The organism is Erysipelatoclostridium sp. MSK.7.34 (assembly GCF_019041935.1).
Lineage (GTDB): Bacteria > Bacillota_I > Bacilli_A > Erysipelotrichales > Coprobacillaceae > Thomasclavelia > Thomasclavelia ramosa.
Genome location: NZ_JAHPYJ010000003.1, coordinates 1 through 57,671, shown reverse-complemented (window position 1 = coordinate 57,671; position 57,671 = coordinate 1). Strand labels below are relative to the sequence as shown.

The window sequence follows — 57,671 nt, the reverse complement described above, 5'->3', positions numbered from 1 at the left end:
TTGATTGAAACAACCGAAGAAAATAAAAAATTATTGTTTGATGCGATGGATGCATTTGAAAAGTTGGGGTTTTAAGATGAAAGTATTAGTATATGGATATGGATTAATGGGGAAAAGGATTGCCCATAAAGTAAGAAGTCAAAATGATATGGAATTAATGGGAATTGTAAGTTATGAATTTGATGAAAAAGTTCCTGAAAAAACATATAGTTCATTAAAAGAGTGCGATGAAAAAGCCGATGTCATCATCGACTTTTCTCATCCGAACAATTTAAATGATATTTTAACGTATGCATTAGCGAATCAAACAAAATTAGTAATTGCTACGACAGGTTATAGTCAAGAACAGCTTGATCAAATTAAAGAAGCATCTAAAGAAATTGCTATCTTTCAATCATATAACACATCATTTGGGGTGCAGATGGTTACAAAAATGTTACGACAATTCGCAAAAGAATTTTATGACGCAGGATATGATATTGAGATCCTTGAAAAACATCATAATCAGAAAATTGATGCACCTTCAGGAACTGCTGAATTATTATATGAAGTTATGGCTGAGGAAATTGATGGCGTAGAAGCGTGTTATGATCGCAGCAGTCGTCATGAAAAACGAAAGAAAGAAGAAATTGGGATCCAGTCATTGCGTGGGGGAACAATTTTTGGGGAACACACGATTATGTTTGCGGGAGTAGATGAAATTATTGAAATCAAGCATACGGCTTTATCAAAAGAAGTATTTGTTCAAGGTGCGATTAGTGCTGCTTATGCACTAAATGATAAAGATAATGGTTTATTTACTTTAAAATCATTATATTAATAGGGGGAAAATATGGTCTTACAAACGGAATTTGCACAAATTAAAAATAATAACTTATACATAGATGATGTTAAAGCAACAGAGTTAGCAAAAAAATATGGAACACCTTTATATGTTATGTCTGAAGGACATATTAGACATCAATTTAATAAATTAAAAACGAAAATGATTGAAAAGTATGAAAATACACTACCATTATTTGCATCAAAATCATTTTCTTGTATTGCAATTTATAAAATTGCTAAAGAATATGGTGTTGGAATCGATTGTGTATCAGCGGGTGAGATTTCAGTTGCTTTAAAAAGTGGATTTGATCCTAAAAAGATTTATTTCCATGGAAATAATAAATTACCATCAGAAATAGAATACGCGTTAGAAAACGGGGTAGAAAATTTTGTAATAGATAATTTTTATGAAATAGATTTAGTCCAAGAAATTGCTTCGAGATTAGGTGTCAAAATAAATGGGATTGTCAGAATCACACCGGGGGTTTATGCAGGAGGTCATGACTATATTCGAGTTGGTGCCAAAGATACAAAATTTGGTTTTAGCAGCCATGATAATACATATCTAAAAGCAATCAAAAAGGTAATTGATGCTCCAAATATTAATTTTGATGGAATACATTGTCATGTTGGCAGCCAAATTGAAGATATTCAAGCGTATGTTTTAGCAATGAATAAATTTGTTGAAATTGCTTATGAAATTTATGATATTTTTGGAATTGTAATTAATAAATTAAATGCAGGTGGTGGTTTTGGAATTGCTTATACAGCTGCTGATAACCCATTAGAATTTGAAGCAGTAGTTGATACGATCATGGAAATCATTACTAAAGGATTTGATGCTCGGGGATTAAAACGTCCGATGGTCCTAGTTGAGCCTGGTCGTTATTGTGTAGGAAATGCTGGAATCACATTATATACCGTCGGGTCATCTAAATATATTAAAGATATTCGTGATTATATTACAGTTGATGGTGGGATGACTGATAATATTCGTTCTAGCTTATATGCTGCTAAATATGATGCTATTATTGCAAATAAAGCAGAAATGCCGACGGATCACCTAATTACTGTTGCTGGAAAGAACTGTGAATCTGGGGATATTTTAATTAAGGATATTATGTTACAAGACCCAGAGCCCGGAGATATTCTGGCAATGTTTTCAACAGGAGCGTATCATTATTCAATGTCATCAAATTATAATCAATTGCCAAAACCGGCAGTGGTATTTACGTATGAAGGTAAGGATCGTGAAGTGATTCGTCGCCAGACATTTGATGATTTAGTTTATTACGACATTGATTCAAAATATTAATTAAAGCGGCATATGCCGCTTTAAACATAGATGGAGGAATTTATGGAATTAACCTATAAGAATATTAAAGAGATTTCGCAAGAGAGATTAGTTGATTTATTTAAATCGGTAGAGTGGGAGTCAGCGAACTATCCTGCTCAATTAGTACAGGCAATAAAAAACTATGGAAGTGTTTTTAGCGCTTGGGATAATGATAAGTGTGTTGGTCTGGTTGCTTCGATGGACGATAGTATCATGGTTGCTTATGTTCATTATGTTTTAGTCAATCCACAATATCAAAAATATGGAATTGGTAAAAAACTGATGCAAATGATGCTGGAACATTATAAGGACTATCATAAAGTTTGTTTGATTGGTGTAAATACTGCTGTTGGTTTTTATGAACATCTTGGTTTTGAAGTTAATGAAAAAGCAAAACCAATGTTTTATCTGAATAAGAATTATTAATAAAAAATGACTTTTTAAGGAGTCATTTTTATTTAGTCTTATTTTTGGGCAATTACACAAATAGTTTTACTTGTTTTATCATATTTTTGTCCAATGACATCTTTATAAAAATCAAGCTTAGTAAAGCCGGCATTTTTTAAGTCTTTCTCTAATTCTTTCAGGGAGAAAGTATGTTCCCAGATATTATAAGTAGTTATTCTATCTTCATTAATGACAGTATACTGATTTAAAAATGTATGGACATTATCATAACGATAAAAAGCATTTAAAACTAAGTGCCAGTCATTATGCCAAAAACCATTTTCATTTATTTGCCAATTTTTATGTTCTACCGCTCCATCATATTGTAAAGGAGTAAAGACATCAAATAATAAAGCGCCTTTGGGGGATAATGTGTTATAGATCTTTTGCAAGAGCTTTTTCCTAGTAGCAGGAGGAAGGACACCAAAATCACAATAAATTAAAGTAACTAAATCATAGTGCTGTCTAAAGTTCGATTTGGTATAGTCACTACGAAGGTAAATAATATCAAATCCTTTTTGTTTGGCGGAAGCTTGAGCATAACTGATTGACCGTTTTGATAGATCGATACCAGTAACCTGATAACCATACTGATAGAATAATTCAGCATAAATACCGGGGCCACAACCAAGATCAAGTAAGTTGTTATAATGATGATTAGGTAGTACAGTATTGATCCAGGCAACTGATTTTTTTACAAAGTCAAGTTTACGGGTAGCTGATTCTTGGTTCTCGTTAAGATGAGCTTTTAACATGCCTTTTGAAATATGAGGGTCGTCCCAAATACTTGCTGTACTTTGTTCAAATAATTTAGGTCGCGTATTTAATTGTTTTAATATGTCTTTCATCGTGTTTTGTCCTTTCGTATGATCCGGTAACTAGATAAAATAAAAAACTGTGGTTATTTCCACAGTTAAGAGTTTTGACTATTAATGTGGAAATTAAAATAATCATTTGGGCATAACAATAAAACCTGTTTTTGACAGGTAAAAAATTATGCATTTTTGATTATCTAAGTTTTCCACGTTTCACTTATGTTACTGATTATGTAACATCAAGTGCGCCGGACAAAATCATCTCCTTAATAGTTACCGTAATTAAATTATATAGTATTTGTAAAGTAAAAACAATTAATAAAAGCCATAACTGCTATGGCTTTTATTAATTTATAATTTGTCTGTTTTAAGACATAGATAATTAATTTCAGCAGGAGTTAATCTTATTTTTAACGCCTCAGCACATGAATCAAATTCACTTTTATTACGACTACCAACAATAGCTGCAACATCAAATGGCTGGTCAAGTACATATGCAAGGGCAATATTGATTGAAGGAACCACTTTGAGTTTTCCTAATTCTTTAGCTCGTTTTAATCGTTCAAAGTTTTCTGGAGTAAAGAAAGCATCTTTAATGTCCTGAGGTGCGTTATCATCGTAAATATCAGCGAAGAAACCGTGTCCTTGAGCGGCCCAGCTAAATAGAGTAACATCTTTATTTTGATGCCATTTAGCAAAATCGTCATCTGCATAGACACAGCCAGGCCAACGTGTTTTCGCGACATGGGCTAAAGAATAAGATGGATTATTTACTGATAATCCTTGGTAGCCCATTTGTTGGCAATATTCTACTGCCGCTTGAACACGATCTAGTTCCCAATTGGATACACCATAAGTAGTAATTAAACCTTCTTGACGATGCTGTTCTAAACGATCCATTATTTCATTGACAGGGACACTAGGATCATCGCGATGAAGTAAGTAAATATCAAAATGATCGCACCCTGTATGAAGTAAACTATAATGAAGATCGTCAGTAATAATATCTGGCTTTACTCGCCAATACTCTGGATGATGGCAGCCTTCAGGGGTAATAATTGGGTGACATGCTTTATCCATAATTACTAATTGATCACGATTATTACGAGAATCAAACCATTTTTTTAAAACTCGTTCAGATTCACAAGCATGTTCTCCATCTTTGTTTGCCCCATAAAATCTACCTGTGTCGATTACTGTTTCTCCAGCAGCAACATATTGATCCAGCATTGTAAAAATTTCTTCTTCAAAGGCTGGATTAAACCAGGCTGTACCCATAATTAATTTTGAAATCGGTTTGTCTAAACCTTTAATGTTAATATATTCCATTTTTTCATCTCCTAAGCAGTTTTTTTGATTAAATAAGTATTTAAGATAAGACCGATGATTGCAACACCAATAGCAACTAAATAGACATTGTTATAGGCAAGGTGCCGGCTTCACTGTTAACAAAATTAGCAGCTATCTGAGGTCCAAATAGAGAGTCGATTGAATTAGGAATAATTCATACACTATCATCACAATATATTCCAGATACAATCAGAGGTTATCTCCAGCAATATCCCCAAACAGAGTTTAAAATTCAAACTGATAAAACAGAAAATATTATTAAAGGGCTAAAAGAACATAAATATGATATAGGTTTTTGTGGAAAAATAATTGCTCCAGAATTAGTTTTTATTCCTGTTTTATATCAGGAATTTGTTGCTGTTGTTCCACCAGATCACGAACTTGCAAATAAGCAGGAGATAAGTTTAGAAGAATTAGTAAACTATGATTTAGTAGGCTATCTTGATGATTTAGTAATTGCTCAAACAGTTAAAGAAATTTTTGCAGAACATAAATTGGAGCCCCGCTATATTTCTAAACAGGAAAATGAATTATTGATTGGTGGGATGATCAATCAAGGGTTTGGTGTAGGAATCGCTGCTAATACATCATTTTTAAAAGAATTTGATTTAAAGGTCATTCCTTTAAAATTAAAAAAAGATTACCGTGTAATCTATCTAGTTTATAATAAAGTAGATTATATTTCAGCAGCTGCAGAAAACTTTATCAACTATATTGCAATTAATAAAATAAATTTATAAAAAATTGCTGAAATGCAGTAACTCTTTAATCACTGTTTAATAATTTTGTTGTCTGTAAAGCTCTTGCTAAGATAACATAAATAATAATGCCACCAGCAGTCTGCATAGTTAGACCAGGTAAAGCTCCAAGTGCAGCGGGCCAAGTAAATAAAAAAGTTTCAGTTGCTGTATAAGCTATAATTTGGAAAACGCCACCACCAATTGCACTTATTATTTTACTTGGATACTGTTCCCAAATAATTCCCATGATCCAGGCCATAATGAATTTAATAATTAAAGTTGGTCCGATCCAGATAGCTGCACCACATAGTAAATCGGCTAAAGCACCTCCTAATGCACCAGCAAAGGCACCATCTCTTTTACCTAGAATCAATACACTTAAAAAGATCATACTGTCGCCCATATGAAAGTATCCTCCAGTAGCTGGATTGGGAATTCTAATACTGAATGTTCCAACAAAAATTAGGGCTATCATTAGTGCTGTTTTTGCGAGTTGATTTGTTTTTTCATTAATCATTTCTAATCCCCCTTTAGAATTGATAATATAATAGCAAAATATTGACCATATCTTAATAACCAATAATAAGATATTTTAAAAGGACAGTTTAAATTAATATAGAGAAAAAGTAATCTATGTAGTGACCAACTTTAGGAGGTCACTTTTTATATGAAGTAGAGTAAAGAACTTAAATTAGAATGTATTTAAAAACATAAAAAATGGTGAATGCATAAAAGGACCACCAGGAATTAAACATGAAGTTTTTATAATTAAGTTCTTCGCTGGTCTAGGATATTTGATTCACTTGGAGAAATAGGATTAGAACATGGAAGAGCAACCATATCTGTTGAACAAAGAATCGAATTGATTAATAGAGTTTAAAACAAGAGAACAACTCAAAGCTGCAATGAGTGAATATATCGAATATTATAATAACGAGAGAATCAATACAAAAAGAAAAGGATTGAGTCCACTTGCATATAGACAACAATCCTTTCAAGATTTAGCTTTAATTTAATGTGTCCAACTTTTTGGGAATACTACACTAAATCACTTTTTTCTTTGGTTTATTTAATTCCTCATGGATACCTTGCATTTTATAATCCAGATTAGAAATTGTTTTAGCACATTCAATTAGCTCATCACGAACTCCATCAGGAACTTCATTATCAGCTTTATATCGCAAGTGATGTTCTAAACTTGCCCAAAAGTCCATCGCAATCGTTCTAATTTGAATTTCTACAGTAGTTGGCTGAACTTTCTCTGCTAAGAAGATAGGAACTTCAACAACTAGATGTAAACTACGATAACCATTCTCCTTGGGATGTTTAATGTAATCTTTTTTGGCAATAAGTTTAATATCACTTTGTTTTATTAATAAATCAGCAATTTTATAGACATCGCTAACATAATTACAAATAACGCGAACACCAGCAATATCAGTCAAATTAGTTACAATAGAATCTAAAGATACTTCTAGGCCCCGTTTTTCTAGTTTTCCCAATATACTGTTTACAGATTTTAAACGATATTCCATATGATGAATAGGGTTATGATCATGTTTTATTTTAAACTCATCATCAAGAATTTCTAATTTTGTTCTTACTTCTTTAATTCCCGCATCATAAAGTTGTTGCAGCGCCATAAATTCTTGTAAAGTGTCAGTTATATCTGTATTAGGAACTAGTGCGGTAAAAGGATCACTGACAATTTCCTTTTGCATAATTCGATTAGTCATAAAATACCCCTTTATTAAATATTTTTTGTATAACTTAATCATAGTTGGTAATAATGAACTTGAGGTGAACTAGATGAAAAAAACAATTGTAGTATTATTAATTATGATGAATATTGTATCAGTAAATGCTTCAAGTAATGACCCAAAATATAAAATAATTGCCAATAGTAATAGTGATAAAGATATTAAGACAATGTATGAAACAAAAGATGACTTAATTAAAGACTATAAAGATTGGATTAAAAGTGTTGATGATGTTGATCAAGCACTAGCTGATCATCAAAAAGATTATCAAGCTAAGTATTATAATGGAGAATATACAATTGTCCTAGGCGCTGGCAAAGGAAAGGAACTTACGGGTACTTTGAAGGCAAGTTATTGTGTAAGTAGTAAAGAAATTAAAAAGAAATCATTTTTTGCAGAATTATTTTCTTAAGATTATCAGTGAAGCGAATCCTTCTAGTTGGTTATATCCAACTTTTGGAACTCACTTTACTGATAGTCTTTTATTATGTCCTAAATATAACTGAAATATGCTATACTATTTAATAGAGTAGTAATGAAAGGAGTCAGAGATGAAAACAGTAAAAGATGCTGAAATCTTTTGTCAATATATAGCCCATGAGTATCTTGGGAAGCGTAATTATAAGTTATTAAAAGATATAATTGATAAAAGGATTACAATCATTGGGACGGGAGCTCACGAGGTTAGTCGCAACATTCAAGAACTTATGACGGCTTTGAATAAAGAAGCAGAACTTTGGGATGGAACTTTTATAATTGAAGATGAATGGTATCAGGGAACTGAATTAGCTGATAACTTATTTGTAGTAATTGGCCAAATTGAGGGCCGACAAAATAGTAACGACCAGTTAGTCTATAGTTTTTCATCACGAGTAACCTTTATTATTGAATATCATGATATGCAGTGGAAGATTATCCATGTTCATCAATCAGTACCGGATTATAGTCAAGGTGATGATGAGTTTTTCCCACAACGGATTGTCGAAGAAAGTAATGCTCAGTTAAAAAAGGAAATTGCTGAAAAGACGAAGGAATTAGAGATGTCCAATCAACAAGTAATCTATAATTTAAGACATGATTATCTTACTGGAATATTAAATCGTCCATCACTTGAAAAAGAAGTTACTGAAGCGATGAGTAATCATCAGTATGGAGTGATCTTAGTATTAGACATAGATTATTTTAAAGAAGTTAATGATAATAATGGTCATCCGTATGGTGACGAGGTTTTGATAAAATTAGCTAATACAATGCAAGAAAGTTTTAAATCAGGAATTTGTGGTCGCATTGGCGGTGATGAATTTATCATTTATCTGGCTTTAGACGATGCTAATTATGATGCAATTGAAAAGACTATTAAAGAATTTAAACAAAATTGGCAGAAGAATATTACAACAATTGATAGAAGCAGCACAATTACTTTAAGTATCGGGGGAGCATATTATCCTAAACATGGTAAAAATTATCAAGAGTTGTGGTCTAATGCCGATAAAGCACTATATTTAAGTAAAAATAATGGTCGAAACAGAATATCTATATATCAACTCTAAACAGTTCTCGAAAGGGAACTGTTTTATGTTTAAAATAAATCGTTTCGTTAATAATTTAAGAGGTCAAACATATAATAAAATTAGAGGTGGAACATGTTAACAAAATTTGATGAACAAGCCCAAAAAGCAATTGTGGTAGGCGAAAGTATTGCTTTTGATTTAGGTCATAATAATGTCGGTAGTGAACATTTACTGCTATCGCTGTTAAAGATAAGTGATTCCAAATTACGGGAATTAGTTAAGAAATATGATGTTGATGATAAAAATATATATGAGGATATAAAAAGGTTGTTTGGGACAAATGATGATCAACCTTTTTATATGGAGTATAGTGATGCTGTAAAAAGTATCTTAGAAGCAGCAATGGAAATCACTAATCAACAAAATAAAAGTAAAGTAACGCTTAATATCCTAACAATTGCTTTATTGCAGAGTGAAGAAAGTGTAGCTCACGAATTATTAAAGAAATATAAAGTTGATTTTGAAGAAATTATCTATCAATTAAATGAAAGTAGTGAATTAGAAACTAAATTAGATCAGATTCAATCACTAGTTAATCTTAATAAGAAAGTAAAACAGGGTGAACATTTAATTGTTGGTAGACAAAAAGAATTAGAAAAATTATGTATGATTTTAAGTAAGAAAGAAAAAAATAATGCGTTGATTATTGGTGAAGCTGGTGTAGGTAAGTCAGCTTTAGTAGAAAAATTAGCGTATTTAATTAATCAAAAACAAGTAAATGAAGGATTAAAAAAGAAAATTATTTATGAATTGAGCTTATCTAGTATTGTTGCAGGAACAAAATATCGTGGTGAATTTGAAGAAAAGCTACGAAAGATTATTGATAAGGTAAAAGAAATGGATAATGTCATCATTTTTATTGATGAGATCCATAATATTATTGGGGCTGGTGGCGCCGAAGGGGCTATTGATGCTGCTAATATTTTAAAACCGTATTTAGCGAGAAAAGATCTAACGATTATTGGTGCAACAACGACAGAAGAATATTTCCAGCATTTTGAAAAGGATCAAGCAATGAATCGACGTTTTAGTGTTATTACACTAAAAGAAAATACTAAAGAAGAAACATTAGAAATTTTACAGAAAACTAAATTATTTTATGAGCAATTTCATCAGATTGAAGTCGATAATGAAGTTTTAACATATTTAGTTGATAATGTTGATCGTTATATCAAAAATCGAACTTTCCCTGATAAAGCCATCGATATTTTTGATTTAGCTTGTGTTAAAGCCCGATTTAAGCAGCAACATATTATTACTAAACAAATTGTTAAAGATGTTATAGAAGAATATACATCAGTTAAGATAAGTGAGGATTATGATTATGATGAAATTAAAGCAAAATTGAATCATCATATTATTGGACAAAGTAAAGCGATTGAACAAATAATCAATCAATTAAAATTAACAAAACAGTCAAAACAACCAAGTGCAGTAATGTTATTTGTTGGAAATAGTGGTGTTGGAAAAAGTGAAAGTGCAAAACAGCTTTCAAAACTTTTGGGGCGTAAATTGATTCGCTTAGATATGAGTGAATATCGTGATAGCAGCAGTGTTCAAAAGATAATTGGAGCAGCCCCGGGATATGTTGGTTATGATAAACCAAGTTTATTACTGGGACAATTACAAACCTATCCTAAAAGTATTATTCTTTTAGATGAAATTGATAAAGCAAGTCAAGATGTTATAAATCTTTTTCTTCAAGTATTTGATGAAGGTTATTTAGAAGATAGTCATAAACGAAAAGTATATTTTAATAATACAATTATTATTATGACGTCAAATAAAGGGACTGCTAAAAATACATTAGGATTTAAAAAGAATAATCATAGTAGTAAAGTTAAGAATTTTTTTAGTGATGAATTATTAAGCCGTATCGATGAAATAATTAATTTTAAGAATTTAACAAAAATGGATTTAAAGAAAATTATTCGTAAAAATTGTCCTCATGAGGTTAAAGAAGAAGATATTGAGTTGATTTTAAAGGAATATGATATGAAACTTCAAGGAAGAGGAATTGTTAAAGCAGCTAATAAATATTTTCAAAATAAAGCGAAGGCCCAAAGTTAATTGAGTCTTCGCTTTTTCCATAAAATAATTAATAGTGTGATGATTGCAATAATCAGTGCGTATTGTTTAACATATTTACTAATTAAGATCCAGTTATTTCCTAAAATAATTCCAAGAACTACTAAAATACTATTCCAAATGATTGTACCAATCAAAGTATAAAATGAGAAACTAAAGAAGTTCATTTTAGTAATTCCGGCAGGCAGAGAAATCAATGATCTAACAATCGGAATCAAGCGACCAATAAGAACAGAGATTTTTCCATATTGTTCAAACCAGTTAAGGGAACGGGATAGATCATGACGTTTAAAATAAAATCGGACTAGAAGCTTTTCGAGTCGTTCTAGATTGATTAAGTAGCCAAACCAATATAGAATCACTGCGCCTAAATAAGAACCAAGCGAAGCAACTGTAATTACGCCTAGAGGTGTTAGGTTTGTGATCGTTGTCATGAAACCGCCAAAAGTTAAAATTATTTCACATGGGATAGGCGGAAATAAATTTTCAATCGCAATTAAAAGAAAGATTGCCTTGTAGCCGTAGGTGTTAATATAAGCGAGAAGGTTTGTGAGCATAAGTGACCTCCTGTTTTGATAATGGGATTACTTTATTAGCCAGATAGATCAATAAGTTATCAAATGGTAATAGAATAATAGTTGAAATGATATTAAAGAAAGTATGCATATAAGCAATTTGCATCATATAATTTGGAGTCAAGGATTCGATGAATGAAACTAGTGGGATAAATTTTGCTAAGATTACAAAAATAATAGTTCCGAGTACATTAATTAAGATATGAATAGCACTTAAACGTTTTGAACTGCGATCGCCATTAAGTGATGCTAAAACTGCGGTTATACAAGTGCCAATATTTTGACCATAAATAACATTGGTAGCCATTGCAAAACTAATTAATCCCTTTTGATAAATAGTTTGCAAGACGCCAACTGATGCAGTTGAGCTTTGAATCAACGCCGTAAAAACTGTTCCAACTAAAATAGCGGTTAAAGGATTGTCTAAATGACCAAACATATTAATAAAATATGGGGATGTTTGTAATGGTGCCAGAGCTACGGCCATACTGTCCATTGCTAAAAAAATCAATCCTAGGGCCATTAAGACACGTCCTAAATAAGCAATTTTATTTTTTAAGAACATTAGTAATAATCCAAGGACACATAAATAGATTGCTGACTGACCTAAATCTAAAGCAATCATGAGTCCAGTTACAGTAGTTCCGATATTAGCACCTAAAATAATCCAAGTTGCTTGATTTAATGAAATTAGATGACTATTAAGGAGACCGATGAGAATAATAGTTGTAGCAGAGGAACTATGAATTATTGCTGTGATGGCTGTTCCGGTGATAACACCTAAATATTTATTTGAAGATAGTTTATATAAAATATTTTCAAGCTTATCGTTTGCTAAGGTATCAAGGCTAGTTGACATTAGATGCATACTATAAAGAAAAACACCGAGACTAGCAATAAAACCAATTATATTTTTAGTAATAAAATCACTCCCTTATTATTATTAATTATATTAATAAATCGATAAATAATGTTTGTTTTCAAGATAATCATTAAATGTTACAATGAGTGAAAGGATGTGATATTGATGAATTATAGTGCGATTATTTTATGTGCTGGAAAAGGAAGCCGGAGTGGACTGGATTATAATAAAATGTTATATCGTTTTGGTGATCAAACTGTGTATCAAATGACGATGAAAACTTTTTTAAATGATCCGCGCTGTAAGCAGCTTGTTGTAGTTACAAAAGCGGATGAGATAACTGATTTAAAACAGTTAGTGACAGATAAGAGAATTGTTTATGTTTATGGAGGTAAAGAGCGTCAAGATAGTGTTTATAATGGCCTGCAGGTAGTTGACCAGGATCATGTATTAATCCATGATGGAGCTAGACCATATATAACGACAGAAAAAATAGATGATTTATTATTATGTTTAAAAGAATATGATGCCTGTTTATTGATGGTACCAGTTAAAGATACGATCAAACTTTGTTGTGATGATACTGTTGAGGTGACTTTGCCGAGGGCAAGATTGATGCAAGCTCAAACTCCGCAAGCCTTTAAAACGAGTTTAATTAAAGTTTGTTATCAACAGGCTCAAGATAGTGGGTTTATTGCTACTGATGATGCCTCATTGGTTGAAGAGTTTAGTACAGCTCCAGTCAAAGTTGTAATAGGCAGTTATGAGAATATTAAAATAACTACTCCTGAGGATCTTTAAATGAAGGAAAGAAATAATAATTTTATTACTCATAAAATCATTATAATCATTGTTTTATTAGGATTGATCATGGGGGCGTTAGTTTATCAGTTGCGCTTAGCAGGGGAAGGCGAAACTACGATAACAGCTAAAGAGTTAAAGGGACAGATAGTTGATATAACACATGAAACAATCAGTTTGCGTGATGATAATAATATTGTTTATACGGTGGATTGTCAAAAGGCCAAAATAAAAGGTGATGAGTTACAGTATGGGAACTTAGTAACTATCAAATATACGGGTAAACTCGAGCAAACAACCGCGATACAAGCAATTGATGTTTTAGGCTTAAATGTTCAAGCGGTTCAAGTTAGAAATGGTGGAACTGGTAATACGGATGCTACGATAGCTTCGCATAAGATTGCAGTAATGGTTGAAAAGATGACGTTAGAGCAGAAAATAGCACAATTATTTTTAGCTCGGTGTCCTGAAAGTCAAGCAGTTGAGTTGTTGTCACAATATCAATTAGGTGGCTATATGTTATATAATCGTGATTTTCATAATCGGACCCGTGAGGAAGTAATTGAAAATATTCAGTCATATCAAAAAGCAGTTACTATCCCGATGTTGATTGCAGTAGATGAAGAGGGCGGAACTGTAGTACGGGTTAGTAATAATTTACGCAGTAACAAATTTCGTTCTCCCCAAGATGTTTTTAAAGCAGGCGGGATGGACGCTATTATTAGTGATGCTACAGAAAAGTCGGAGTTTTTAAAAGAATTTGGAATTAATGTAAATATAGGTCCGGTAGCTGATGTTGCAATGAGTAAAGATGATTTTATCTATCAACGTTCATTTGGAACTGATCCTAATGAAACAGCTGAATTTGTGAAAAATGTCGTAAAGGCAATGAATGATATTAAGATGGGAAGTGTTTTAAAACATTTTCCCGGATATGGGAACGTTGCTGATAATCATACTGCTATATGCCACGATTCACGTGATTATGATTCGCTTGTCAATAATGATTTCTTACCATTTAAAGCTGGAATATCTGCAGGTGCAAATAGTATTTTGATTAGTCACATAGTAGTTGATAGTATTGATGATCAAAATCTAGCATCATTGTCACCTAGAGTGAGTAAGATTTTACGAGATGACTTAAATTATCATGGCGTTATTATTGCTGATGATATTTCAATGGCTAGTGCAAAAGCCTTTGGAAGTGAAGGTGAAGTTGCGCTTAAAGCGATTAAGGCAGGGAATGATTTAATTATGACTTCTAATCCTCAAGAACATATCTCGGCACTTATTGCAGCAGCTAAGAATGATGAAATATGTCTCAATTCGTTGGATCGTTCTGTAATGCGAATCTTAACTTGGAAAAGTCAGTTAGGGATACTGTAAAATATGATGATTTAATCAAATAAATCATTGCTTTGTTTTGATTGGTGTGCTATTATAATTGAGCATGTAAAAATATTATATTTACTGCCTGCTTATCCAAAGAGATAAGCCAATAGACCATAGGAGGTATAGAAATGAACAAGTATGAAATTATGTTTATTGTAAAACCTGACGTTGAAGATGACGCTAGAAACGCTTTAATCGAAAGCTTTAAAGGAATTTTAACTGCTAACGGTGGAACTGTTGATAACGTTGACGAATGGGGATTACGCGATTTAGCTTATGAAATCAAAGATTACAAAAAAGGGTACTATGTAGTTGTTGATGCTACTTGTACAGCTGCTGATGTTGCTGAATTTGAACGATTATCAAACATCAATGCATCTATGTTACGTCATTTAACTCTTCGCAAATAGAAGGAGGCGTACTAGATGATTAATAGAGTAGTCCTAGTAGGACGAATGACTAGAGATCCTGAACTTAGAAGAACATCACAAGGTGATGCGGTTACTTCTTTTACTTTAGCGGTAAATCGTAATTTTACAAGCAGAGATGGTCAACAACAAGCAGATTTTATTAATTGTGTTGTGTGGCGTAAACCTGCTGAAAATGTTGAGAGATATTGTTCTAAGGGAAGTTTAGTTGGTGTTGAAGGAAGAATTCAAACACGTAGCTATGACAACACTCAAGGTCAAAAGGTATATGTTGTAGAAGTTATTTGTGATAGTGTGCAATTCTTAGAAACAAGAGCTGCTCGTGAAAGGCAACCACAGCCACAACAACAAATGCAACAACCGTACCAACAACCACAAAATAATGATAATTTCTATGATATGAAAACAGTTGAATTAGAAAAAGAATTTGATAATTCAATTAATACATATGATATCATGGAAGATGATATTCAGTTTTAAAGAAAGGAGTTTTCAAAATGGCATTTAGAAAACAAAGAATGGGTAGAAAAAAAGTTTGCTACTTCACTAAAAACAAAATTACTTACATCGATTACAAAGATGTTGAATTATTAAAAAGATTCGTTTCAGCTAACGGGAAAATTATCCCAAGACGTGTAACTGGTACTAGCGCTAAATATCAAAGAATGTTAGCTACAGCTATCAAACGTGCTCGTCAAATGGCTTTATTACCATACGTTGGTGAATAATAAGTGTTAAAAAACCTTGATAAAATCAAGGTTTTTTTATTTCTTGAGGAGTTTCTGGTACTAATTCGGTACTATTGTTTAATTCATCAAGCTTATTAACGAGATGAATTTGTTTATCAGGGTATAAATGACTGTAAGTTTTTAATGTTGTTTCAACGGTATCACCTATACGTTCTGCTATCATGAGTGCACTATAACCTAATTCAATAAGCATGGAAACATGACTATGTCTAAAGGAATGGAGAGTAAACTCAGGATTAAGATTGGCTCTGCTTTGTGCGTATTTCAATCGCCCTCTTGCTTTTGTGTAATGATTCATAAAAATATAGTCATCATCCTTTGGCTTATAGAGATTATCAATATATTGCTTAATAATATCTACAAGGAATTGAGGAATACTAACATCCCTATAGCTATTGTGCGTTTTCGGAGATGTAATGACATCCTTTTTATTAATACGTTGATATGATTTTGTAATGTGAATAACTCCTTTATCTAAATCTATATCTTTTTTTTGTAATGCAAACAATTCACCTTTTCTCATACCTGTGTAAAAAAGAGTAGAGAATATAGTGTAATCATTATAGTCCTGTACGTTCTCTAATAAAGTTTTCATCTCGTCGATAGTATAAATTTGCATTTTTTTGCTTTTATGGCTACCAATGCTTCCGGCTTTAGTACAAGGATTCGTTTTTAGGTCATAATATTTTGTAGCGTGATTAAAAATGGCATTTAGTATTCCATTTATCTTTTTTAAATATGCTTCAGAATAGTTTTGGCTTATAAGCTCATTTTGCCATCGTCTTATTATTATGGCAGTAATCTCATTCATTTGATATTGTTTAAAAAAAGGAAGAATCCTTTTCTCGATAATATTGTTTTTAACATGTAATGTCTTTGGTTTCAGTCGAGGCGACATATCATCTTGGTAAAGTTTTACAAAGTTTTCAAATGACATATTAAGATCTGTACTTTGTTGTTCTAGAAAATGTCGTTCAAACTCTTTAGCTTCACGTTGTAATTTGAATCCTCTTTTTTTCTTTTGTTTTTTCTCACCTTTATAATCAGTATAATAAAACTTACAAAACCAAGTTTTGGTTTTCTTATCATAATATGTTGGCATTGTATTTCGCTCCTTTTCATGTTAAAATTGGAGCATGAAAAATGATTGCTGTGGTAGGTAATTCTTTTTCATGCTGTGCACTCTAGTTGGCGCTGGAGTGCTTTTTTATTTACTGTAATATTTTTTTAATGCGACACGATACATCGTATCAATTGATTGATCATCTTCTAAATCAAGGTCTAATTCTTTGTTTGTAAAGAGAACTTTGTAAATAATATCTTTCTTATAATTTGGATTATTTGCTTTATATTGATTAATTGTTTCTTCATTCATGAACTGAGATTCATATACAACTTTTTGGTATTGGTATTGTGCATCTTGTAAACTTCTATTGATGAGAAGATGGGCATCAAGACGTAATTGTTCAAATTGAAATTTATCAACTGAAACAAATGAAAGCTTACGAAAATCCTTTAATAATGCATAGAATTCATCGAAAAGTGTATAAATTTTTATTTCATAATTTCCAAATTTTTCATGTTCCTTATCAAAGTTTTCTTTCATATCAAAGAACTTACCAGAATCATATAATAAAATATCTTTTAATTCATCGTGTTGTACAGGATAGTAGTTATGATCAAAAAGAAAATCTTCGTTATCTAAGTCAAAAAATACGCTTGGGGAAATAGAGAGTTCATCAGATATTTGTTTGATGACATCTATTTTAGGTTCACGACCATTTTCATAATTTTGATAAGTTGTATAAGGGATATTGAGCCGTCTGGCTAACTCGGCTTTAGATAGACCTTTTTTCTTACGTTCTCTTGCTAGTATATCTGAAAAAGTAGCCATATATATGTATTTAACCTCCTTTCTTGAGTTAATTATATCAAATTTGTGCAACTTGTAAATAAATATAACTCATTTTGAATAAAAACATATGAAAATTATTTAAAATGAGTCATTTATATTGACAACAACCTAATATATGCTATTATTTAATTGAAAATAACTCAAATTGAGTATAAAAGGAGGTGAAAATATGAAGGTTGACTCAACAAGAATTAAAATCTTATTGATAGAACGTCAATTATCAGTAAAGGAGTTTTGTAAAATCAACAACTTGTCTTATAGTACGGTCTCTGCAATATTAAGAGGTCAAAGGATTGGACAACTCAAAACTATCGGACAAATTGCTGATGCGTTAGATGTAAGTATTGATAGTATATTAAAAGAAGGAGAATAGAAATTATGGAAATTGAAAAAAGTTATTATGATGTATACGATGTAATTAAATTATTAGGAGTTAGTAAAAGTAAAGCTTATGCAGTGATGAGAGAGATGAATGATTATCTAGAAGAACAAGGATATTTAGTCATTTCTGGTAAAGTCCCTGCAAGATATTTTAATGAAAAGTGGTATGGTGGAACACATGCCTAGTTTAAAAGAAAGTGCACTAGCCTATGCTAAAGAAGGGCTACGAGTCTTTCCGCTGGCGCCAAACAGTAAAGGAAAGCAAGTTCTTCATTCATGGATAAAAGAAGCAACCACGAATCCAGATACTATTGAATATTGGTGGGATACAAATCCACAATATAATATTGGCATTGTAACGGGCGAAAAACTATTTGTTATAGATGTTGATATAAAAAATCAACATAATGGAATTGAATCTTTAAAACAATATGGAAAAGAATTACCTACCACAAAAATGGTGAAATCTCCCTCAGGGGGATTTCATCTTTACTATTATGATGACCAACAAGAAGTTAAAACACGTACAGAATTGTATGATGGTATTGATATACGAGGAAAAGGTGGCTACATTGTAGCACCGCCAAGTATGATAGATGGTAATAAATATCAGTTTGTTAATAAAGAACCGGTTGCTAAAATAAATGATGCAGTACGAAACTTTTTAAATAGATATAAAGAAAATAGAGAGAATTCATTTGCAAGTCAAGATATCGTTAATGAAGGATGTAGGAACGATTATCTATTTCGTATGGCGTGTTTCTTACAACAAAAAGGATTTAGTGATGTGGCTATCAATGAATGTATTAAGAAAGAGAATGAAGTAAAATGCCAACCACCATTAGAAATTAAAGAAATTGAACGTATTATTCAAAGTACATTAAAATATAAAAAAGGTATAGTTCAATTACGAAACGAATTTGAGTATGAAAGATCGTTTACTTTAACACAACTTTATGATTCTAAAGATGATGATGAAGATGATATTGTTGAAAATATGATATCGGTAGGCCTAACTCTTTTAGGTGCACCACAGAAAACAGGAAAGACATTTTTTGGTTTACAGTTATGCGATGCTATTGTAGAAGGTAAAAATTTCTTAGGAAGGAAAGTACAAAAAGGAACAGCGGTCTATCTTGCTTTTGAAGATAAAAAGACAAAAATCAAAAAAAGATTGCAAAGAATGCAAGTAGACCCCAATGATAAGTTTGTTATTGATATTCTTAAGCCGAATCATTTGTATGATTTAGAATTAAGAATTGAACAAGAGCTTCAAAGAAATGCAGATTTAAAACTTGTAGTGGTTGATACATTCCATAAGATAAGAAAATCAAAAGATCGAGACTATGATAGTGAGTATGCTGAAGCGACAGCTTATCATGAATTAGCTTGTAAATATCATATTGCGATTATCTTAATAACACATGTAAAAAAAGAGGTAGATGTCAATCATCCTTTTGATTCAATCTATGGAAGTAGAGGTTTAACAGCCGGGTCTGATTCAATCCTTGTTATGTATAAGAAAAACCATTTATCTAAGACACGACATTTAGCAATACAAGGGAAAGATATACCAGATGATGAAATGACACTATTACAAAATGATAGTATGATTTTAGAAATCACTGAAAATGAGGATGATGGTGATGTTGATGAGAATGTTATGAAAGTTATTAATTTTATCATTCGAAAAAAAGAATTTATGGGTTCTCATGAAGATTTGTCATCCATTCTTTCACTTTCGCTGACTGGAAGACAGCTTCAAGCTTTATTAGCAAAAAACAGTAATATCCTAGAGTCAACATTTATCTCTTACGAGAAGCAACCACGACAAAATAAAGCAAGACCAATTTGTTTAAGATATCATGGAAATGAAGAAATTTAGTGACAGTGTGACAGTTGTCTGACAATACCTTTTGACCGTCACACCGTCACTCCTTAAATAAGTTAAATTTAAGATTTTATGTATTAGCAAGCAACGTATTTTGTCCCCAAAATACAACATCATAAGCTGCTACGACCAGCAAGATTGGAGGTTCATATGAAAAGAAATCATGAAATTAAGATACGATTTAATGATGATGAATTCAAAATCTTAAACAATAAATTAGAAAAAACAAGCTTAAGTAGAGAAGCATTTTCTAGAGCTTGCATTTTAGGTAAAGAGATAAAAGTACCGCCTGATCTAGAATATTATAAGTTAAAAAATGAGTTCAATCATATCGGTAATAATCTAAATCAGATAGCAAGAGCATTGAACAATAGACAAGACATATCACTAAAAAACATCATGGAAACCATCAAAGAATTACGACAAATGATCAAGAATCTTGATGAAAAAGTTAGGGGCTGATCAAAGCAGTAACATCAATTTGGGCTATCCGAGATCGTTTGGATAACGCCATCAATTATGTCGAAGATGAAAAAAAGACAATGCAAACGGTCTTGGATTACATCAGCCAAGATAATAAAGTCAAACAAAAAAAGTATGTAACTTGTCTTAATTGTGATGCATTTGATCCATTAAAATCGATGCAGGTGACCAAGAAGTTGTTCCATGATCATAAAAGGATCGTAGCGTTTCACGGTTATCAGTCATTTAAAATCGGCGAGGTCGATGCAAATGTTGCACATGAAATTGGAGTAAAGTTAGCACAAAAAGTGTTTGGGAATCGCTTCGAAGTTGTCATTACCACACATCTAGATAAAGAACATATCCATAATCATATCTTGTTAAATTCAACTTCATTCATTGATGGAAAACGATTCTGTAATACCAAAAAAGATTACTGGAACATGAGAAATACATCCGATGAACTATGCAAAGAATATGGTTTATCTGTCATCGAAGATCCATCCTACGATTCAAAAAAGTTGAATTATCATATCATGAAAACCTATATGAATGACATTAAAAAAGATATCGATACTTTGGTAAAAGAAAGCAATTGTATTAGGGATTTAAAGGATAATATGAAAAAGAAAGGGTATGAGTTCGATAGAATTGATGAAGAAGATGTTGTTTTTCATCCGTATTGTAATGAACCAATCTATCTAAAATCATTAGGAGAAAGGTATCATCTTGATGAAATTGAAGAAAGATTGACTGACAAATGGATTCTTCCTCAAAACGTTGAACATACACAAAGCTATTATCAATGTAAGGAATATTATCAACTTTATAAAAGAAAACAGTTACCTAAGCTAGCAGGAATACATGTTGCTTATCTTATTTCAATTAATATCTTACCTACAAGAAAGCGACATATATCCAAAGAAGCAAGACAAGCACTCAAGAAAATGGATCAATATTCTAGAGAAATTGAACTTCTTGCCAAGAACAAGATAGAAGATATCAATCAATTAAATAACTACCAACAACAAAAACAAGATGAACTCAATGACCTATTAAAACAAAGACAAGGGTGTTATTATCAACGACAACGAGCAAAAACGATGGATGAAAAAGAAGAATGGTCAGCAAGAGCCAAGTTATTTACACCAGAAATCAAGAAGCTAAGGCTTCAAATCAAAGCGTGTGAGAACATCAGGAATCGTAGCTTTGATAAAGATATTGAAAGAATAGCACAGAAGAAAATTAAACAAAGAGATGCAAGATAGGATGGAAATGACAATGAAAAAGATCAAATATAACAAAGTAGGAGATTATGAGTTTCCATCATTAAAACAAGAAAGACCAATACCAAATTTATCAAGATTAGGAACAGAATATCTAAGAATTTTAAAAGAAAAACATCCAGGGCATTACCTTGCTTTACCAGTAAGAGACGAACTGAATGAAGAATTGATTCGTTTTGATAAAGAGTTAAATCAACAATATGAAACCTTTGTTGAACAATACAAAATATCAAGAAATATAACAGAAGAATTAAAGAAACAAGATCAAATGAAGTGGGTGAAGGAAATGAATGATATCAAATATTTTGCTAAGAATATGTTAATAGATAAATATAAGTATTTGATTTTGATCTGATGATTTATAGTATAAATATAGGAAAAAGACCTTTTTTTCAAAAAAATCAAGTGTAACATACTTACACTTGATTTTTTTTGAAAAATATGTGATAATGATTTTGTCAAATGAAAAAGCTCTATATCCCAAGGCTGAGTAAGGACATAGAGCTTAGCATCTTGCGATACTATAACACACATTCATTTTATTAAAAGATGCTGCATTTGTCAATATAAAATGAAAGGAGGACCTTGGTTTATGGTCTATATTGATGCAGTACATTATGAAAAAAATATATATGGTTTTGAAGTGATTTCACACTTGAAATGGACAAATACTTTGTCGCAACCTGCCACAAACATTTGTACTAAAAGTGAGTTGATTGATTTTATTAAAAAAAATCCTAACAGTACAAAAACTAAATATTATAATTCATGGAAAGGCTGGGTTGTTGGCGAAGATGTGAGAGTAGTAGATAATAGCTATTTGAGAACTGATTCCAATAATATTAAGGCTGATAATTTGGGCTCTCTCCCTAGATTTTAAAAAAGTAGACCAATGAAGCTCAGCATCGATTGGTCTTTTTTTTGCGAAGGTGGTTTGATGAAAAAGAAATTAAAAGATGTGGCTAAAATAAAATTTTGTTTATCACAAAAAGTGATTTCAGACGAAAAACATAAAATAATAACGCCAATTAATTTATTGGAGAATAATGTCATAGATAATTTTGTTTTTGATGATAGGGTTCGAGTTAATAAAGATACAAAAGTACATAAAGGAGATATTCTTATAAAAAGAGTAAGTCCTTCATTTGTAAATTATATTGATGAGATTGATGAGGATACGTATGCTTCTGGAAATTTGATAATAATTTCGGCAGTATCTGTTGAATCTAAATATCTTGCTTATATTCTTAACAAAGAAATTTCAAAGATTACTCAATCTCTATCTGGAGCAAAAATCCCGTCTATTGGAAGAAATGATTTAGAAGAGATAGAGGTTCCAATCCTTTCTATAAAAAGGCAAAAAGCAATTGGCGATTTGTGGCATAAAAGTATTGAAGTTTATAAATTAAAAACAAGGTTAAATGAGTTAGAGTTTATTAAAGTAAAAGGGATTTTAAGTGAATTGGTGAATGGAGGAGAGCAAAATGTCAACTAAAAAAACAACTTTTGAAGATATCAAAAATGCTTTGTGGGCAGGTGCAAATACATTTAGAGATAATATTGATGCTTCTAATTATAAAGATTATGTCTTGTCTATGTTGTTTGTAAAATATTTAAGTGATACTTTTGAAGAAAGTGTAGAAAATCTAAAGAAAGAATATGAAGGGCTTCGACTAGAAAGACAAATTTCTAATCTTCCTTTTGTCCTTAAAGAGGAGTATACATTTAATTATTTGTTAAAAAATAAATTTTCTGTAGACATAGGATCTAAAATTAGTGAAGCTTTAACTGGAATTGAGAGCACAAATGCGATTTTGTCTGGAATTTTTAGAGGCATTGATCTTAATAGCGAAGCTAATTTGGGCAAGAAAGAGCAAAAGAATCCACTTTTAAGGACGTTACTTGAAGATTTTGCTGATTTAGATTTAAGACCTAGCCATATTGAAACGAAAGATAATGAAGTTCCAGCCGATGTTGTGGGAGATGCTTATGAATATATGATTGGCGAATTTGCAACTATGGCTGGGAAAAAAGCAGGAAGTTTCTTTACACCACAGCAAGTATCAGAGGTTATGGCACAAATTGTATCTCCACAGGAAAAAGACCGTATATATGATCCAACTTGTGGATCTGGCTCTTTGCTTATTAGAGCTGCGAAAAAAGGAGGACTAGACAAAGTTTCAATATATGGTCAAGAGGTAAATAATTCTGCTATTTCTATGGCAAGAATGAATATGTTTATTCATGATATAAAAGATGCACATATAGCTTGGGGTGATACTCTTGCAAATCCTCAACACCTAGATAGCGACGGAAATCTTATGAAATTTGATTGTATTGTTGCTAATATGCCTTTTAGCAAGAACAAATGGGCAGAGGGTTTTAATCCTGGTGGTGAGGTTTCGATTGACGAAGATGAATCTAATACTAAATCAACTAAAAAGGGTAAGAAAAAAGAGTTTAAGATGGAACCATCTCTTGACAGGCATCATCGATTTGATTTAGGTGTACCGCCGGCAAGTAAGGGTGACTGGGCATTTTTGCTCCATATGATAGCGAGTATGAGCGGAAACGGAAGAATTGCAGCCGTTGCTCCTCACGGAGTTTTGTTCAGAGGTGCGTCTGAAGGACGAATTCGTCAAGCGGTAATTGAGAAAAATCTCATTGATGCTGTTATCGGATTGCCGGAAAATTTGTTTTACGGTACTTCAATTCCGGCCTGCATTGTTGTATTTAAAAAAGGGCGTACCACAACCAATGTTCTTTTTGTTGATGCTTCTAAAGATTTTAAAAAAGAAAAAGCAAAAAATAAATTGCGTGATGGTTCAAATGGAGAACCGAATGACATCAAGAAAATAGTTGATACTTACAAAGCGTTTATAAACAGAGAAGAAACAGCAGAGCAAGAAAAATACAGTCATGTTGCAACTCTCAACGAAATTCAAGAAAATGAGTACAATCTCAACATTCCTCGCTATGTTGATACTTTTGAGGAAGAGGAACTTATAGATTTGGAGAGTGTAAACAAGGAAATTACAGACATTAAAACTCAGATTTCTTCACTTGAAAAAGAGATGGAACAATGTATGAAGGAGCTTGGTTTATGAGTGATATTGTAAAGTACAGCGAAACATATTAAGCATATAAACAAGTACGGAGAAGAGTTTTGGTATGCCAGAGAATTACAGCTGGTACTTGAATATGTACAATGGCGAAGATTTTAGACCATATGGGCAGTACGGAGCTTGCAGCTAATCTGTTCCGTGCCACGCAGACGGAAGAAAAATTGCGCCGTGAAAGCATTCAAGGGAAGGAGAATGCCAACAAAACGCACTATGAGGTCGGTGTAAAAGTGCGTAAAACTATCAAGGAACTCGGTGATACTATGCCGGAAGATTTGCCAACTACTGATAAAAGTATCAATCAGATAGAACGGGAAATGGAAAAGAAAAAACTGAAGTAGGTAAATTGTATGATTAAATTTAATGAAATAGATTTATCGGGGGTTAATGCTGCCCTAGCAAATAGTGCTCGTCAGGCAGCAGAGGTATCTGTTGTTATGACTGACAGAGCGGATTATAACAGAAGAAAAGACGAAGCACTTTTTGAAACTGCTGAGACAAGCCGAGCACAAAAAGAATTACTTGAGCAGCAGCTAAAAGAAGTGAGAAAGCAGAATTGTCTTTTGAAAGAGAATAATACAGCATTAAAGGAAAACTATTTTACTCTCAAAGAGTTATATGAAATGACAAAAGCTGAAGCGAAAAGTAATGCAAAAGAAGCAAATCAAAATAAAATTTTCGGCTGGGTGTCATTTGTGGTAGGTACCGTCATTGGGATTGTGGGTATCGTAATTGGAATTATCGTTTAGGAGGTCGGCATATGACCGAAGAAATAAAACAAAGAATAGAAACTATAAAAGCAGGAAAAGTGCCTGACGGCTACAAAAGAACTGTTGTAGGCATTGTTCCAAATGAATGGGAAAATAAAAGACTGTCTGAATTGCTAAAGTTTCAGAATGGAGTTAATGCTGATAAAGAAAAGTATAACAGCGGAATTAAAATGATTAGTGTTATGGATATTTTGTCTAACAGACCTATATTTTACGACGATATTAGAGGACAAGTGGACATAGATGAAAAGGCTTTGAACAACTATAGCGTTACCTATGGAGATATTCTTTTTCAGAGAAGTTCTGAAACGATAGAGGATGCAGGAAAATCGAATGTATATCTGGATGAAAAGAACACAGCTACATACAGTGGATTTGTAATCAGAGGGAAAAAGATAGCTGATTATGATCCCTTTTATTTAAATGAGATTCTCAAAACATCCGGTATTCGACAGCAGATTATAAAGTATTCTGCAGGATCTCAGCACATTAATGTAAGCCAAGATTCACTTTCAAGGGTGAATGTATGTCTTGCAAACGAATATGAGCAAAACCGCATCGCAGAAATCCTGTCTAAATGGGACAAAGCAATTGAGTTGCAGGAAAAACTGATTGAAAAGTTAGAATTACAGAAAAAGGCTTTGATGCAAAGGCTTCTTACACCGAAGGCAGGGTGGAAGAAAGTTAAATTGGGGAAATTAGCTTTTATGCAAAGTGGGGGCACACCAAAAAGTACAGTTGAAGAATATTATAATGGGAATATTATTTGGGTTTCGATAAACGATATAAGTTCTTGTGGGAAGTATTTATCTGATAGTGAAAGAAAAATAACTGAAAAAGGATTAAAAAATTCATCTGCACGATTATTTCCAAAGGGAACGATTCTTTATGCTATGTACGCCTCTATTGGAAAATGTTGTATTGCTACATCAGAGTGCAGTACAAGTCAAGCCATTTTAGGGATAATGACAAATGAAAAACTTGTTTCTGAATATTTGTATTACTTTTTGATCCATCATCAAGAACGGATACTGGCACAGGGACAAAAAGGAACACAATCAAACTTAAATAAAGAAATGGTACAGAATATAAAAGTAGACTTGCCAGATACGATAGATAAGCAAATTAGTATAGTTAAAATTTTGAATTGTTTTGATCGCTATATGGATAGTCATATAGAAAAATTAGCTACTTTAAAACAGCAACAAAAATCAATACAACAGTTGCTGTTAACTGGAATTGTAAGAGTATAAGGAGGAAATAGAATGGCTAAAAACAAACCTTATGGTGATAATGCTCGTGTGGGAGCAGTAAAAAACAGAACGCAGGTATATAACCCTAAAACCGGATTATGGACAAAAAGAGACAGTGAAACAGGGAGGTTTATGGAAGTAAAAACATCTTCCGATAAACCTTTTAAGGGTATAACAAAAGAAAAATAAGTTCAGTAAAAGCCTGCTTTTTAAGTCTGGCTGTTGCTGCTTATGTGGGAGGAATAGAGATATGCCAAAGCATACAATATTTAATGAGCGTCCGGAATGTCAGGACAGGCTTATACATCTTTTAATTAATATGGGATATGAATATGTCTCACGCAGTGAAGCAGAAAGCAAAAGGAGAAACTTGTCTTCCGTACTGTTTGAAGATGAGTTGATTCACTTTTTAAGAAAACAAACTTATCTATACTGTGGGCACGAATTGCTTTTCTCGGGAGAATCAATTACAAAAGCGGTAAAGGAATTGGATGCTTCCCTTTTGCAAGGTCTTTCTATGGCAAGCAAAGAAATATATAATCTCATTACTTTGGGAATCAGTTTGGAGGAAAGAATTGCAATAGATAGTGATATTCCAGTAAAGCAGTCGTTTGACTTGCATTATATTGATTTTGAGCATCCTGCAAATAATATTTGGCAGGTAACAGAAGAATTCAGCGTTCAGCGTCCAAACGGAAGTTATGCACGACCAGATGTTGTTTTAATGGTCAACGGTATTCCTTTTGTTGTAATTGAATGCAAAAAGTCCAGCATCGATGTTATGGAAGGCATTCATCAAAATGTCCGCAATATGATGCCTGACTATATTCCTCAGCTATTTAAATTTTCTCAACTTGTAATTGCAATGAATCCGCAGAAAGTTCTTTACGGTACAGGTGGGACAACCTCTGACTATTTTGTAGAGTGGAGAGAAGATGAAGTCAAATGGCAGGATGAAATTTGCAGAAAATGTTCGCCGGATGGTTCTATTTTGGAGCAGGATAAATTTGCAGTTTCTTTGCTCAGTAAAGTAAGACTACTTGATCTGGTTCAGAATTTTATACTTTTTGATAATAACATCAAAAAGATTGCAAGACATCAGCAATACTTTGCAATTAATAAATCTATGGACAGAATTAATGGTAAAGATGGAAGTTCTTCAAAAGGCGGCGTTATTTGGCATACACAGGGAAGTGGAAAATCTCTGACAATGGTTATGCTAGTTAAAAAAATTCAGGCAGTAAAAGGATATGAAAATCCCAGGTTTATCATTGTTACAGACCGTATAAACCTTGATAAACAAATCCGTGATAATTTTGCTAATTCTCAAATGGCACCTGTTCGTGCTGCGACCGGAAAAGGACTTAATTCTTTGTTGAAGAATAAAGATAACATCGTTATCACAACACTAATAAACAAGTTTGAAACAGTGTACAAAAACAGATATTTAGAGCCTGACAGCGATAAATTCTATGTATTGGTAGATGAGGCGCATCGTTCGCAGTATAAATCGATGTTTAATTATATGAAAGAAGTTTTGCCAAATGCAACGCTGATTGCGTTTACCGGCACACCGCTTATTGCAAAAGCAAAAAAGAATACTTACAAAACTTTTGGAGAGCCGATTCATAACTATACAATGAAGCGAGCGATAGAAGATGGTATTACGGTTCCGCTCGTTTATGAAGGGCGTAAAGTCAAACAGGAAGAACCTGCATTGACGATCAACAACTATTTTGAAAGTTTGACTGAAGGTCTTCCGCAAGAACTTAAGGATAAACTTTCAGACAAGTTTAGTAGATTTAAAGCTATATCAGAAGCCAGAAGCCGTATCAATTTAATAGGATTTGATATTGCAGATCATTTTAAAAATTATTGTGTTCCAAAAGGCTTAAAGGCGATGGTTGTGTGTTCTTCACGAGCAGCAGCGGTTGAAATGTATGAAGTGCTAAAAGGTATGTCTGGAATTAACCCTCGTGTAGTAATCACATTTGGAGATAAGAGAGAGGGTGATGATGACGAAACCACAGATGAAACTATAAAAAAAATAAGGGCATATTATCAGAAAATGGTAAAGCCTTTATTTGGCGACAATGACGAGAAATATGATGATCATGTTTGTGAAGATTTTAAAAACCCGGAAGGCGAAATCAATATGCTCATTGTCAAAGATAAGCTGTTGACCGGATTTGATGCCCCTGTTGCCGGTGTTTTGTACTTAGATAAATCTATTCAACAACATTCCCTATTACAGGCTATTGCAAGAGTGAATCGAGTTTATAAAGGGAAAGATTTCGGCTTGATTGTAGATTATTGGGGAGTTTTTAAAAAGTTAAATAAAGCAATAGATATGTATGAAGACGCTGAGTCCGGAATGAATGGATTTGATAAAGCCGATATTGAAGGCGCTATCTTTGGTCCGATTGATGAAAAAAATAAACTGGCAGCAGCGTATGAAAATCTAATTACTATGTTTGAATCGATTAAAGATTCCCAATCTTCTGATGTTTGGCAAAAAAGTCTTGCTGATGAAAAAACAAGAAAAGAGTTTTATAACAAACTAAAAGAATTTGCTAATTTACTCAATTTGGCATTATCTAATCGGGATATATTTGTAGAGGTAGGTTTTGAATTAATTGAAAAATACCGCAAGGAATATTTATTCTATAGAAAATTAAAAGATAGTGTTATGCTACGATATGATGATGAAGTTGATTTGTCTAAGTATGAACAAGGGATAAAAAACCTAATTGATACTTTTGTGAATGCAACAGATATTGTATCTGTAGTTAAGCCAGTTTCTATCGGTGATGAAAAAGCGATGAAAAGGCTTCTTGAGAATATGGATTCAAATGAATCTCGAGCTGATGCGATAAAAACTAGAATGGAATCTAAACTCAAACAGATAAGATATGATGATCCCTTGCTGTTCGAGGAATTTTCTTCTAAAATTAAAAAAACTATTGATTTATACAATGAAACACGCGACGCAGATGCGTATTTAGAAAGTATGAAGATAATGGCTGATGATTTTAGAAACGGAATAACCTCACAAGATTATCCTTCTCAAATTGCAAACGACAGTGATTCAAAAGCATTTTATGGTGCTATTATTACTCAACTCAAAAAAAATGAAACAATAAAAGTTATAACTGATAAAGAGGAATTGATTGCAAAATATTCGTGCCGAATTAAAAAAGTTATCAGCGATAATGCAAAGCGAGACTGGAAACACAACGAGGTTGTACATAAAGCGATGCACAGAAATTTAGATGATTGTTTATTTGATATGTTTGAAGATATGGGCATTGTCATTGATAAATCAAATATTGATTTGCTCGACTTAATTATTGATGAAATAATGAAAGTTGCGGTGGCGAGATACTGATGAATAAGTATATTCTAAAATTAACATCCCCTTTTGATAAAACCATTGTCTGTATCCATCATAAGAATATCAAAAACATTCATCTTAAAGTTTTTAGGGATTTGAAAGTTGTTTTGTCTGTGCCAAATGGAGTAACAGACGAGTGGATTACTGAGTTTCTTATTAGTAAATCAAGTTGGATAGAAAAGCAACTACAAAAATACAAACAATCGAGCGGATATAATAACTTAATTGATATCAAAAGTGGAACATCTACTCAATTGTTAGGAAAAGATTGTAGAATCATTAAGAAAATCTCTGAAAAAAATTATGTGCTTGAGGATGAGAAAAATATTATTGTTTATGCAAATAAAATGAGCAATAAACATCAACAAGTATTAGAATATTGGTGGCGTGAAAAAGCATATAAGACTTATCAGAATGAGATGAACGAACTCTATAATAAGATTTTTAAAAAGTATGGAATAGAAGAACCGTCTTTATATGTCAGAAAGATGAAGACTTTATGGGGAAGCTGTACACCGTCAAAAAATAAAATTACAATAAATGAGTATTTGTTAAAAGCTAATATTCGTTGTATACAATATGTTATCTTGCATGAATTAACACATCTTATTTATCCGTATCATAATAATGAATTCTATACTTTTCTGACTATTCATATGCCTGATTGGAGTGAAAGAAAGAAACAATTAGATTTTGAGGTTGTACAAGGAATATGATAAAAATAGAACATATATGTATTAATGATAAAAATAATTTTAAATACACAAAAAATGAGTTTAATGTAAATTTTGTCAAATGGATATGGTAGGTGTAAGAATTCATTTTGTTAATATTTGATCTATTCTTAGAATATAGAAAGTATCTTGAGATGCTTTAAATTAGAAATTATACTTGCCAATTAGTTTCTAATGTTCTAGAAAGTATGAGGAATCAAGATATTAAAAATGATATACCTATTTTGTAAAAATATATTACAGTAAGGAATCGTAGGAGGAAAATTTATGAAAGGCTCTGAAGCTAAAATGACAGGCTTTATGGAAGGCGCTGACAAACGTTATGTGATTCCAGTATACCAGAGAAAGTATGATTGGAAATATGAAAACTGTCATCAATTATATGAAGATTTAAAAAAAATAGCAATTGATGGTAGAGATAGTCATTTTTTTGGCAGTATCGTTTCTGCTATCGTTCCTAATGGCAGTAAAATAGAATATCATATCATAGATGGTCAACAAAGATTAACAACCATAACGTTATTACTTTTAGCAATTCGTAATCTTATAGCAAAAGGTAAAGTAAGAACAATTGAAAGTAAACTTGATGAACAGATTAATCAACGTTTTCTTATTTCACCATGGGCTAGTGAAGATGATAAAATTAAACTTCGCCCAGTTAAGAGTGATAGAGATGCACTTGCAAAACTGTTTGGAGATGAAGAGGATTATGATCATAGTTCTAATCTTACAATCAATTATCAATTTTTCTACGACAAGGTGATGAAAGAGGAAATTCCTGTATCAGATTTATATGCTGCAATTGGTAAATTAGAAATTATTAGCATTACATTAGACCAAGGTGATAATGCACAGCTCATCTTTGAAAGTTTAAATTCCACTGGGTTGGCACTGACTGAAGGTGATAAAATCAGAAACTACGTATTAATGGGTCTTCCTACTAAGGAACAGACGCAGTATTACGATACATATTGGGCAAAAATAGAAAAATGTACTAATAACGATGTCAGTGGTTTTATAAGGGATTATTTAAGCATAAAACAGCAAGTCACTCCAACTATTAGTAATGTATACAGGGCTTTTAAAGAGTATACAAAATTCATATCACTTCCTATAGATACTTTACTTACAGATCTTTTACGATATGCAAGATTTTTTGAAAAGTTACTTACTTGTAAAAGTGGATTAGAAGAACAAAAATTGGATGATTGTCTGTATCGTTTAAAACGATTGGAGATTGTTGTTACCCGTCCATTTTTGATGGAAGTTTTAAGATTATGTCAAGATGAAAAATTAACTACCAATGATGTTTTAAGAATATTTTTAATTGTTGAAAATTACTTATTTAGAAGAAATATCTGCGAAGTACCTACAAATGCATTGAATAAGATTTTCTTGAATTTAAATAAAGAAATTATTCGCTATGATAATACTATGGATGATTATGTTTCAAAATTTATCTACGCATTACTTTCAAAAAAAGAAAGTGGTCGATTCCCAAATAATGATGAGTTTAGAACAGCTTTAGAAGAAAAACAAGTATATCAGATGCGTGGTAAGTATAAGGCTTATTTATTTGAGAGATTTGAAAACTATGGAACAATTGAAACTAAGGATGTTTATACACATCTTGATAATAATATTTATACCATAGAGCATATTATGCCACAGCATTTAACACCAGCTTGGACTGAAAGCTTAGGAGTGAATGCTGCAGAAATTCATGCTACATGGGTGCATCGATTAGCAAATCTTACTTTAACCGGATATAATCCTAATTTGAGTAATAATACTTTTGTTGAAAAGCGTGATGCTAAAGAAGGTGGTTATAAAGCAAGTGGGTTGAAGATGAATCAGAAAATTTCTACAAAACAGAAATGGGGATTAGCAGAGCTTAGAGAACGCAATGATGAAATGTTAGATATGGCAATGGAAATCTGGGCATATCCAACAACAGATTTTATGCCATCAGAGAAAGAATTTGACTCATGTACTTTGGATGATGAAAATTTTGATCTTACTGGCAGAGATATTGCCAAGTACAGTTATTTAAATACAGAACAGCCAGTAACAAGTTGGACTGATATGTTTGAACATATTGTTAAGTATCTACATCATAAAGATAAGTCTGTACTTATTACACTTGCATATAGTAAGAAAGAAAAAACTGACCTCGCTACTTATGTTTCAAATAATGAATCTAATTTACGTAGTGCACTCAAAATAGATGAAAATCTATATATTGAAAAAAATACAAGTACAATACTTAAGATGTCTATTCTAAGAAGAATTTTTACATTGTATAAAGCTGATCCGATGGATTTAGTTTTCTATTTGAAGAATTTAGAAATGAAAAGAGTTTCTGATACAAGTAGATTTGAAATCAGAAGAAGATATTGGGAATATGCACTTCCAATTATTCAAGAAAAAAATATGCATAGGGGTACATTTAGTGGATGTAATCCAACTACTACAAATACTGAGTCTGGTTTTTTTGGTATAAGAGGAATCTGTATAAGCTGTATTGCAAATTATGACAAAGCACGAATTGATTTTTATTTAGGTAATGGGGATAAAAAGAAAAATAAAAATATTTTCAATATGCTGTATAAACATAAAAATGAAATTGAGAGCAATTTGGGAATATCACTAGATTGGAACAGAGCAGACGATTATAAGGCTTCCTGGATAAGTTATTATCTTGATAATGTAAGTATTGCAAACGAGAATGACTGGCCAAAAACAGCTAAATTTCATGCTGAATGGAGTGAGAAGATTTCTTCGGTAATGCTTGAATATTTGCTTACCGACGAAGAGAAACGATTGAATAATATTGTAGCTATTTTCAGAGCATTGGCACAATCAAAATCAGAAGTTTATCTTGATGTTTCTAAATGTAATAGAACTTATACCCGTTTTACTACAAATAGAATGACTTCGATTTTACCAGATATTCCTGGAGCATTAAGTGGATGGAATACTGATAACCACTATTTCTATGAAATAGTGAATAGAAATGGAAAACAATCATATATTCAGTTAGTGATTAGTTCAAAAAATATTACTGATGATTTTAGAAATATATGTGACAATATCAATAAATACTATCCGGCTAAATTGAAAAAAAGTAATTGGCAATGGCGAACACCATTTAAGACTAAAGCATTCGAACTTGGAGAAGAATTGAATGAGATGGATATTTTTTCTAAACTGAATTCTTGCATGAATGAGATACTTGCATTTGAATTGGATTTGATAAATCGTCTTAGTCAAAAATAGTTTTGAATTATGAAGCTTGTTTAGTTAAGATAAGTTTTTTCTTAAGTCTACTTAAAGAAGATAGAAGATTATAGTAAAAAAATTTAACATTCTATGTATAACTAGAAAATCCATTCGTAAGAATTTATTAAAGATATAAGTGAGGACATAAAATATGAGTTTAGTAACTATGAATAATAAAGTTTACTATGGGGAGTATTCTTTAAAGCATTGGATAAATTTAATATTAAAAGGTAACATTAAGTTACCAGAATATCAAAGATACTTTGTTTGGAATCTCGAAAAAACGAATGATTTAATTTTAGCATTAAAAGAAAAACAATTTATCCCCCCCTGTTACAATAGGTCATTTTAAAAATGATCTTGAAAGTATTAATTTGATTTTAGATGGGCAACAGCGTCTGACAAGTATATTGTTAGCTTATTTAGGAATTTTCCCAAATAAAAAAAGGTTTGAAAAAACAAAAGAAAAAGGATTTATCGATGAAAATGATGATCCAATTGATGATGAATTGATTGATAACATTTTAGAATGGAATTTTAATATACTAATAGAAAAAGGAGTAACAAAAAATCAAATTAAAGGAAATATTTATTCGGATTATTATATTGATGTTGATTTTGAAGTAGATGACAATTTTTTTGATAATAACTTCTTAGGATTTTCGTACTTGGTTCCAAATAATGAAGATGAAAAAGCACAACAAAAGTATTATTCAAAAGTATTTAGGAACATAAACATACAAGGTGAATCATTATTACCACAAGAAAGCAGATTGGCATTGTATTATTTAGATAATGATCTAGTTAATTATTTTAATCCGGAATTTTGTAACAAAATTTTAGTTAATGATTCTAAGGTGGATTTTGTTAGATATTTGGCTTTGTTATCTCAATATAAAGACGCGCAGTCAATTAATTCTTTAGCAAAAGGTTTTTCAAGAAAAATGGAAAAATACTATGAGGAATTTATATATTTTGCTGTTGGTGAAGAAACATCTAAAATTTTTGGTGATAGTTCTTTAATTTTTAAAAAGAAAAATATTTCAGAAAATTTTGATCTTTTGGAAAAAACAATCGCTCAATTAGATCTATTTAAAAAGTATGAATCAATTATAGATTTAGATATAGCATTATTTGGATTAATATATTTTATTGTATTTATGGAAAAAGAAATTGATTGTTGTAATAAAAATGAATTGCTTAAAAAGATAAGTGAAAAAATAGATGAATTAAGGGGGATTCCCCGTCATCTTAAAACTCCAAGTGCCCTTAAGTATCTAAGAAAGAGGGTAGAAGATTCAATTTCAATATATGAGGAATTTGTAAAATGAGTAAGCATGATAAATTTATATTAACTCCAATGTCAACAATTTTAGAAGAAGCTATACAGGCTAGCTCAGGAATAGGAAGTGGGATAGAAACTTATCCATTATGTGATTATATTATGCAATCAATATTTTTAAAAATGACAGGATATCAAGAACAAAAAATGAAATGTATAGCTTGGGAAATAGCTACAAATAATTTTGAGTATAGAAGAAGACTTTTGAATAATGATGATAAATTAGGTGAATGTTCTACATATGATTCAAAAAATAAGATATATAAAGCCTTATTTAAACAAATAAAAAGTATAGATTCAAATTATGAAATTGAACAGAGTATTAAAGTAAGGATAAAAAATAATTCATTTAATAAAGTGAAAGATATGTTTATGGATACAAATTTAGTTACTTGGAATAAAAAGTTGTTTAATGATTTTCTAGAAAGCAAATTAATAAAAGAAACGCAATATTTAAATAATTCAAGAAAAGTATGACGAAATATATAAACAACGAAATAGGCTTGCACATAACACTCAATCATATCAACAGAATCTACCAGATTTTAAAATGTTAAGTATTGAAAAAGAGTATTCAAGAAATTATTTTTTATGGTTTGCCATATTGTTATTAATAGATAATATTTTCATAGAACTATACAAAATATATATAGACTTATTTGAAAATTGCATAGTATAAATAATATACCAAATGATAATAATTCAATTATATAGAAAAATATGTAACCACTACACGAGAGGCTCAAAGTAACGTATATAATATTAATCTTTAAATTATATTTTTTGCTAAGAATATTAACAAATTTGTTCACTATAATTGTTTTGTTTTAGAGTTTGAATAGTATTAACAATTTTAAATTGGTATCGTTATGATGCTTTTTGTTGTGATTTGTACAGTATTAATTAATGGTACTATTTTGGTACTAAGATACACTGTAAATAAAAATAGTCAAAAGATACAATGGTAAAATTAAGCTAAATACTGACTTAAAAGCACTTATTAAAACTAAAATATTTTAAAGTTTATCATACGTTGGTGAATAATTGAAATTTAAACCCTTGATGAATTCAAGGGTTTTTCTTTTTTTCTAAAAGATTTGACATCAAAAAATCTTTTAAATAGAAATAATAGGTGTAAATATAGTGATTTATGGATGAGAAACCATTAAAAATCAATAAAATAAGTGTTATCATACGTTGGTGAATAATTTTGACTAATAAACCTTGATTAAATCAAGGTTTATTTATAGAACAGTTTGATTTAGCAAATCTTAGATATTGTTTAAAGTTATAGTTAACAAATCATATAATTTTATAAAAAGTAATTATATAATGAAAAAGATTATCTTTTTAAAATAATTGAATAAAAATGGCATTTAAGTATAATGAAAAGAAGAGGTGAGTATGATGATTGCAAGTGAGAGGTTTTTAAGAATAGTAAATACAGTTAATGAACGTGGGTTTATTTCAACAAAAGAACTTTCTGAAAACTTAGATGTAACAGAAACAACGATAAGAAGAGATTGTGAAGAACTTGAAAAACAAGGACTGCTGATAAGGGTTCATGGCGGAGCAAAAAGTATTGAGCAAAAAACAATTCTTTCAAATAAAGATGAAAAACAAATGAGCGAAAGAATTACTAATAATAAAGAGAAAGATTTAGTATGTAAAAAAGCAGCATCATTTATCAGGGATGGAGATTGTATATTTTTAGATGGTGGAACAAGTATTGTACCGATGCTAAAATATATAAAAGGAAAAAATGTTAAAATAGTAACACATAGTACCTTGATTGCAAATGGATTTAATGATTTTGAATCTGAATTATTTATGATTGGTGGTAAATATATTCCAGAATACAATATGTCAGTTGGTCCAATTACTTTAAGTGACTTAGAAAAGTTTAATTTTGATTATGCTTTCTTAAGTTGTGCCGGGATAGATATAGATAGAAAATTAGTCTATACAGCTGAAATGGATACAATGGCAGTAAAACAAAAAGCAATGGACTTAGCAGTAAAGAAGTATTTATTAATTGATTCATCAAAGTTAAGTGTTAAAGGTTTTTGTAGCTTTATTAGCAGTGATGATTTTGATGCAGTTATCTGTAATAAGGATGCTCATATGAATATTGATGATATCCCAGTAAATTATATTTTAACAAATGAAGATTAAATAAAGACATATTGAACTAGTTTGTTTGATATGTTTTTTTATACAAAAAAACAAAAACGAACAAAAATAAACAAATATATGTTTACAAATGTTTGTTTATGTGTTATTTTTTAATTAAGGAGGAAAGATAACGAACAAAAACGAACAAAAATAAATAGTTATCTATTAGAAAAATGAAAAAAATAACAAAAAAGGCAAATGAAATGAATTTAAAGGAGTTAGCATCTTATATTGACTATTCAGTTTTAAAACCAGAATTTACTGAACAAGAAATTATCGATCTAACAAAAGATGGAGTAAAGTTAAATTGTGCAACTATTTGCATTAATCCTGGTTATATGGATTTATGTGAGCCTTATGTTAAAGGAACAGACACAATGCTATGTCCAGTATGTGATTTTCCATTTGGAACAAGCTCAACAGAATCTAAAGTTAAACAAATTGAAATTGTGGCTAAATACGATTCGGTTAAAGAAATTGATATAGTCGCTAACTTTGGAATGATCAAAAGTGGAAAGTGGGAAGAAGTTTTAGCGGATATTAAAGCCTGTACCGAAGCGGCCCATAAATATGGAAGAGAAATTAAAGTTATTTTTGAGACTGATGCTTTAAATGAGTTACAAATAAGAAAAATGTGTCATATTTGTATAGAAGCGGGTGCTGATTTTGTTAAAACAAGTACTGGATTTTTAACGGGACATGAAGCTCATGGAGCGAGTTTGGAAATAATCAAAGTAATGATGGAAGAATGTGGTGATAAAATTAAGATTAAAGGAAGTGGATGTATTCGAACAAGAGAACATTTTTTACAATTGATTGATATGGGAATTGATCGTATGGGAGTTGGATATAGATCAGTATCTGTTGTGTTAGGGTTAGACTAGCTAATCAAAAGTGTTTACAAAAGCTAAGAAGAGAAGGGGCGGTGTAAACGATGTTAAATAAAATGGCTAATGAAGCTAGAAAAAGTATTATTAAAATGATATATGAAGCTAAATCTGGACATCCAGGTGGATCTTTATCTTGTATTGATATTTTAATGTACTTGTACCAAAAGGAATTAAAGCTAACTAAAGATAATATTAATTCTAATGAAAGAAATAAGCTGGTACTATCTAAAGGTCATGGGGCACCAGCTTTATATGCTGTATTAAAAGAAATGAAAGTGTTAGATGAAAAAGAGTTAATGACTTTTAGAAAAATTAATTCTTCTTTACAGGGGCATCCAAATATGAATGATACGAAAGGTGTAGATATGTCAACGGGATCATTAGGGCAGGGGATAAGTGCAGCTGTTGGAATCACTTTGGCAAATAAGTACAAAAATAATAATTATTATACTTATGTAATTTGTGGTGATGGAGAATTTGAGGAGGGACAAGTATATGAGGCTCTAATGGCAGCAAGTCATTATCAACTTAGTCATTTTATTCTTTTTCTTGACTATAATGGATTACAAATTGATGGAAAAATAGTCGATGTTATTGGGCCACAACCTTTCTTGGAAAAGTTCTTAGCTTTTGGTTTTGAAGTTATCAATATAAATGGTCATGATTTTGATGAAATTGAAGCAGCTGTGGAGATGGCAAAAAATAGTCAAAAACCTACTGCAATCATTGCTCATACAGTAAAAGGAAAAGGAATTTCATTTATGGAAAATGAGATTGAATGGCATGGAAAGGCTCCAAATCGTAAAGAAATGGAACAAGCTCTGAGGGAGTTAGGAGGTCATTAGGATGAAGATTGCAACAAGAGAGGCCTTTGGAGAAGCACTAAAAGAGCTAGTGATAAAAAATAACGATGTTATTGTTTTGGATGCGGATTTATCGCCCGCAACAAAAACATGTTATGCTAAGGAAGCAAGACCACAGCAATTTTATAGCACAGGAATTGCTGAAGCAAATATGGTCGGAATAGGTGCAGGTTTGGCGGTTCAGGGGTTAAAGCCTTTTGTAAGTTCATTTGCCATGTTTTTAGCAGGGCGTGCTTTTGAACAAATTAGAAATTCTATTGCTTACCCACATTTAAATGTAAAACTTTGTGCAACTCATGCCGGCTTGACTGTTGGCGAAGATGGAGCAACTCATCAATGTAATGAAGATATTGCTTTAATGCGAGTTTTGCCGGGCATGGTAGTTTTGCAACCGTGTGACGCAAATGAAACAAAAGCTATGATGCAGTTTATGGTTGACTATGATGGTCCTGTATATTTAAGAACGAGCAGATATGCAGTGGATAATATTTTGGACTCTAATTATAAATTTCTTTTAGGCGAAATCGTTCCAATTGTTAAAGGTTGTAAAATTGCTTTTTTAGCGACTGGTATTATGGTAAATGAGGCTAGGAAAGCTATTGAAATTTTAGCTAAAAATAATATATACCCGTCATTATACAATGTGTCCTCACTTAAACCAATAAATACGATGCAACTAAATTCAATTATAAATAGTTATGATCTTATCTTTACATTGGAAGAACACAATATTATAGGTGGTTTGTATAGTTTAGTTTGTGAGAAGTTGGATAAGCCTAAAAAGATATATCCAATTGCTATCCAAGATACATTTGGTGAAAGTGGAACACCAGAGGAATTAATGAGTAAATATAAGATTGATGCAGATTACCTAGTAAAGTCTGTATTAGAAACAGTGGAGGAATAAAAATGACAAAGTTTAAAGATGATTTTTTATGGGGTGGCAGTTTAGCAGCTAATCAATGCGAAGGTGCTTTTGATGCAGATGGAAGAGGTCTAGATTTAATGGATGTAATTCCGGGCGGATTAGAAGCAAGGCAGGCAGCATATGCTTCACCACTTGATTATATGAATGAAAATATTGAGTATTGTCCAAATAGAATTGCAATCGATTTTTACCATCGTTACAAAGAGGATATTGCTTTGTTTGGAGAGATGGGTTTCAAATGTTTACGTTTGTCAGTTAACTGGACGCGTTTATTTCCGTATGGAGATGAAGAACAACCAAATGAAAAAGGCCTAACATACTATGATAGTTTAATAGATGAATTACTTAAACATGGAATTCAACCTTTAATAACACTTAATCATTTTAATGTACCGTTGTATTTAGCAAAGCATTATGGTGGCTGGGCTAATCGAAAAATGATCGATTTCTACTGCCGACTAGTCCGTCTGTTAATGACCCGTTATAAAGGAAAGGTAACAAAATGGTTAACTTTTTGTGAAATTAATGTTGGTTTATTTCAGCCCTATTCAACCCTAGGTTTATTATATAGAAAAGGTGATAATATTGAACAAATTAAGTATCAGGCAATGCATCATCAGTTACTCGCTTCAGCATTAGCAACAAAAATAGGACATGAGATTGATAAAAATAATCAAGTTGGATGTATGATTGCAGGTGGGGTCGTCTATCCGTATACTTGTCACCCATCAGATGTATTAAAAGCTTTTGAGGAAAATAATAAGGAACTAATGTTGACAGATGTTCAAGTTTTTGGAGAATATCCATATCATATGAAAGCTAAAATGAAAAAAGAAGGAATCACTATACATATGGAAAAAGATGATGAGGAGATTCTAAAAAATAATACAGTTGACTTTGTTGCTTTCAGTTATTATGCAAGTAAAGTAGTAACGACAGATCACAGATTAAAGATCAATAACTATGGCAAGTTACAAAATCCTTATTGTGATGCATCACAATGGGGATGGATCATTGATCCTCAAGGAATAAGAATTACATTGAATTTCTTACAAGAAAGATTTCATAAACCATTATTTATTGTTGAAAATGGTTTAGGAGCACCTGATGTTGTAGAAACAGATGGCTCAATTAAAGATGATTATAGAATAGAATATTTAAAAGCACATATTGAACAAGTAAAACTAGCACTAGATGATGGAATTGATTTGATGGGTTACTTAACCTGGGGCCCAATAGATGTAATTTCAGCAACTGAAGGTCAAATGACAAAACGTTATGGGTTTATATATGTTGATCGAGATGATGAAGGAAAGGGAACATTAAAAAGATCAAAGAAAAAATCATTTAACTGGTATAAAAAAGTTATTCAATCAAATGGTGAGGAATTAGAAAATATTTAAAGCAGATAAGGGGATGAAGATCATGTCGAGAAAATGTATAATCGGACAATCTGGTGGGCCGACAGTAGTTATTAATGCAACATTAGCCGGGGTCATTCAAGGAGCTTTGAAAGCAGATTATGAGAAAATATATGGAATGATTAATGGAATAGATGGATTGTTAGATGAAAAGATGGTTGATTTAAGTAGTTTTAAAGATCAGAAGAATTTGTTTAAGTTGATTCATACACCAGCAATGTATTTAGGCTCATGTAGATATAAGATTTTCGAAAAGGATCAATCAATTAAGCAAAGAATAATTACAATATTAAATAAGTATGAAATTACCGACTTCTTTTATATTGGTGGTAATGATTCAATGGATACTATTGAAAAATTAAGTACTTATGCAAAAATATGTAATTGCCCAATCAACTTTATTGGTATTCCTAAAACAATTGACAATGATCTTATGAATATTGATTATACACCAGGATACCCTTCTGCCTGTCATTATGTTGCTACCTCATTATGTGAAATTGCTTTTGACAGTGTTATATATCCAATAAAATCAGTAACGATCGTAGAAATTATGGGGCGAGATGCTGGCTGGTTAACAGCTTCAGCACAACTTGTTAATGAAGTCTATCCTGATTCTATCGATTTAATTTATATGCCGGAAAACATTTTTGATGAAAATGACTTTCTTGAACAGATCAAAGATAAATTAAAAAAGAAGGATCACTGTATTATTGCTGTATCTGAAGGTATTCGAGATCAATATGGAATGTGTGTATCACTAGATAGTGGGATTCAAAAAGATGCATTTGGTCATTTATCAAATAATGGCTGTTCAAATTATCTAAAAAAACTTATCGGTGACCATCTTGGCTGTAAAGTACGGGCCATTCAGTTAAGTACCCTTCAGCGTTGTGCAGCACATTTAGCCAGTTACATAGACATAGAAAATGCTTTACGTATTGGTAGTTATGCAATAAATTGTGCGTTGGATAAACGAACGGGGATTATGGTCACAATTTCAAAAAATAGAAATGAATTTTTATTAAGTCACGTTGATATTCATAAAGTAGCAAATCATGTTAAACCATTTCCATTAGAATGGATTGATGAAAAGAATAAGAAGATTAAAAAAGAATATATTGATTATGTGGTTCCTTTAATATATAAAAGTGGACAAATTGAGCTTCCTCAATATTTGCAATTAAATGAAAGATAGTCAGGCTTTTAATCTTCTTAATCAATTTTTAGCGATAAATACATATGATGAAAAGAAAAAGTATGATCTGATTTTAGTATTAGGAAATGCTATTGCTGAAACTGGATTAATAGCTTATCAACTATACAAAACAGGGCATGCTTATCACTTCATGATTGCTGGAGGAAAAGGTCATACTACAGATATTTTAATCAATACGATTAAAGAGAAGTATGATATTAAAGATATTACTAAAAGAAGTGAAGCAGAATTATTTAAGTATCTTATTGAAGAAAATTATGGGGTAGACAATACTATTTTATTAGAAAAAGAATCTACTAATTGTGGGGAAAATATTCAGTTTGCTTTCAAACTTCTCAAAAAAGAAGACATTATAGTAAAAAATATTTTATTGGTTCATGATCCTCTTATGCAAAGGCGAATCGATGCAACTGCAAGACATTATGCTCCACATATAAATTTTGATAATTATAGATGTTTTTTGCCAGTTGTTGAGAATATTGGATTTGAACTTAAAAATAATATTTGGGGCTTATGGTCAAAAGAACGATATATTTCACTTTTATTAGGAGAAATGAAGAGAGTCATCGATGATAAAGATGGCTATGGACCAAATGGTAAGCAGTATATTGAACATGTTGAAGTTCCTCAAAAGATACTGGCGGCATATAGATATATCTTTTTTCGATATGGTAAATATCAAAGGAAATAAAAACTTTATCAATAATATTTAGACTTTTGGTGAAACAAAAGTCTTTTTTATGATTTCTTAATTTTGGAAATGAATTGATAAACGGTGTAAACAATATTATTGTGTAAATATAAATTAAAAGGAGGAAAGAAGATATGAAAAAGGCAGCAGTTATTGTAGCTCCAGGGTTTGAAGAAGGGGAGACGTTATCTATTATAGATATTATTCGTCGTGCTAATTTTCAATGCGATATGATCGGTTTTGAAAAGGATGTTGCAGGAGCACATGATATTATTGTGAAATGTGACAGCGTACTAAATGATGAGGTAATTGATTATGATATGATTATTTTACCAGGAGGGTATCCCGGTGCTGCTAACTTAAGAGATAATACAAGGTTAATTGAAATTTTAAATATAATGGCACAAAAAAACAAGTATATTTGTGCCATATGTGCAGCTCCGATTGTTTTAGAAAAGGCGGGATTACTAAAAGGAAAAAACTATACTGCTTATGTGGGATACGAGCAAAAAATAAAACAAGGAAATTACTTACATGATAAAGTGGTGATTGATGGGAAAATTGTAACGAGTCGCGGTCCAGCAACAGTTTATGCATTTGCATATAAGCTGGTAGATTTATTGGGTGGCAATTCACTAGCTCTCAAAAAAAGAATGGTCTATTTTAATGCTTTTGATGTTAAGGAGGATGAATAGTATGAGAAAAGCTGCAGTATTGGTAGTAGATGGATACGAAGAAAGTGAAACAGTGACGATTGTAGACTTGTTAAGAAGAGCCGGAATTGAGTGTCATACATTTGGTTTTGCTGAACAGTACGTTAGGGGGATGCAGGGGATGATGATAAAAGTAGATAAGATTTTTAGTGATGAGATCAAAAATTATGATATGCTGGTTTTACCTGGCGGAAGACCAGGGGGTGTGAATTTAGGAGCAAATCCACTGGTTATTGAAATGGTTCAATACTATAATGAAAATGGAAAGTATTTAGCAGCAATATGTTCTGGAACAATTGTTTTATCAAAGGCAAGAGTTATCGACGGTAAAAATGTGACTGGCTATACTGGATATGCCGATAAATTAGTAGGTGGAGAATTTGTTGATAAGGTTGTTGTTTTTGATCAGAATATTATAACAAGCCAAGGGCCAGCAACATCATATCCATTTGCATTTAAGATTATCGAAGTGTTAGGTCAAGATGTTAGTGAAATGAAGGAAAGACTATTATATAACTTTGCTGGTGGAAGATAAGTGAAAGTGAGTGATAATAATGATCTATGATAAATTACCAATAGTTTTTTTAAGTACGCTTGTCAGCGAAAAAAATGGTTCAACTAATAGCCAGATAGCAGCATATATTTTGAATCACCTTGAGGAAGTTCAAAATCTTGGAATCAAGGAAATTGCTAAGGAATGCAATGTTGCGGTAAGCTCAATTTCCCGTTTTTGTAAAGAAGTAGGTTTAAGGGACTTTGCTGAATTAAAAGAACTGTTGTTGTCAACAGATTTATCTTTTGAAGATCATTCACACGCAACTTCGAAACAAGCAAGACTGCATGATTATAGTCATAAAGTAAGAGAAAGTATTATCATGGTTGAAAAATCAATTGATATGGATGCAGTAATTGATTTATGTAAGGATATCAATGAATATCAAAAGGTAGCCATTTTTGGTTTGTTAAAAGCTGGAGCAGTAGCTTTTAATTTGCAAGGTGACTTATTAATGCTGAATAAACAGGTATATACTAATATCTCCTATTCTCAACAAATTCAATATATTGTTGCGGCTGATGAAGATGATTTGATTATAATTTTTTCGTATACAGGTGCATATTTTGATTATCAAGATTTAAGAGCTTTGAAAAAAAGATTAACAGCGCCTAAAATATGGATGATATCGAGTGATGACAGAGAGTATCCTGAATGTATTGATCGAACAATTTTATTTAAATCGTTACAAGATCAAAACAGTCATCCTTATCAATTACAATTTATTGCCGGACTAATTGCTCAAGAATATTCACGTTTGCATCAGCTTAAATAATAGGAAAGAATGACTTTTGTTAAAAGTCATTCTTTTTCATTTTGTTCATTTTCTTGAATAATTAAATTAGTAATTTCTCGTGATTCCGTATTTTTAGCGAGTTCAGTTTTAAAAGTATAATGCTGATCATAGGCTGTTGTAAAAAAGCAAGAATATAATACATCTAAAATAAGTGAGATGGATTCTAGTGAAGAATAAGCACCAATTTTTGAATATGATTTTTCTCTTGTTGTAACCCGTAAAACAATATCAGCTAATCGAGTTAAACTATTTTCACCAATACTTGTTATTGCGATAATAGGGACATTCTTTTTCTTTAAAATATTAGCAATTTTAATAATTTCACCAGATTCTCCAGAATATGAAAGACAAATTCCTAAATCATTAGAATTGGCCATCATTGCTTCTTGATAGATATTGCTATTTAACACAAAAACTTCAGCATTTTTACCGATGTGGCGTAATTTAAAAACAAATTCTTCAGCTGGAAATGATAAATTAGAAACACCAAAAACTTTAACAGTATTACTTTTTTGTAATGCTCTCACTGCTTTTTGCAGTGTATCGTGATGAATTAATGAAAGGGTATCATTAAGACTTTCAGTTTTTAACTGTGTTATTTTGTTAGCGATATTCATAATTGAATCTGTTTTTAAAAAAGGTTGATTGGCATCTATATTTAAATGACTTTTGTGCAAATATTGAACTTCTTCTAAAAAGGCGTTTTTAAAATTATTATAACCACTGAATCCTAATTTTTTAGAAATTCTAACCAATAGCGATGGTGAAGTATATGTTTCACCAGCAATCATCGTTGTCGAATAATCTTTTATTCGCTCTTGTTTTGTTAAGATAAAATCAATAACTATTTCTTCACTTGGAGAAAATTTTGTGTTTTTCATTTTTTCTTGTAATAGCATTGCTCGCCCTCCTGGTATTATCGTTTCTATTATATTCTATCATAACAAATATGATAAGCAATGGATTAAGCAAAGCGGTTTGTAAAAGGCTTTTACAAATGATACTTGTATTTATAAAGATAAATGAGAAAGCTTTTCTAAAAGGATAAAACTAGCTTTAATGTCATCTTTATTTGAATTAAGATAGGTTTATCAAAAGGAGGAAGATTTATGAAAGTAGTTGTTATTGGGGCATGTGGACATATCGGTTCATATTTAGTGCCTAAATTAGTGAAGGGAGGGTTTAAAGTTGTAGCAATTAGTCGGGGTAAAAGTAAGCCATACATAAATGATCCTGCTTGGAAGATGGTAGAACAAGTAGTTTTAGATCGTAATAAAGATGAAGACTTTGCTTATAAAGTTGCTAAAATGAATGCTGATATTGTTGTAGACTTAATCAACTTTAATATCGAAGATACGAAAAAAATGGTTACAGCATTGAAGGAAATTAAGATATCTCATTATTTATATTGTTCATCGATTTGGGCTCATGGTCGAGCAGAATTTTTACCAGCTGATCCAAATAGTTTAAAAGAGCCTTTGGATGATTATGGAGTTGATAAATATCAAAGTGAGTTGTATTTAAAAGAACAGTATCGCAAAAATGGTTTTCCAGCAACGATAATTATGCCAGGTCAAATTTCTGGACCAGGCTGGACAATTATTAATCCTCTTGGGAATACAGACTTTTCAGTATTTCAAAAAATTGCAAATGGGCAGGAAATCTATTTACCAAATTTAGGTATGGAAACTTTACATCATGTCCATGGTGATGATGTTGCGCAAATGTTTTATCAGGCAATCACTCATAGAAATCAAGCATTAGGAGAGAGTTTTCATGCGGTTGAAAGAGAATCAATGACTTTATATGGGTATGCTAAAGCAATGTACCGTTATTTTAATCAAGAGCCTAAAATTAAATTTTTGTCATGGGAAAAATGGTGTAAATATGTTAATGATGATGAATTAATAGATCATACTTATTATCATATTGCAAGAAGTGGGGAATATAGTATTGAAAATGCACAAAAATTGTTAGAATATTCACCTAAATATACAACCTTAGAAACAGTGGAACAAGCAGTAGCCAGCTATATTGAAAGAGGGATTATTACCTTATAATTAAGAATAAATATAAATAAAAAGAGCATAATGATTTTATAGAATAAAAGGAGCGTACAAATAATGATTGAACCAGATACTATAAAATTATTACGAGAATGTGATGCAGGGATTAAGATGGGTGCAGCTTCAATCGATGATGTTTTAGATTATGCACATGATGAAACGTTAAGACAGCATTTAATTGACTGCAAAAGAGAACATGAGCAGTTAAAAGAAGAGATTCAAACTCTTTTAGATAAGTTTCATGATGAAGGCAAAGAACCTAATCCAATGGCTAAAGGCATGTCTTGGGTCAAGACAAATGCTAAATTGGTTATGCATGAATCTGATCAAACGATTGCCGATCTAATAACTGATGGATGCAATATGGGAGTAAAATCTCTTAATAAATATCTTAATCAATATGAAGCAGCTGATGAAAAAACGAAAGATATTACAAAAAGATTAATTAATCTTGAGGAAAAATTAGTAATTGATATTCGGCAGTTTTTATAAATAGCAAAAAGCCTTTTACATATAGTAAATGGCTTTTTTTATTGTTGAACTTAATTTAAAAGATAGATCGAAAGATTTAAATAACCAGCAAAAGTTACCCAAATAAGATATGGGAGCATTAGATAGCCAGCTAATTTATTTGTTTTGTAAAATAGGATTGCTGTTATTAAGATAAGCAGCCATAAAATTATTAGCCAAATAAAGGCAAGTAAGTACAACCTAAGATTAAAGAAGATAATAGGCCAAATAAAATTGAAAAAAAGCTGAATCTTATAAATGAAAAGAGTTACATGCTGAGAAGACTCTGTAGTCAAGACTAGATAGGATGCTATTCCCATTAAAATATATAGAACAGTCCAAACGATTGGAAATAGCCATCCCGGTGGTGATAGCACTGGCTTTTGAATTGTTTCAAATGTGGTCATAGCATCGTGTGTAAGAAATGCTGAAAGAGTACCTACAAAAAGGGGAATAATAATACATATAATTAATTTCTGCCATTGAATTTTTATAAAATCACCTCATCAAAAATATATGAAAAAAATAAAATTATATGCTTGTTGATAAAATTTAGGGTATAATATCCTGAGAAAAAGAGTTTTAGAGAAAAGGTGATTGTAGATTACTGAGGTTGTGGTAAAATAATTATGTGATGAGCTAGATATAAGGAGGAATAATCATGGCATTATTTGATGATCTAAGTAAAAAAGCAGCAAAACTGACAGAAAAAACAATTGAAAAATCATCTGAATTAGCGGATGTCGCGAAAACGAGAGTGAGTATAAAAAGTGCTCAGGCTGATTTAGATGAGAAGTTTATTGAATTAGGCAAACTGTATTATGAAATTATTAGTAATGATAATATTTTTGATGAAAAGACAGCAGCAATCGTTCAGGAAATTGACAGTATTAATACACGAATAAAAGAATTAGAAGCAAATTTGGATAAATAAAACCTGTTGAGGATCATACTTCAACAGGTTTTTCATATTCTTTTTCAATATCATGCCAAAATTCAGCGTTTTTAATTCCTAAATTATCAGGGTGGAAAATTGGATCTTTTCCTTCCTTTTTTTGAATACTATAGTCTTTTAAACATTTAAAAGCAATTTTACCTAACAATAAAATTACGACAATATTCATGATTGCCATAAAGCCCATCAAAACATCAGCTAGATCCCAAATAGTATTAAAACTAGCTTGGGCACCAAAGAAAATTATAATTACAGTAATAATTCTAAAAATAAATAAAGCTTTTTTGTTGTCAATAATAAATTTAAAATTACTTTCAGCATAGCAATAGTTTCCAATCAAAGAAGAAAAAGCAAATAAGAAAATAGAAATTGTTATAAAATGAATACCAAATTCACCTACTTCAGCAAAAATAGCTTGTTGAACATACGGCATTCCTGTTAATCCAGATTCTGTCCCATAATTTAGTAACATAAAAGCAGTAGTGGAACAAATTAACATAGTATCAATAAAAACAGAGATGGTTTGTACTAAACCTTGTTTTACAGGATGAGAAACATCTGCGGTTGCTCCAGCGTTCGGTGCGGATCCCATTCCAGCTTCGTTAGAAAAAAGCCCACGTTTGATTCCATGCATTACACAAGAGCCGGCAAATCCTCCTGCAATCGCTTTAAAATCAAATGCTTGATTAAAAATATCACTAAATATTTCTGGTAGCTGATTAAGATTGCTAAAGGTTATGTATAAACCAAGTAATATATATAAAATAGCCATGACTGGTACAACTTTGGAGCTAATGATCCCGATTCGATGGACTCCGCCAAAAATAACCGCAGCAGTAGCTAAAGCTAAAACTGCACCAATAACAAAGGCAACTAATTCATTGTTTGAAAAATAATATTCGACGGCACTACTAACATTATATGCTTGCAATGGATTAAAGCCAAAAATAAAGCAAGCAATCAACAGACACGAAAAAATAATTCCTAACCAGCGTTTTCCGATAGCTTTTTCAATATAATAAGCTGGTCCTCCACGAAATGAGTCGCCGTCTTTTTCTTTATAGACTTGGGCTAAGGTTGATTCAATAAAAGCACTGGCTCCACCAATCAGAGCAATTATCCACATCCAAAAAATAGAACCAGCTCCACCAGCAGCCAAAGCTGTAGCAACACCAGCAATATTACCAGTTCCTACTCGTGATGCAGTTGAAATCATTAGTGCTTGAAAAGATGAAACACCATCATCATGATGTGATTTTTCCTTAAGAAGTCGAATTCCTTCTGGTAACATTCTAAATTGAACAAATTTAGTTCGAATTGTAAAATACACCCCGGTTGCAACAAGCAGAGCAATTAAAATATTGCTATATAAAAATTCATTGATTAATCCAAGTAATTCTTGAATTGATATCACGCATTCACTTCCTTTCATTAATTAATCTTGATTATAAAGCGCAAAAATGCATTATAATCATACTTTTGTATGTTACCATGTTTGATTTCTACTGTAAATAAGAATGCACAAAAAGTGTATCCATTAGGATACACTTTTAGACAAATTATTGATGATACTTATCCACAAATTCTTGTAAAGGAATTGGTTTAGAATAATAAAACCCTTGAATAATATTGCAGCCTAAACAAACCAACAGTTCTATTTGTTTTTCAGTTTCAACTCCTTCAGCGACACAGGCAACATTAATTTTTTTACACATTTCAATTATATGATGTAAGATAGTTTGACATTTATCGTTATTTACTAATGTGTCGATCATTGATTTATCAATTTTTAATTCATCAAAATTTAAAGTTGATAATAATGACATATTTGCATATTTAGCACCGAAGTCATCTAGTGAAATATTAAAACCGAGATCTTTAATGCGCTTAGAAATCGTAGCAATGATACTACGATCGATATTTCCAATGCTTTCAGTAATTTCAAGAGTTATGAAATTATTAGGAATATTATACTTATTTTTAATTCGTTTTAAGGAATTAGTAAAGTCAGATTCTAGAAGGGTAAGGCGAGAAATATTGACAGAAATAGGAATTAATTCTTTTCCTTCTTTTTGCCAACGCTCAAGAATTTCACAAATTTGTTCAAACATATAAAAATCTAAGTAACGAGTCAGTCGTTCTTTTTCTAATGTGGGAATAAATTTATTTGGCATGATTAAGCCGTGACCGGGATATTCAAGTCGGACCAAAGCTTCGGCCGAAACAACTTTGTTTTGATCAATATCAAATTTTGGCTGTAAGTAAACAACAAATTGTTTTGCTTTAAAACATTTGAGAAGATTTTCAAGTTTTTTAGGTGAATAGTGTTTTTTATATGTATCAGCTCGTTCATAGTATATTTGTTTGTTGATCATCATTAATTCTTCGGCTTGGTGAATCAAATCATTAATATCCATGTTATCTTCACTCCATGTGTATCCAAGTGAGACACCATTTGGAGTTGAACCGAGTAAAGTATCTTCCATCTGCTTAGTAGCTTCAATAAATTGTTTATACTCAAGATCGTTTACAATAATGATGAATTCATCACCACTTAATCTAAAGATTTTTTCGCTTGGGAAATATGAATTCATAATACTAGAAATAATCGTAATTATTTTATCACCATGGTAATGTCCAAAATCGCGATTAATTTCTTTCAAGCCGTTGATATCTGCAAGAATGACTCCTTGAGAGTAAACAGCACTATTTTCATAACTCAAAAATTGAGTAAAACTATTACGATTAAGTAAGCCGCTTAAGTTATCGTGATAAAGATTGTACTGTGTTTTTTCATATAATCGACGTTTCTTTACCTCGTTGACGATAGAAAAATTGATAGAATCAAGTAATGCAATTGTATTTTGGTTAATTGAAGGATTGTCAACACCAATATAGCCTGCAAAAATGCCAGTTTCCTCATAGGGAATTGTCACTAAAGAATGGGCTTCACGACTAATAAAGTGTGCATATTCTCGAGGATGCTCTTTTTTGATGGCTTCACAATCATTGATAATTAGATTATTATGATGTTCAAAAGCTTCATAAATATAAGGAATTTCATTTAAATCAATCCGCTGTAGTTGGTCACGATAGTGAGGATAGTTTTCTTGGCACCATTCATAAGTGTTTGAACCAATTTTTGTATTTAGGTCAATTTCAACGATATATGCTCTTGTTGCTTGGTAAAAATTGCCAATGATCTCTAAAACGTTGTTAATAGCTTCTTCAAGAGTGTCCGGAATTGTCAAGGCTTGAAGACAATCTAAAATCGTTTTTTCAATTGCAAATTCAGTAGGAACACGTTGAAGATTGAAGTTATGAGTATCAGAAACATCAACAGCAATTTCCATTCGCACAGGTGTTCCTTCCCATAATACTAATTTATCTTTAACAATATAGTCCTTATTTAGATGCTGATTGCTAAACTCCCAAATATAAAATTCATTAAGATTTAATTTAGCATTAGTACAAAATGGGCAGGGGCTAGTTCGACCTTGTAGAGCTTCGTAACATTTAATATGATTATATTCTCCCGCTTCAATTCCGGTGATTTCACGTCCCTTTCGATTTAAGTATAGTAATTCATAAGTATCTAGGCTGCTAACATAAACAATTTCATCAAGTTCATCAATTAGCCAGCCTTTACTAATATAATTAGTTACAGGAGTTATATCCTGATAGCTATCATTAAAAGCAAAATATTGCGATTTGCCCAGTTTTTTTGCTCGATAGAGAGCAGAATCGGTTTGTTCAAACAATTCGTGTAATGTTTTACCGTCATCAGGGCTAAAAGTAATACCAATTGAACTGCTGATCGTATATTCTTGATAATTTGATGAGTAATAAAGATGAAGTTCTTCAAGAATGATACTAGCTTTATGGTAAACATATTTCTTGGATGGAATATCTTTAATGAAAATAATGAATTCATCGCCGCCATAACGCCCAATAATTGCTTTGTTATTAAAAATATTTGTTAGCTTATGAGCAATCTCACATAAAACGGTATCCCCAAAACTATGACCAAGATTATCGTTGATATTTTTAAAGTTATCAATATCAATCAATAATAAAGCACTACTAGACTCTCTTTTTTTATTTAAATATTCATTAACAATTTGACCAAAAGCGGTTCGATTGTATAGTTTAGTGAGCGGATCGGATTGAGATTGGCGCAATAATTCTAATTCATGTATTTTCTTATCATTAATATCTTTTACATAGACAAAGCCAAATAATTTATTTGTTTCACCAACGTGTAAGAGATGAATCGTTGTACTGACCCAGCCTTGTTTTTGAGTTGCATTGAGCGAACGATATTCACAATATACTTCCGTAATCCCCTGTTCAAATAATTTCTTTAAACGGTGAGGATGTAATTCTTGGTAGAATTTATTTTTATCATCAGGATGGACGCATTTTTTAGTCCAGCGAAGTAAAAACTCACTATAACTACAGTTAGTGTTTAAGTCAACTAGTTTTAACATGTTAACGGTATTTTCGATAATATCTTCGATAATTAAATCATCATCAATATTAATTTCATAGGATACTAAAGCATCTGATGCTATTGCTGCTTTAAACTGTCCCTCATGAAGATATTTTTGATGACTGATTTCTAGATTTTTTAAAACTTTTTTGTTTTCAGTAATATTTTCGACTAAACAAATTATATATACTGACTGATTATTGTATATAAAGGATAGTCTGGAACGAGTCCAAATCAAGTCATTATCTTTATTAAATGATTGAGTCTCAATTTCGAGAAATTCTTCTTTCTTTTGAATGATACTAGTAATTGTATTTTTTACTTTTTGATAATCATTAGAATAGGGAAGAGAATAGTTGAAGCCGTCATTACGCTTGTATTTAAAAAGTTGATAATAAAGATCATTAGCATATTCAAAATGAAAATTATGACGATATGTAATGATTGCACAAGCAGTATTTAAATGGTTACAGATCTTAGTGATCATATCAAGATTATATGGATTAACTGGCATTCTATTTTCCTCCTTATTAAATTAGAAAAAATAGCTCTACCTCATTATACTACTAAAGCAATTATATCGGTTGAATTATTTTAATGTTTGATTAATATTCCAGCAATGATCTAATGGTCCACTGCCATGACCTAGGTTAAGATTAGCTTTTAAAGCCCCGGTAATATAGACTTTAGCTCTAGTAACGCTTTCTTCAATTGAATATTCTAAAGCTAGATTGGAAGCAATTGCTGAAGAAAGGGTACAGCCAGTGCCATGAGTATTAGGATTATTAATTTTTTCTCCTGTCAACCAAGTAATATTTCCCCGGTAATAAAGAAGGTCATCAGCCCGTTCTTCAAAATGGCCCCCTTTGATCAAAATGTAGCCGTGGTACCATTCACTAATCATCTTTGCGGCTGTAATCATGTCATCTTTAGTATTAATTTTTAAATTTGTTAAAACCTGTGCTTCAGGGATATTAGGAGTAATAATAGTAGCTAATGGAATAAGCTTTTCTTTCAAGAGTCTTAGAGCATTGTCAGCTAATAAACGAGATCCGCTAGTAGAAACCATAACAGGATCAACAACGATAGGACAATCTTTTTGCGATGTTAATTTATTTACGATCATTTCAATTAATACTGGACTGGAAACCATTCCAATTTTAATTGCATCAGGATAAATATCTTCAAAGACACAGTCAAACTGTTCGGCTAAAAAATCAGGTTTTACTTCCATAATATCTCTAACACCTAATGTGTTTTGGGCCACTAAGGCAGTAATAATACTCATCCCGTAGACTTTATGAGCTGTCATGGTTTTTAGATCCGCTTGAACTCCTGCTCCACCTGTTGGATCAGTTCCTGCGATAGTTAGAACTTTTTTCATAATCATCTCTCCATTTCTGATAAATTTTTTAAATTTAAATCACTTATTTTGCAAATTTCATCCCAATCATCTTGATTACTTTGATCTGCAACGGCCCATACTGTAAAACCTTGCTTTTTTGCAGCAATTATTGCATGAAGGGCATCTTCAATAACAATGCATTCATCTTTATGGAGGTGTAATGCAGAGATTGCATAATTGTAGGCCTCGCCACTGCGTTTATCTAAAGTAGTATGATCACATGTAATAATTTCATCAAATTTTGATGTTAGATTATATTTATCAAGAATGTTAATTGTTGCTTGATAATTATTTGCAGTTAATAAGCACAGTTTTTTATGATGGTTAAAACAGTTAGTAATAAATTCCAAAGCCCCTGGTTTTAAGGGGATTTCGCTTAAATAAATATGATTTAATAAACTATTAACTTCATTGATTAAAACATCAAGAGGCTCTTTTAATTGATATGTCTCAGCGATGTATTTAATTGCTTGGTTAATTGATAGTGGTGCCAAGATATCTTTAAGATTTGCCTCAGGGGTAATTCCTTTTAATTCGAGAAAACGACTGCCTAATTCATTCCAAATGTGCATCGAATCAAGCAAAGTTCCATCCATGTCAATGATATAACCTTTAATCATAGATTCCTCGGGCACGTGCTTTTAATTTAGCGGCTGCTTCTTTTATATCAGGAGCGCTCATAATGGCTGAAACAACAGCAATACCATCAATTTTTGTTCCTTTTAAGAGTAGGCAATTGTCTTGGTTGATACCACCGATTGCTACAACAGGTAAGCCAATTTTTGTAGTTATTTCATGTAATTGGGTAAAGCTCACTGCTGTAGCATCATCTTTAGTTGAAGTATTGAACATGGCTCCCACTCCTAAATAATCAGCACCATCTTCCTTGGCGGCAAGAGCTTCTTTTAAGTTGTGAGCAGAAACCCCAATAATTTTATGAGGACCGATTATTTTTCGAACTCTTTTAACAGGCTGATCATCTTGACCGATATGAATTCCATCACTGTCTACAGCCAATGCTACGGCTACATTATCGTTGATGATAAAGGGAATATGGTATTTAGAACAAATTGTTTTGACTTTTTTTGCTTGAATAGTAAATTCTTCATCAGTTAAATTTTTTTCGCGTAATTGAACCATTGTTACTCCACCTAAAATAGCTTGTTCAATATCTTCTTCAAGTGGACGATCGTTCAACCAGCTGCGGTCGCTGACTAAATATAGTTCTAGCATGTTTCTAGTGAAGTTCAATTTTAACACCGGCTTTCAATTGATAATAATTAATTGTACTCAAGGCATCGATTAAATGCATTCTAAAACTGCTTGTTCCACTATTGTCATTACGAACTCTTTGATCAGCTAACTCACCACAGTATCCCATCATTGCAATCGTATAAGCAGTAGTTTCTAAAAGATCATTTTGACCAATAGCGGTTGTTGCTCCAAGAATTGCCGATAACATACAACCTGTTCCTGTGATTCGTGACATCATTGCACAACCGTTAGTGATTACATAGGTTTTTTCTTGATTGGCAACAATATCAATTGCTCCAGTGATTGCGATTACGGCACCGCTTTCTTGACTAAATTTCTTAGCAAAACTAATAACTTCATTAAGATTTTCAGCTGTTACAATATCATTGATATTGGCATCGACTCCTTGAGTTGAAGTCATATTCATTGCTAGGGCTTTTATTTCGGAAATATTTCCTCGAATAACACTAAAATTAATTTCTTCAAGTAGTTTTTTTGCAGTATTAGTCCGAAGCTTGCTAGCTCCAGCACCAACAGGATCGAGAACAACAGGGTGATTTAAATGGTTAGCCATTTTTCCTGCTTTGATCATTGAAGCAACTGTCCTTTCATTCAGCGTACCAATATTGATTACTAAAGCATTACAGATTGTTGTAATTTCCTCAACTTCATGAATGTCATCAGCCATAATGGGGCTGCCATTAACAGCTAAGATGGCATTAGCACAATCATTGACAGTAACATAGTTAGTAATGCAATGCACAATTGGATTGCGTAATTTAATTTCTTCTAAAACTTTTTCAAACATATTCTTCCTCACTTTCTTAAAGCACTAAAAAGAGAATATGCCAAGTGCCATATTCCCTACTTATTGTTAGTGAGTATGTCCCTACGTTGGCATTATCCAAATCAGGTTAGCGGTCGAAGTTCACAACTTCCTCTCAGCCTGTTTACAAGCTCCCGTGCTTTAACTATATCATAGCATTTTCAAACTATTTCAGCAAACTAAGTATCAAAATTTTTTTTGCGTTGATAATAAAAGAAGATTGAAATGCATAATTATATCGAGTATAATTAGTAGGGTTAGCGTTAAAACCCAGAACGGAGCGATAAAATGAAAAATAATTATGATGTTGTGGTTGTTGGAGCGGGACCAGCAGGAATCATGG

The 57,671-nt window shown here is 31.7% G+C and carries 61 protein-coding genes and 1 riboswitch (1 of these 62 running past the window's edge); of the genes, 45 read left to right on the top strand and 16 right to left on the bottom strand.

Annotation, left to right across the window (positions count from 1 at the left end; all coding sequences use genetic code 11):
- The 4 genes in view from dapA to KTF99_RS03120 are tightly spaced (at most 42 nt apart) and all read left to right on the top strand, a layout consistent with a single transcriptional unit that may run on beyond the window.
- Window positions 1-75 carry the end of a 4-hydroxy-tetrahydrodipicolinate synthase gene (gene dapA / locus KTF99_RS03135; protein WP_022007927.1) on the top strand. 819 nt of this gene lie to the left of the window's left edge, so only the last 75 of its 894 coding nucleotides appear in the window; the start codon falls outside the window, past its left edge; it ends in the stop codon at window positions 73-75.
- A 1-nt stretch (window position 76) separates the two neighbouring features.
- A complete protein-coding gene (gene dapB, locus KTF99_RS03130; RefSeq protein ID WP_029482151.1) occupies window positions 77-820 on the top strand; it encodes a 4-hydroxy-tetrahydrodipicolinate reductase in 744 nt (247 codons plus the stop codon).
- 12 nt (window positions 821-832) lie between these two features.
- On the top strand, window positions 833-2,140 hold the full coding sequence (gene lysA, locus KTF99_RS03125) for a diaminopimelate decarboxylase (protein ID WP_029482153.1): 1,308 nt from the start codon (window positions 833-835) through the stop codon (window positions 2,138-2,140).
- 42 nt (window positions 2,141-2,182) lie between these two features.
- A complete protein-coding gene (locus KTF99_RS03120; RefSeq protein ID WP_008792592.1) occupies window positions 2,183-2,587 on the top strand; it encodes a GNAT family N-acetyltransferase in 405 nt (134 codons plus the stop codon).
- Window positions 2,588-2,625: 38 nt separating this feature from the next.
- Here the strand turns inward: KTF99_RS03120 and KTF99_RS03115 are convergent, their stop codons facing one another.
- Window positions 2,626-3,456 (bottom strand): class I SAM-dependent methyltransferase, encoded by an 831-nt coding sequence (locus tag KTF99_RS03115; RefSeq protein WP_003535680.1) that lies wholly within the window; start codon window positions 3,454-3,456, stop codon window positions 2,626-2,628.
- Window positions 3,457-3,774: 318 nt separating this feature from the next.
- Entirely contained in the window at window positions 3,775-4,752 is a 978-nt protein-coding gene (locus KTF99_RS03110) for an aldo/keto reductase (protein WP_029482155.1), read from the bottom strand.
- Between the two features lie 158 nt (window positions 4,753-4,910).
- Here KTF99_RS03110 and KTF99_RS03105 point away from each other — a divergent pair, with 158 nt between their 5' ends.
- Window positions 4,911-5,513 (top strand): LysR substrate-binding domain-containing protein, encoded by a 603-nt coding sequence (locus KTF99_RS03105; protein ID WP_081446366.1) that lies wholly within the window; start codon window positions 4,911-4,913, stop codon window positions 5,511-5,513.
- Between the two features lie 25 nt (window positions 5,514-5,538).
- Here KTF99_RS03105 and KTF99_RS03100 read toward each other — a convergent pair whose 3' ends face one another.
- The gene (locus KTF99_RS03100) at window positions 5,539-6,030 is read right to left on the bottom strand and encodes an ECF transporter S component (RefSeq protein ID WP_029482157.1); all 492 of its coding nucleotides are present in this window, start codon (window positions 6,028-6,030) and stop codon (window positions 5,539-5,541) included.
- A gap of 352 nt (window positions 6,031-6,382) precedes the next feature.
- Here KTF99_RS03100 and KTF99_RS03095 point away from each other — a divergent pair, with 352 nt between their 5' ends.
- Window positions 6,383-6,529, top strand: a complete 147-nt coding sequence (locus tag KTF99_RS03095) for an IS3 family transposase (protein WP_369931495.1) — start codon at window positions 6,383-6,385, stop codon at window positions 6,527-6,529.
- A gap of 27 nt (window positions 6,530-6,556) precedes the next feature.
- Here KTF99_RS03095 and KTF99_RS03090 read toward each other — a convergent pair whose 3' ends face one another.
- Window positions 6,557-7,249 (bottom strand): GTP pyrophosphokinase, encoded by a 693-nt coding sequence (locus KTF99_RS03090; protein WP_008792597.1) that lies wholly within the window; start codon window positions 7,247-7,249, stop codon window positions 6,557-6,559.
- 73 nt (window positions 7,250-7,322) lie between these two features.
- On the opposite strand from KTF99_RS03090, the gene KTF99_RS03085 reads away from it, so the two are divergent.
- From KTF99_RS03085 to KTF99_RS03075, 3 genes are all read left to right on the top strand, one after another.
- Window positions 7,323-7,685 (top strand): hypothetical protein, encoded by a 363-nt coding sequence (locus KTF99_RS03085; protein ID WP_003535696.1) that lies wholly within the window; start codon window positions 7,323-7,325, stop codon window positions 7,683-7,685.
- A 139-nt stretch (window positions 7,686-7,824) separates the two neighbouring features.
- Entirely contained in the window at window positions 7,825-8,823 is a 999-nt protein-coding gene (locus KTF99_RS03080) for a diguanylate cyclase domain-containing protein (protein WP_029482159.1), read from the top strand.
- Between the two features lie 93 nt (window positions 8,824-8,916).
- A complete protein-coding gene (locus KTF99_RS03075) occupies window positions 8,917-10,914 on the top strand; it encodes an AAA family ATPase (RefSeq protein ID WP_003535699.1) in 1,998 nt (665 codons plus the stop codon).
- On the opposite strand, the gene KTF99_RS03070 is transcribed toward KTF99_RS03075, so the two are convergent.
- Window positions 10,911-11,489, bottom strand: coding sequence for a DedA family protein (locus KTF99_RS03070; RefSeq protein ID WP_003535700.1), 579 nt, complete (start codon window positions 11,487-11,489; stop codon window positions 10,911-10,913). The genes KTF99_RS03075 and KTF99_RS03070 overlap by 4 nt on opposite strands.
- The gene (locus KTF99_RS03065; protein WP_224209136.1) at window positions 11,461-12,405 is read right to left on the bottom strand and encodes a Na/Pi cotransporter family protein; all 945 of its coding nucleotides are present in this window, start codon (window positions 12,403-12,405) and stop codon (window positions 11,461-11,463) included. Before KTF99_RS03065 ends, KTF99_RS03070 begins: the two co-directional genes overlap by 29 nt.
- A gap of 129 nt (window positions 12,406-12,534) precedes the next feature.
- Here KTF99_RS03065 and ispD point away from each other — a divergent pair, with 129 nt between their 5' ends.
- The 5 genes from ispD (at window position 12,535) to rpsR (ending at window position 15,718) form a co-directional block, all read left to right on the top strand.
- Complete coding sequence (gene ispD / locus KTF99_RS03060) at window positions 12,535-13,170, top strand: 2-C-methyl-D-erythritol 4-phosphate cytidylyltransferase (protein ID WP_029482160.1); 636 nt, start codon at window positions 12,535-12,537, stop codon at window positions 13,168-13,170.
- The gene (locus KTF99_RS03055; protein WP_003535708.1) at window positions 13,171-14,556 is read left to right on the top strand and encodes a glycoside hydrolase family 3 N-terminal domain-containing protein; all 1,386 of its coding nucleotides are present in this window, start codon (window positions 13,171-13,173) and stop codon (window positions 14,554-14,556) included. It begins immediately after the preceding gene.
- Window positions 14,557-14,690: 134 nt separating this feature from the next.
- On the top strand, window positions 14,691-14,972 hold the full coding sequence (rpsF, locus tag KTF99_RS03050) for a 30S ribosomal protein S6 (protein WP_003535710.1): 282 nt from the start codon (window positions 14,691-14,693) through the stop codon (window positions 14,970-14,972).
- Between the two features lie 15 nt (window positions 14,973-14,987).
- Window positions 14,988-15,470 (top strand): single-stranded DNA-binding protein, encoded by a 483-nt coding sequence (gene ssb / locus KTF99_RS03045; protein ID WP_217215444.1) that lies wholly within the window; start codon window positions 14,988-14,990, stop codon window positions 15,468-15,470.
- A gap of 17 nt (window positions 15,471-15,487) precedes the next feature.
- The gene (gene rpsR, locus KTF99_RS03040) at window positions 15,488-15,718 is read left to right on the top strand and encodes a 30S ribosomal protein S18 (protein ID WP_003535715.1); all 231 of its coding nucleotides are present in this window, start codon (window positions 15,488-15,490) and stop codon (window positions 15,716-15,718) included.
- 25 nt (window positions 15,719-15,743) lie between these two features.
- On the opposite strand, the gene KTF99_RS03035 is transcribed toward rpsR, so the two are convergent.
- Together KTF99_RS03035 and KTF99_RS03030 are read right to left on the bottom strand one after the other, a co-directional pair.
- Window positions 15,744-16,841 (bottom strand): tyrosine-type recombinase/integrase, encoded by a 1,098-nt coding sequence (locus tag KTF99_RS03035; RefSeq protein ID WP_029482161.1) that lies wholly within the window; start codon window positions 16,839-16,841, stop codon window positions 15,744-15,746.
- 105 nt (window positions 16,842-16,946) lie between these two features.
- Window positions 16,947-17,633, bottom strand: a complete 687-nt coding sequence (locus KTF99_RS03030; protein ID WP_029482162.1) for a helix-turn-helix domain-containing protein — start codon at window positions 17,631-17,633, stop codon at window positions 16,947-16,949.
- Window positions 17,634-17,823: 190 nt separating this feature from the next.
- On the opposite strand from KTF99_RS03030, the gene KTF99_RS03025 reads away from it, so the two are divergent.
- The 28 genes from KTF99_RS03025 (at window position 17,824) to KTF99_RS02890 (ending at window position 45,799) form a co-directional block, all read left to right on the top strand.
- A complete protein-coding gene (locus KTF99_RS03025; protein WP_156346888.1) occupies window positions 17,824-18,027 on the top strand; it encodes a helix-turn-helix domain-containing protein in 204 nt (67 codons plus the stop codon).
- A gap of 5 nt (window positions 18,028-18,032) precedes the next feature.
- A complete protein-coding gene (locus KTF99_RS03020) occupies window positions 18,033-18,221 on the top strand; it encodes a hypothetical protein (protein ID WP_029482170.1) in 189 nt (62 codons plus the stop codon).
- Window positions 18,214-19,920 carry a bifunctional DNA primase/polymerase gene (locus KTF99_RS03015; protein ID WP_029482172.1) on the top strand — a complete coding sequence of 569 codons (1,707 nt, stop codon included), beginning with the start codon at window positions 18,214-18,216 and terminating at the stop codon, window positions 19,918-19,920. The genes KTF99_RS03020 and KTF99_RS03015 overlap by 8 nt, the downstream gene beginning before the upstream one ends.
- A gap of 156 nt (window positions 19,921-20,076) precedes the next feature.
- Entirely contained in the window at window positions 20,077-20,388 is a 312-nt protein-coding gene (locus KTF99_RS03010) for a plasmid mobilization protein (protein WP_029482174.1), read from the top strand.
- An 80-nt stretch (window positions 20,389-20,468) separates the two neighbouring features.
- On the top strand, window positions 20,469-21,656 hold the full coding sequence (locus tag KTF99_RS03005; RefSeq protein WP_254210086.1) for a relaxase/mobilization nuclease domain-containing protein: 1,188 nt from the start codon (window positions 20,469-20,471) through the stop codon (window positions 21,654-21,656).
- Window positions 21,657-21,669: 13 nt separating this feature from the next.
- Complete coding sequence (locus tag KTF99_RS03000) at window positions 21,670-22,029, top strand: TnpV protein (protein ID WP_029482177.1); 360 nt, start codon at window positions 21,670-21,672, stop codon at window positions 22,027-22,029.
- Window positions 22,030-22,266: 237 nt separating this feature from the next.
- Window positions 22,267-22,554 (top strand): DUF3892 domain-containing protein, encoded by a 288-nt coding sequence (locus KTF99_RS02995; RefSeq protein WP_029482179.1) that lies wholly within the window; start codon window positions 22,267-22,269, stop codon window positions 22,552-22,554.
- A 57-nt stretch (window positions 22,555-22,611) separates the two neighbouring features.
- On the top strand, window positions 22,612-23,169 hold the full coding sequence (locus KTF99_RS02990) for a restriction endonuclease subunit S (RefSeq protein ID WP_087357277.1): 558 nt from the start codon (window positions 22,612-22,614) through the stop codon (window positions 23,167-23,169).
- On the top strand, window positions 23,159-24,781 hold the full coding sequence (locus tag KTF99_RS02985) for a type I restriction-modification system subunit M (RefSeq protein ID WP_029482183.1): 1,623 nt from the start codon (window positions 23,159-23,161) through the stop codon (window positions 24,779-24,781). The genes KTF99_RS02990 and KTF99_RS02985 overlap by 11 nt, the downstream gene beginning before the upstream one ends.
- A 101-nt stretch (window positions 24,782-24,882) precedes the next feature.
- Window positions 24,883-25,137, top strand: coding sequence for a hypothetical protein (locus tag KTF99_RS02980; protein WP_029482185.1), 255 nt, complete (start codon window positions 24,883-24,885; stop codon window positions 25,135-25,137).
- Window positions 25,138-25,146: 9 nt separating this feature from the next.
- Window positions 25,147-25,545, top strand: coding sequence for a hypothetical protein (locus tag KTF99_RS02975; RefSeq protein WP_029482187.1), 399 nt, complete (start codon window positions 25,147-25,149; stop codon window positions 25,543-25,545).
- An 11-nt stretch (window positions 25,546-25,556) separates the two neighbouring features.
- Window positions 25,557-26,819: a restriction endonuclease subunit S gene (locus KTF99_RS02970; protein ID WP_029482189.1), complete on the top strand. Its 1,263-nt coding sequence runs from the start codon at window positions 25,557-25,559 to the stop codon at window positions 26,817-26,819.
- A 12-nt stretch (window positions 26,820-26,831) separates the two neighbouring features.
- Window positions 26,832-27,008 (top strand): hypothetical protein, encoded by a 177-nt coding sequence (locus tag KTF99_RS02965; protein WP_217215442.1) that lies wholly within the window; start codon window positions 26,832-26,834, stop codon window positions 27,006-27,008.
- Between the two features lie 61 nt (window positions 27,009-27,069).
- Entirely contained in the window at window positions 27,070-30,207 is a 3,138-nt protein-coding gene (locus KTF99_RS02960; RefSeq protein WP_029482191.1) for a type I restriction endonuclease subunit R, read from the top strand.
- Window positions 30,207-30,929, top strand: a complete 723-nt coding sequence (locus tag KTF99_RS02955) for a M48 family metallopeptidase (RefSeq protein WP_217215440.1) — start codon at window positions 30,207-30,209, stop codon at window positions 30,927-30,929. Before KTF99_RS02960 ends, KTF99_RS02955 begins: the two co-directional genes overlap by 1 nt.
- Window positions 30,930-31,214: 285 nt before the next feature.
- A complete protein-coding gene (locus KTF99_RS02950; protein ID WP_217215438.1) occupies window positions 31,215-34,226 on the top strand; it encodes a DUF4268 domain-containing protein in 3,012 nt (1,003 codons plus the stop codon).
- 341 nt (window positions 34,227-34,567) lie between these two features.
- Complete coding sequence (locus tag KTF99_RS02945; RefSeq protein ID WP_217215461.1) at window positions 34,568-35,560, top strand: DUF262 domain-containing protein; 993 nt, start codon at window positions 34,568-34,570, stop codon at window positions 35,558-35,560.
- Entirely contained in the window at window positions 35,557-36,048 is a 492-nt protein-coding gene (locus KTF99_RS02940; RefSeq protein ID WP_051397587.1) for a hypothetical protein, read from the top strand. The genes KTF99_RS02945 and KTF99_RS02940 overlap by 4 nt, the downstream gene beginning before the upstream one ends.
- Before the next feature lie 930 nt (window positions 36,049-36,978).
- Entirely contained in the window at window positions 36,979-37,746 is a 768-nt protein-coding gene (locus tag KTF99_RS02935) for a DeoR/GlpR family DNA-binding transcription regulator (RefSeq protein WP_008792601.1), read from the top strand.
- A 173-nt stretch (window positions 37,747-37,919) separates the two neighbouring features.
- Window positions 37,920-38,630, top strand: a complete 711-nt coding sequence (gene deoC / locus KTF99_RS02930; protein WP_003535717.1) for a deoxyribose-phosphate aldolase — start codon at window positions 37,920-37,922, stop codon at window positions 38,628-38,630.
- A 50-nt stretch (window positions 38,631-38,680) separates the two neighbouring features.
- Window positions 38,681-39,481, top strand: coding sequence for a transketolase (locus KTF99_RS02925; RefSeq protein ID WP_008792603.1), 801 nt, complete (start codon window positions 38,681-38,683; stop codon window positions 39,479-39,481).
- Between the two features lies 1 nt (window position 39,482).
- The gene (locus KTF99_RS02920; RefSeq protein ID WP_003535719.1) at window positions 39,483-40,406 is read left to right on the top strand and encodes a transketolase family protein; all 924 of its coding nucleotides are present in this window, start codon (window positions 39,483-39,485) and stop codon (window positions 40,404-40,406) included.
- Window positions 40,407-40,408: 2 nt separating this feature from the next.
- Entirely contained in the window at window positions 40,409-41,830 is a 1,422-nt protein-coding gene (locus KTF99_RS02915) for a 6-phospho-beta-glucosidase (protein ID WP_008792605.1), read from the top strand.
- A gap of 22 nt (window positions 41,831-41,852) precedes the next feature.
- Window positions 41,853-43,046 (top strand): diphosphate--fructose-6-phosphate 1-phosphotransferase, encoded by a 1,194-nt coding sequence (locus KTF99_RS02910; RefSeq protein WP_003535722.1) that lies wholly within the window; start codon window positions 41,853-41,855, stop codon window positions 43,044-43,046.
- Window positions 43,036-43,758 carry a YdcF family protein gene (locus KTF99_RS02905; RefSeq protein ID WP_003535724.1) on the top strand — a complete coding sequence of 241 codons (723 nt, stop codon included), beginning with the start codon at window positions 43,036-43,038 and terminating at the stop codon, window positions 43,756-43,758. The genes KTF99_RS02910 and KTF99_RS02905 overlap by 11 nt, the downstream gene beginning before the upstream one ends.
- A 134-nt stretch (window positions 43,759-43,892) precedes the next feature.
- A complete protein-coding gene (locus KTF99_RS02900; protein ID WP_003535726.1) occupies window positions 43,893-44,453 on the top strand; it encodes a DJ-1 family glyoxalase III in 561 nt (186 codons plus the stop codon).
- A 1-nt stretch (window position 44,454) separates the two neighbouring features.
- On the top strand, window positions 44,455-45,006 hold the full coding sequence (locus KTF99_RS02895; protein ID WP_009300391.1) for a DJ-1 family glyoxalase III: 552 nt from the start codon (window positions 44,455-44,457) through the stop codon (window positions 45,004-45,006).
- Between the two features lie 19 nt (window positions 45,007-45,025).
- Complete coding sequence (locus KTF99_RS02890) at window positions 45,026-45,799, top strand: MurR/RpiR family transcriptional regulator (RefSeq protein WP_003535730.1); 774 nt, start codon at window positions 45,026-45,028, stop codon at window positions 45,797-45,799.
- Between the two features lie 26 nt (window positions 45,800-45,825).
- Here the strand turns inward: KTF99_RS02890 and KTF99_RS02885 are convergent, their stop codons facing one another.
- The gene (locus tag KTF99_RS02885) at window positions 45,826-46,719 is read right to left on the bottom strand and encodes a MurR/RpiR family transcriptional regulator (RefSeq protein ID WP_003535732.1); all 894 of its coding nucleotides are present in this window, start codon (window positions 46,717-46,719) and stop codon (window positions 45,826-45,828) included.
- 210 nt (window positions 46,720-46,929) lie between these two features.
- Here KTF99_RS02885 and KTF99_RS02880 point away from each other — a divergent pair, with 210 nt between their 5' ends.
- A complete protein-coding gene (locus KTF99_RS02880) occupies window positions 46,930-47,880 on the top strand; it encodes an NAD-dependent epimerase/dehydratase family protein (RefSeq protein WP_008792609.1) in 951 nt (316 codons plus the stop codon).
- A 63-nt stretch (window positions 47,881-47,943) separates the two neighbouring features.
- Window positions 47,944-48,378 carry a hypothetical protein gene (locus KTF99_RS02875; protein ID WP_003535736.1) on the top strand — a complete coding sequence of 145 codons (435 nt, stop codon included), beginning with the start codon at window positions 47,944-47,946 and terminating at the stop codon, window positions 48,376-48,378.
- A 50-nt stretch (window positions 48,379-48,428) separates the two neighbouring features.
- Here KTF99_RS02875 and KTF99_RS02870 read toward each other — a convergent pair whose 3' ends face one another.
- Complete coding sequence (locus KTF99_RS02870) at window positions 48,429-48,851, bottom strand: TspO/MBR family protein (RefSeq protein WP_081446368.1); 423 nt, start codon at window positions 48,849-48,851, stop codon at window positions 48,429-48,431.
- 206 nt (window positions 48,852-49,057) lie between these two features.
- Between KTF99_RS02870 and KTF99_RS02865 the strand changes: the two genes are divergently transcribed.
- Window positions 49,058-49,330 carry a hypothetical protein gene (locus KTF99_RS02865; RefSeq protein ID WP_003535740.1) on the top strand — a complete coding sequence of 91 codons (273 nt, stop codon included), beginning with the start codon at window positions 49,058-49,060 and terminating at the stop codon, window positions 49,328-49,330.
- A gap of 13 nt (window positions 49,331-49,343) precedes the next feature.
- Here KTF99_RS02865 and KTF99_RS02860 read toward each other — a convergent pair whose 3' ends face one another.
- The 6 genes from KTF99_RS02860 to thiM all read right to left on the bottom strand — a co-directional run bounded on the left by KTF99_RS02860 (window position 49,344) and on the right by thiM (window position 57,310).
- Window positions 49,344-50,783, bottom strand: a complete 1,440-nt coding sequence (locus KTF99_RS02860) for an alanine/glycine:cation symporter family protein (protein ID WP_003535742.1) — start codon at window positions 50,781-50,783, stop codon at window positions 49,344-49,346.
- 127 nt (window positions 50,784-50,910) lie between these two features.
- Entirely contained in the window at window positions 50,911-54,357 is a 3,447-nt protein-coding gene (locus tag KTF99_RS02855) for a bifunctional diguanylate cyclase/phosphodiesterase (RefSeq protein ID WP_217215437.1), read from the bottom strand.
- Window positions 54,358-54,432: 75 nt separating this feature from the next.
- Window positions 54,433-55,227 (bottom strand): bifunctional hydroxymethylpyrimidine kinase/phosphomethylpyrimidine kinase, encoded by a 795-nt coding sequence (thiD, locus tag KTF99_RS02850; RefSeq protein WP_008792614.1) that lies wholly within the window; start codon window positions 55,225-55,227, stop codon window positions 54,433-54,435.
- Between the two features lie 2 nt (window positions 55,228-55,229).
- Window positions 55,230-55,868, bottom strand: coding sequence for an HAD family hydrolase (locus KTF99_RS02845; protein WP_008792615.1), 639 nt, complete (start codon window positions 55,866-55,868; stop codon window positions 55,230-55,232).
- Window positions 55,861-56,481: a thiamine phosphate synthase gene (thiE, locus tag KTF99_RS02840; protein WP_029482205.1), complete on the bottom strand. Its 621-nt coding sequence runs from the start codon at window positions 56,479-56,481 to the stop codon at window positions 55,861-55,863. Before thiE ends, KTF99_RS02845 begins: the two co-directional genes overlap by 8 nt.
- A gap of 4 nt (window positions 56,482-56,485) precedes the next feature.
- The gene (gene thiM / locus KTF99_RS02835; protein ID WP_029482207.1) at window positions 56,486-57,310 is read right to left on the bottom strand and encodes a hydroxyethylthiazole kinase; all 825 of its coding nucleotides are present in this window, start codon (window positions 57,308-57,310) and stop codon (window positions 56,486-56,488) included.
- A gap of 60 nt (window positions 57,311-57,370) precedes the next feature.
- Window positions 57,371-57,476, bottom strand: a riboswitch (TPP riboswitch).
- Between the last annotated feature and the right edge of the window lie 195 nt (window positions 57,477-57,671).

Coding starts and splice junctions, on each gene's coding strand:
- dapB (WP_029482151.1), top strand. CDS start 77: ATGAAAGTATTAGTATATGGATATGGATTAATGGGGAAAAGGATTGCC.
- lysA (WP_029482153.1), top strand. CDS start 833: ATGGTCTTACAAACGGAATTTGCACAAATTAAAAATAATAACTTATAC.
- KTF99_RS03120 (WP_008792592.1), top strand. CDS start 2,183: ATGGAATTAACCTATAAGAATATTAAAGAGATTTCGCAAGAGAGATTA.
- KTF99_RS03115 (WP_003535680.1), bottom strand. CDS start 3,456: ATGAAAGACATATTAAAACAATTAAATACGCGACCTAAATTATTTGAA.
- KTF99_RS03110 (WP_029482155.1), bottom strand. CDS start 4,752: ATGGAATATATTAACATTAAAGGTTTAGACAAACCGATTTCAAAATTA.
- KTF99_RS03100 (WP_029482157.1), bottom strand. CDS start 6,030: ATGATTAATGAAAAAACAAATCAACTCGCAAAAACAGCACTAATGATA.
- KTF99_RS03090 (WP_008792597.1), bottom strand. CDS start 7,249: ATGACTAATCGAATTATGCAAAAGGAAATTGTCAGTGATCCTTTTACC.
- KTF99_RS03085 (WP_003535696.1), top strand. CDS start 7,323: ATGAAAAAAACAATTGTAGTATTATTAATTATGATGAATATTGTATCA.
- KTF99_RS03080 (WP_029482159.1), top strand. CDS start 7,825: ATGAAAACAGTAAAAGATGCTGAAATCTTTTGTCAATATATAGCCCAT.
- KTF99_RS03075 (WP_003535699.1), top strand. CDS start 8,917: ATGTTAACAAAATTTGATGAACAAGCCCAAAAAGCAATTGTGGTAGGC.
- KTF99_RS03070 (WP_003535700.1), bottom strand. CDS start 11,489: ATGCTCACAAACCTTCTCGCTTATATTAACACCTACGGCTACAAGGCA.
- ispD (WP_029482160.1), top strand. CDS start 12,535: ATGAATTATAGTGCGATTATTTTATGTGCTGGAAAAGGAAGCCGGAGT.
- KTF99_RS03055 (WP_003535708.1), top strand. CDS start 13,171: ATGAAGGAAAGAAATAATAATTTTATTACTCATAAAATCATTATAATC.
- rpsF (WP_003535710.1), top strand. CDS start 14,691: ATGAACAAGTATGAAATTATGTTTATTGTAAAACCTGACGTTGAAGAT.
- ssb (WP_217215444.1), top strand. CDS start 14,988: ATGATTAATAGAGTAGTCCTAGTAGGACGAATGACTAGAGATCCTGAA.
- rpsR (WP_003535715.1), top strand. CDS start 15,488: ATGGCATTTAGAAAACAAAGAATGGGTAGAAAAAAAGTTTGCTACTTC.
- KTF99_RS03035 (WP_029482161.1), bottom strand. CDS start 16,841: ATGCCAACATATTATGATAAGAAAACCAAAACTTGGTTTTGTAAGTTT.
- KTF99_RS03030 (WP_029482162.1), bottom strand. CDS start 17,633: ATGGCTACTTTTTCAGATATACTAGCAAGAGAACGTAAGAAAAAAGGT.
- KTF99_RS03025 (WP_156346888.1), top strand. CDS start 17,824: ATGAAGGTTGACTCAACAAGAATTAAAATCTTATTGATAGAACGTCAA.
- KTF99_RS03020 (WP_029482170.1), top strand. CDS start 18,033: ATGGAAATTGAAAAAAGTTATTATGATGTATACGATGTAATTAAATTA.
- KTF99_RS03015 (WP_029482172.1), top strand. CDS start 18,214: ATGCCTAGTTTAAAAGAAAGTGCACTAGCCTATGCTAAAGAAGGGCTA.
- KTF99_RS03010 (WP_029482174.1), top strand. CDS start 20,077: ATGAAAAGAAATCATGAAATTAAGATACGATTTAATGATGATGAATTC.
- KTF99_RS03005 (WP_254210086.1), top strand. CDS start 20,469: ATGCAAACGGTCTTGGATTACATCAGCCAAGATAATAAAGTCAAACAA.
- KTF99_RS03000 (WP_029482177.1), top strand. CDS start 21,670: ATGAAAAAGATCAAATATAACAAAGTAGGAGATTATGAGTTTCCATCA.
- KTF99_RS02995 (WP_029482179.1), top strand. CDS start 22,267: ATGGTCTATATTGATGCAGTACATTATGAAAAAAATATATATGGTTTT.
- KTF99_RS02990 (WP_087357277.1), top strand. CDS start 22,612: ATGAAAAAGAAATTAAAAGATGTGGCTAAAATAAAATTTTGTTTATCA.
- KTF99_RS02985 (WP_029482183.1), top strand. CDS start 23,159: ATGTCAACTAAAAAAACAACTTTTGAAGATATCAAAAATGCTTTGTGG.
- KTF99_RS02980 (WP_029482185.1), top strand. CDS start 24,883: ATGGCGAAGATTTTAGACCATATGGGCAGTACGGAGCTTGCAGCTAAT.
- KTF99_RS02975 (WP_029482187.1), top strand. CDS start 25,147: ATGATTAAATTTAATGAAATAGATTTATCGGGGGTTAATGCTGCCCTA.
- KTF99_RS02970 (WP_029482189.1), top strand. CDS start 25,557: ATGACCGAAGAAATAAAACAAAGAATAGAAACTATAAAAGCAGGAAAA.
- KTF99_RS02965 (WP_217215442.1), top strand. CDS start 26,832: ATGGCTAAAAACAAACCTTATGGTGATAATGCTCGTGTGGGAGCAGTA.
- KTF99_RS02960 (WP_029482191.1), top strand. CDS start 27,070: ATGCCAAAGCATACAATATTTAATGAGCGTCCGGAATGTCAGGACAGG.
- KTF99_RS02955 (WP_217215440.1), top strand. CDS start 30,207: ATGAATAAGTATATTCTAAAATTAACATCCCCTTTTGATAAAACCATT.
- KTF99_RS02950 (WP_217215438.1), top strand. CDS start 31,215: ATGAAAGGCTCTGAAGCTAAAATGACAGGCTTTATGGAAGGCGCTGAC.
- KTF99_RS02940 (WP_051397587.1), top strand. CDS start 35,557: ATGAGTAAGCATGATAAATTTATATTAACTCCAATGTCAACAATTTTA.
- KTF99_RS02935 (WP_008792601.1), top strand. CDS start 36,979: ATGATTGCAAGTGAGAGGTTTTTAAGAATAGTAAATACAGTTAATGAA.
- deoC (WP_003535717.1), top strand. CDS start 37,920: ATGAAAAAAATAACAAAAAAGGCAAATGAAATGAATTTAAAGGAGTTA.
- KTF99_RS02925 (WP_008792603.1), top strand. CDS start 38,681: ATGTTAAATAAAATGGCTAATGAAGCTAGAAAAAGTATTATTAAAATG.
- KTF99_RS02920 (WP_003535719.1), top strand. CDS start 39,483: ATGAAGATTGCAACAAGAGAGGCCTTTGGAGAAGCACTAAAAGAGCTA.
- KTF99_RS02915 (WP_008792605.1), top strand. CDS start 40,409: ATGACAAAGTTTAAAGATGATTTTTTATGGGGTGGCAGTTTAGCAGCT.
- KTF99_RS02910 (WP_003535722.1), top strand. CDS start 41,853: ATGTCGAGAAAATGTATAATCGGACAATCTGGTGGGCCGACAGTAGTT.
- KTF99_RS02905 (WP_003535724.1), top strand. CDS start 43,036: ATGAAAGATAGTCAGGCTTTTAATCTTCTTAATCAATTTTTAGCGATA.
- KTF99_RS02900 (WP_003535726.1), top strand. CDS start 43,893: ATGAAAAAGGCAGCAGTTATTGTAGCTCCAGGGTTTGAAGAAGGGGAG.
- KTF99_RS02895 (WP_009300391.1), top strand. CDS start 44,455: ATGAGAAAAGCTGCAGTATTGGTAGTAGATGGATACGAAGAAAGTGAA.
- KTF99_RS02890 (WP_003535730.1), top strand. CDS start 45,026: ATGATCTATGATAAATTACCAATAGTTTTTTTAAGTACGCTTGTCAGC.
- KTF99_RS02885 (WP_003535732.1), bottom strand. CDS start 46,719: ATGCTATTACAAGAAAAAATGAAAAACACAAAATTTTCTCCAAGTGAA.
- KTF99_RS02880 (WP_008792609.1), top strand. CDS start 46,930: ATGAAAGTAGTTGTTATTGGGGCATGTGGACATATCGGTTCATATTTA.
- KTF99_RS02875 (WP_003535736.1), top strand. CDS start 47,944: ATGATTGAACCAGATACTATAAAATTATTACGAGAATGTGATGCAGGG.
- KTF99_RS02865 (WP_003535740.1), top strand. CDS start 49,058: ATGGCATTATTTGATGATCTAAGTAAAAAAGCAGCAAAACTGACAGAA.
- KTF99_RS02860 (WP_003535742.1), bottom strand. CDS start 50,783: ATGAAAGGAAGTGAATGCGTGATATCAATTCAAGAATTACTTGGATTA.
- KTF99_RS02855 (WP_217215437.1), bottom strand. CDS start 54,357: ATGCCAGTTAATCCATATAATCTTGATATGATCACTAAGATCTGTAAC.
- thiD (WP_008792614.1), bottom strand. CDS start 55,227: ATGAAAAAAGTTCTAACTATCGCAGGAACTGATCCAACAGGTGGAGCA.
- KTF99_RS02845 (WP_008792615.1), bottom strand. CDS start 55,868: ATGATTAAAGGTTATATCATTGACATGGATGGAACTTTGCTTGATTCG.
- thiE (WP_029482205.1), bottom strand. CDS start 56,481: ATGCTAGAACTATATTTAGTCAGCGACCGCAGCTGGTTGAACGATCGT.
- thiM (WP_029482207.1), bottom strand. CDS start 57,310: ATGTTTGAAAAAGTTTTAGAAGAAATTAAATTACGCAATCCAATTGTG.